Raw genomic sequence first — 57,671 nt, 5'->3', positions numbered from 1 at the left:
ACGACCTTGGCGTTTTTGCGGATAATTTACTTGAAGAGTTTCCGGAAGCGACCTGGGTCAATCAGGAGAAAACGAAGCTGCAACGCAAGGCATTCAAAGACTAAAATATTGATGAGAGTGGGACAGAGGCGGTTAGTCAATGAGCATTAACGTCAATAGACGACTAATCCCGGTTTTGGATTATTTGTCTATCGGGGTTAAGCGAAGTTGACTGCCTTTTGTCCCACGTTTCCGCCATATACGTTCGGAGCGCAAAACGGGTCTGGGACTTTTGTTCCAGACCCGTTTTTCATAAAATAGGTAACACCCAATATAATTAAATTTATTAAGCAAAATGGTGGCTTTCCGCGAATAGCTCCGGTAAGATAGTTAGTATCAGAACTCGCGGAAAGGGGGGCGACGGACGGTGGCAATGAGAATTGTATTTTTAGTGCAACGCCATGCAGATAAGGGACATCCGCAAGTACATAATATGTTCGTCATCGGGCAGCCGATTCTTCTAACGGGGGAAGAAGGGGCACTGACTTATAACAAGTCGATGGCCGGGTGGGGGCTAGTAACAACGATTACGTTTGATGAACATCGGCGCTTCGTCATTGGATTTTCAACGGAGAAAAAAATGGTTTTGAATGAAAAGAACGTCACCACCTATGAGCAGGCAGCGACCGATGATGACCTCAATCAAATTCTCCGCCACCAGGGGTATCGGTTACCTCCAGCATCCGCCGTGGCAGACAAGCTGTTGACCCAGCAATTGCGGCAAGTCTTACCAACAATCAACTGCCTGGATAGTTTACCTGAGAAATACGTTGTGGTGGACTGTGAATTTGGCATCCTCTTTCACACGCAAAATACCGGCAGTCAGATCATTCGCGAACAGACCGTGACATTAGGTGAAAAGGCGGGGGTCTTCCAGTTAGGCGCATTAGGTTACGCGGGCAGTCCGGCCCCAATGTTAAAGTTTAACCGCTACGTGGACAACCCCGCATTCACGCCTGAAATGAAGCTGCGCGGACTACGAGAAACCGGCCTGACGTTAGCGGACTATGAGCAACAGGCGGCGCCATTAGCCGTGTTACAAGCCTTTATTGCCCAAATTCTATGTCATCATTACCCGCTGGTATTTTGGGACCGGACAAACGATCTTCGTTTGTTGAGAAATTTGTTTGCCGTCCATTACGATGCCTTGTCGACGGCGGAACAACAGGTGTTAAGGGAACCCTTAGCCATTTTTGATGGGAGTGAGTACACCAATCGCGTCATTACCCGAAGTAATCATCAGCGGGAGAGTGTTCACCATTACTTGCCGTTAAATGGGGTTGCGGGGCTGCTGAACGTGTTTAATCCCAATCAGCATAATGCGTTATGGGACGCGCAAACCACGCATTACGTTGTCCAAGAACTTGCGAAGATCCATCAGATGGAACCACGGATTCTAGAGGCGCCGCAAGTCGTGACGCCGCAACCGAAAGGACATCATGTCCTTTCGAAGTTGCCAACGACCTTTCAAGAACTGCGCCAAGCTGGACAGACGTATCGAGAGATTGCCAGTCGCTTCGGCGTCAGTACCAGCACGGTTTGGCGGGCAGTCAAACACGACAGAGAACGGGTCAACTAAGCGTAGGCAACAAAAAAGCACCATCAACGACTCACAGGTCGTTAATAGTGCTTCTTCATTTAATGGATAACGTTATCGTCTTAGATTACAGGGTAATCGTTGCGTTGGCACCGTCTAAGGCAGCCTTCGTAACCTTACCGTCTTCGTGGACGTAGATGGTAGCAGAGCCAGTCAAACCAGTAGTCGTAACCTTCAATTGGTTACCGCTACGGTCAACAGTGACCTTACCAGCATCCTTACCCTTTTGGTCAACAACGGCAACGGACGTTGAACCTTCATGCATATCGTACAAATGAATGTCCAAGTCCTTGGTGAAGTCGTAGTCGGCATGGACGGCCTTAGGGTTCCGTAAGAGGATCGTGTTGTCACGAGCCAATACAGGAAGATCTAATTCGCCGTAGTCCTTGCTGATCCACTTACCTTCAGCAACGTTGTAGGTTTCACTGTCATCAATGATGCTCGTCCACTTGCCGGCTGGCAGGTAGAAGTTGACGTGGCCTTCCTTGTTGAAGACAGGGGAGACTAACAGTTGGGTCCCAAACATGTATTGGTTGTCCAAACTGTGGGTCGTCAAGTCGTTGGTGAAGTCGAACCACATTGGCCGCATTAATGGGTTACCATAAGCGGTGTTGTGCGCAGCCTGCGTGTACAGGTATGGCATCAAGGACAACTTCAAGTTGACGAACTTACGAGTGTTCTCAACGGCTTCGTCATCGAAGTTCCATGGCACACGGTAAACGTTACTACCATGGTAACGACTGTGAGAAGACAACAGACCAAATTGTGACCAACGCTTGTAAAGGTCTGGCGTAGGGGTGTCAGGTCCATCTTCGAACCCACCAATATCATGGCTCCAGAATGCGAATCCAGAACTCAAGAAGGACAAGCCGGCGTGTAACGTATCGGACATGTTCTTGAAGTTAGATAAGGCGTCACCACCCCAGTGAACAGGGTACTTTTGAGAACCGACAGTAGCGGAACGTGCAAAGACAACCGCTTGGTCCTTACCCTTGTCTTCAGCAATGGTGTCAAAGACAGCCTTGTTGTATTGCAGGGTGTAGTAGTTGTGTTCGCGCTTAGGATCTGAACCGTCAAAGAAGACAGCGTCTTCAACAGGAATCCGTTCACCGAAGTCGGTCTTGAAGCAGTCAACACCCATGTCAAGCAGGGCTTGTAACTTGCTCTTGTACCACTTAACGGCGTCTGGGTTGGTAAAGTCAACGAAGGCGTTACCAGCTTGCCAGAGGTCCCATTGCCAAAGGTTACCATTTTCACGCTTGATGAAGTAACCGTTCTTCTTGCCTTCTTCAAACATCTTACCCTTTTGGGCGATGTATGGGTTGATCCAGACACAAACCTTGATTCCACGGTCATGAATCTTCTTGATCAGACTTTCAGGATCTGGGAATTCGTCGCGGTCCCACTCCATGTTGCTCCATTCGAAGCCCTTTTGCCAGAAGCAATCAAAATGGAAGACATCTAGTGGAATGTGACGTTCCTTCATGCCGTCGATAAACTTCAGAACGGTCTTTTCACTGTAATCAGTGGTGAAGGAAGTCGTCAACCAAAGACCGAATGACCATGCAGGTGGTAATTGCATGTTACCAGTGAGTTCAGTGTAACGATGTAAGATTTCTTGAGGAGTTGGTCCGTAGATGACGTAGTATTGTAAGGATTCGCCTTCAGTACTAAATTGAACGGCATCAACGTTTTCTGAGGTAACTTCGAAGTCGACCGTTTGGGGTTCATCAACGAAGACACCGTAGCCAGCATCCGTTAAGTAGAATGGAATGTTCTTGTAAGATTGTTCAGAAGCAGTCCCACCATCTTGGTTGGTGATCTTAACTTCTTGACCGTTCTTAACAAAGTTCCCGAAGCGTTCACCTAAACCGTAAACCTTGTCTTCAACGCCAACAGCAAGCTGTTCACGCATGTAATGGACATTGGTATCATGGTTTAAGATTTCACCTTGAGCCTTGTTCCGAGAAGCAGTCAATACCTTACCGTTAGCCGTGAATTCCATATCGAAATCTTCACGCAATGGCAGAGTAACCGTTAAATCACCGCTCTTCAATGAGGCTTTCTTTTCCGTAACGTCGATGTCAACGTCAGGATCTGAGTTGTTAAGCTCGTATGAAGGACCTTTGGTATCTTGATCAAAGTGGGTTAACTTAACACCAATAACATTTTCAACGGGGGAGGTGAGCTTAATCGTGCTCATCCCGAGGTTTAATTCGTCTCCCCGAGTCAAAATCCGTTTGTAAGGTGCGAAGACGTTTAATGCTTTACCGTCTTTTTCGGCTTCGAATGCTTCAGCCGGTGAGTTAACGTCGTACTCGTCACGAGTTAACCAATAACCATTAGTAAACTTCAAAGTAGCCACTTCCTATTCATAATATTTGATAATTTAAGTAAGACTCAATATCACGTTCAACTAGCGTCACATCGAGGATGAAACCACCATAACAACATAGTAGTCGGAAAATTTAAGCACCTGATAGTTCGGTATACGGATTGTTGGAACCGCATACATATTTAGGAACAGCAACAAGACTTAATCACCAACTACCGCCAACCAGTCAATCCAAGTCATCCTTGCACTGACCTTTAACATTTGCCAACGTGTGAGCTGATCAGCAAGTGATCGCCCGTACGCCTGAAGCTTTTCCAGAAGTTATCTCGTCACCCATTGCGGATTGAATGCAACGGGGAATAAGACAGCAATACCGGCAATTCTTGGCACGTTTTGCGTGGAAGAATAGCAGATACGTTAGAAATATAAAAACAAACCGTGCGTAAAATTTCCAGTAGCCCAACCGAATCTTTCACGCCATGAAAGCAACACGTTAGTTTAACGCTAACGTCTTAGATGATGAAACAAATCTGTTTTCACCGCCTATAATTATTTTAAGTCGGCCAACCAAAGTTGGTTGGTTGTTTACTCCAACATACTAACACGTTTTGAAAACGCATACAAATGGTAAATGGTTTTACTTAGCCTATTTTATTTTTGTTTTATTTAGCGTGCTGCCAAATGTAAGCCTACTACATAAGGTGTTCGCTGGGAACTTTTATTGTGTAAACTGGGGGGAGTTGTGAAGTAAAGTTGGACGGAAAGGAGACCGAAAACGAGACCGAAAACGAGACCGAAAACGAGACTGGAATGGTGGCAGTTGGCGGAATTTATGGCAGCCAGTGTGCCGCCATAGTTACCTGATTCGACTTAGCCTACGCCGTTTACTTAAATATTGTAAAAGTTATAAGGCGTTTAGACCAAGTTGTCCATGTCACGTGGGTATAATGGGAACAAAGCGGAGTGAAGGGGTGTAACACCTTGCGGAAATTATGGGGATTGAATCAACGGCTCAGTCAATGGCGGGCAATTCGGGCCATTAAAGAGGCGCTACGGGTGGTTTACCCGTTTATTTTATTGATGACGGTGGTTGATGTTTTAGGGCAGAGTATTTTAGCCAGCGATGGATTTTTCTTTCAAATCTATCATATCGGCAGTTGGTTACCAGCCATTGCGGTCTGGCGAATGGCGGTTCGGGTGATCAGCATCGTCATTAACGGGCTAGTGGCCGTAACAGTAGCATTTATGACGGCTAATCATCTGGCGCGAAGCTATCGAAGCGATGCCCTGGCTGTCGGTATTATCAGTGCTTTGTCTTTTTTAACGCTAAATGTGAATTATCAGGCGCTAGGTCGTAAGACGACCGGCATGTCACAATTTATGGAAGAAAATTTAGGACCACAGGGAATCTTTTTGGCAATTATTGTTGGCTTGGGCGTCGGTTGGGGAGCTAGTCATCTCATGACGTGGTTCAGCCGGTGGCGGTTGCACCATCCACAATTCGGCCAGCCGTCTTGGACCGGCCGAGTCATTTGGCCGTTGACCGTAATTTTACTGATCATGGTGGCCGTGGGGTATGGGTTGAGCCTCCTGACGCCGTACGGCATTAATGGGGTCGTCTATCAGGCTCTGAGCAATCTGGTGGCTAATCCTGGACACCAAGGCGTGGTCATTGTGGCCGTCACCACCATCAGCAACTTTCTGTGGTGGATCGGGTTTGTCGGCCCCGTGAGTTTGGCCGGCAACAGCTCCGTCACATCACTACAGAATTTGTCCTATGCCATTCAACATGGTTCCGGTTGGGGGGCACCAAACTTAGTGACGTTACATACTCTGGGTGACGCGTACGCCAACTTTGGGGGTGCTGGGATGACGCTTTCCTTGGTCATCGCCATCTGGATTGGGTCGCGTCAGGTCAGTTATCGGCGAGTCGCGAACCAGACCTTTCTGCCCAACTTGGTCAATTTAAATCAGCCAACCTTGTTGGGATTGCCGTTGCTATTCAATCCCATCTTGTTAGTGCCATTTCTGGTTGCACCGGCCGTCAATATCACATTGGCCTGGTTTGCGCTGACCTGGAAATTAGTGCCACCAATTGTTTATCCCGTTCCCCGGACAACACCGGGACCGTTGATTGCTTATTTGGGGACCGGTGGGGACTGGCGGGCCCTGGTTTTGAGTCTGGTGTGCCTGACGCTTTCCGTCTTGATCTACCTGCCGTTCGTGCGGCTGCTCAATCATGAAGGGGGCGACGACCATGCGGCATAGTTGGTGGCGGTGGTTAGTGGGTGTCCTCTTGGTGCTGGCCGTATTTCTTCCCAGCATGACTTGGATGCGGCAACAGATCACCCAATACAAGACAAATTATAAAACGCCGTTGGACCCAACCATCATGGTGCCGGGATCCAGTGCCAGTCAAAATCGCTTTGACGCGTTGATCAAGGAACTGCGCAAGGAAACGAAGACCGCCCACAGCGTGTTGAAGGTCAAGGTCGCAGAGAATGGGCAGCTTTCCTATACCGGCTCGATTCGGCGGGGGGACAATCAGCCCTTTATCGTTGTGGCCTTTGAAAACAATCGTGACGGTTACGCGAACATCGTGAAGCAGGCCCAGTGGTTGAATATTGCGATGAAGGATTTGGTCAAGACGTATCATTTTAACCATTTTTCCACGTTGGGCCATTCCAATGGGGGCTTGATCTTGAGCCTATTTTTAGAGCGCTATCTTAGTCAGATCAAAGATGTTAAAGTGGAACGGTTGATGACGATTGCCACGCCGTACAACATGGAGTCTGACAGTACGACGACCCAAACGGCAATTTTAAAGGAATTGATTCAGTACCGGAAACAGTTGCCGAAGTCCCTGACGGTGTATTCCGTTGCCGGGACCGAGAACTATTCGAGCGACGGGACCGTGCCCGCCAACAGTGTCAATCAGGGAAAGTACGTCTTTCAAAATCAGGTTGCCCACTATACCCAGATTACGGTGACCGGGGACGATACGACCCACTCGGCGTTGCCGCAAAATAAGCAGATCGTCCTGCTGATTCGGCAATATCTGTTGCAAGAAACGTTGCCGGTAAAGGATCGGTACCAGAATCAGGCTCAGAATCAAGTGGATAGTCGCAACGCAACGGATGATCCCGGACTACCTTAAAAATGAAGTAAAGGCAGGTGGCGACTGTGAATTTTCGCCAATTAGAATACTTTCTGGCGGTGGCGAATGCCGGGCAAATCACGGCGGCCGCCCGCCAGTTACATATGGCCCAGCCTCCGTTGAGCTATCAGTTAAAGCAATTGGAAGCCGAAATGGGCGTGACGCTGTTGAACCGAACGGCGGCTGGCACGACACTTACGCCAGCTGGCAAACTGTTACGAGATTATGCGCAACAGTTGCTGGATCTTCGAGACCGGGCAGATAGTCAGGTGCGGTCGTTGGGGCAGGGCTTAGCCGGCATTCTTTCGGTGGGGGTCATTTCCTCGTCGATTGGGGCCACGCCCAACGCCAAGTTACGGACATTGACGCGGCACTATCCCAAGGTGCAGATTCGGTTGTTCGAGGACAACACCTACGGGCTGATCGACCGGTTGGACAAACATCTGATTGACGTCGCCATTGTGCGTACGCCGTTTACGGCTCCCGGGTTGGCTAGCAAGGAATTGACGACCGAGTCGATGGCGGCGGTCGTTCCACAGAAGTACGATCACTTTCAGGGCGCCACGTTACGCGTGGAGGACTTGGCAACAGTGCCGTTAATCATTTATCGGCGCTTCGAGCATCTCTTCGAAACAACCTTCGCCGAGAAAAAGATGGCGCCGTTTATCGCCTGTACCTGTGACGATGCGCGGACAGCCGTTCAGTGGGCTAACAACCGCATGGGCGTCGCCATCGTTCCCCAATCGGTGGCGGAGGAGGTCAGCGGTATCGGCACGGCTGTCCGGCCCATCCGCTATCAGCCGTGGCGAACGACATTGAAGCTAGTGTGGCCGGAACAGATTACGCCAAGTCCATTGTTGCAGCGGTTTATCGACAGTTATTGATGCTAAAAAGTGATGATTGAATATATTTGAAATACAAAATAGACGGCTATCCCATATTATTTTTGTATGGGATGGCCGTTTGTTTTTGTAACCGGTTTAGTGGTTGTCAGGTTAGGGTTATGGGAACGGCGGCGTGGCGCTATCAAGGGTGACGGTTAAAAGTAACATTAAGCAGAATAGTTCACAATGAAGATGTGGAAATCAAACTAACACTAATTTGACTGAACTTGTAATTGTGATAAAAGTTCAACAAACTAACGTAGTTGTGGCCGCGGAAGGTTGCCCCCGTCCCCAGAAAAGATGATAATCAAACTTGTAATTTGGTTCATGAGGAGGATAAATCGCTATGATTCAAACAGCCTTAATCATGTTGGCCGTTGGTGTTTTCGCGGGTATTGCCGGGTCGATCCTGGGTATCGGCGGTGGGATGATCATCACGCCAATCTTGACCCTGGGAATGGGATTAAATATTAAATACGCCATTGGGGCCAGTATCATTGCCGTCATTGCCACGAGTTCTGGCTCGACCATTGCTTATTTACGCGACAATGTGTTGAATTTACGGGTCGCCATGTTCTTGGAAATTGCGACGACCACGGGGGCCATCGTCGGGGCCTTGCTGACCGGAGTGTTGGACCCAAAGTACCTGTATCTCTTGTTCGGGTGCCTGCTGGTCTTCTCCGGGTGGAATATGTACCGGAAGCTCCGGCGGGGGTCGGAAGTCTTACAACGGGTCGAACCGGATAAGATTGCGTCCAAGCTGAAGCTAAACGGGACCTACTTTGACAAGGCCGAGAATAAGAACATCGACTATCAAGTGGAAAATGTACCTGCTGGTTTCTCTGTCATGTTTGGTGCCGGGGTGGCTAGTGGGCTACTCGGAATCGGTTCCGGGGCCTTCAAGGTCATGGCCATGGATACCTTTATGAAGATGCCGCTCAAGCCTTCCAGCTCAACGTCCAACTTGATGATGGGGGTCACTGCGGCGGCCAGTGCGACCGTGTACTTCTTTAACGGTGCTATCTTACCGGGAATCGCCGTACCAATGGCGTTGGGAATCTTGGTCGGGGCCGTGATCGGCTCACGGATCATGCAAATTTTGCCCGCCCGGTGGATTCGCATCGTGTTTATCCCAATCATTTTATACATTGGGTTGCAGATGTTGTTTAAGGGATTGGGGGTTCATTTCTAATGGCACAAAATAAATCGACAGCAAACGAAATGGCGCAAGTGGAAACAATCATTGGCCGCATCTTACAGGTCGGTGTCATCTTTTCCGCCATCGTCATGTTGATTGGTCTCGTGATGTTTCTGATCACTGGTTTTTCCGGCTATAATGGCAGTTATGTTCCCCGACGCATGGGCCAGATCTTAGTGGGCACTTGGCAGCTCCGGCCCTATGCCATCATGATGTTAGGCGTCTACTGTCTCATTCTGACCCCAGTCTTGCGGGTCGTCGTCTCCATCTACGCCTTCTACAAGGAACACGATCACCTGTACGTGGCAATTACGACGCTGGTCTTATTTATTTTATTGGTGGCACTGTTCATCGGGATTAATGGTTAAGCAATTTAGTAGAATAGAAGTCCAAAAATCCTCCGCGGTAATTAGCTGCGGGGGATTTTTTAGGATAAAAAAAGGCCGCCAGCATCAGCCAGCGACCTTCTAATTTTAAATTTAAATGCGGTTTATTGAGCGGTGTAACCACCGTCGACAACGAATTCGGCACCAGTAGCGAACTTGGATTCGTTGGAAGCCAAGTAAACACAGATGTAGGCGATATCGTTAGGTTCACCGATGTGGCCCATTGGCGTCTTAGTCCGGTCAGACATAGCAGCTTCAGCACCTGGAAGGTCATCAACTAATGGTGTCTTGATGTAACCTGGGTGAACAGTGTTGACCCGAACATCGTAGTCCTTCAAAGCACAGTCAAGAGCGGCTGACTTGGACATGATCCGAACGGCACCCTTAGAAGCGTTGTAAGCACCCAAGTTAGGGTCACCAACGAAACCTTCAATAGAAGACATGTTGATAATGGAAGCACCGAGGCCCTTGTTCTTCATCCGCTTGATTCCGAGACGAGTACCGAAGAAGACACCGTCCAAGTTGACGGAGAGTTGCTTACGCCATTCGTCGGTAGTGGTTTCTTCAACGCTCTTGTTAACGGCGATACCGGCGTTGTTTACAACAGTTGAAACGGGACCGAAGGCTTTTTCGGTTGCGTCAAATAATTTTACCCAACCTTCTTCGTCTGAGGAGTCGTGTTGGTAGAATTGAATGACGTCTGGTGTGCCGACACTCTTTGCAGCTTTTTCACCAACATCGCTGTGGCGACCAGTAATCATAACCTTGGCGCCTTCTTCAACAAACTTGGTAGCAATGGCTAAACCAATACCAAGAGTACCACCCGTAACGATTGCAACTTTTCCGTCTAAACGATGAGCCATCTGAATTACCTCCATAAAGTTAAAGTGAACTGTCTCACATGTATGAGCCTATTATGCAACTCATTTACAAAAATGACAAGTGTTTTTGTAAATTTTTTTCAAAAGGCCTAGACAGCTTCGCTTTTTTCGCCCAAACGGACTTGCCCGGTTATGCTAAACTAATAAGTAATATTGTAAAAGCATCATGCTTGGTCGATTAACTCAGTTTAGTATCAGTGAATTTGAGAAAGAAGAGGCGATTACGTCGTGGGAACACGAAAGTCAGAGCATTGGCGGCGCAACTTAGCTGTTCTATGGTTAGGAACATTTATTGCGGGCATGGGCTTTAGCGAAATCATGCCATTCTTATCGTTGTATGTGGATGATCTAGGGACCTTTACTAAGGGCCAGTTGACCATGTATAGTGGGGCAACCTACGCGGCAACTTTTCTGGTCATCGCGCTGGTCTCGCCGTTGTGGGGCAAGTTAGCCGATCGTAAAGGGCGAAAACTCATGCTGCTCCGGTCCTCAATGGGGATGGCCATTGTTATCGGCCTGATGGGGTTCGTGACCAACATTTGGCAATTGATTGGCCTACGTTTCCTACAAGGGTTCTTTGCCGGCTACATTCCCAATGCCAGCGCCCTGATTGCGGCAGAGACACCGCCCGAGAAGAGTGGGAACGCCCTGGGCATCTTGACGACCGGTTACGTCAGTGGGAACCTGATTGGGCCGGTCCTCGGTGGGATCTTAGCGCAAGTCTTTTCCATTCGCTGGACCTTTTTACTCACCGGGATTTTTCTAATTATCGTGTTCTTCTTGAGCGCGACCTTAGTGCACGAACATTTTACGCCCATCACCAAGGAGAAGCAGGCACAGGCCGGCAGTTTCCTAAAGCAGGTCGAAAATCCAACACTGATTATTGTGCTGCTGGTCTCGACCATGATCATTCAGATGGGGAACAACTCCATCACGCCAATTATCAGTCTGTATGTTAAACAGTTGATGAACAATACCGGGCCAATTACGTTGGTTGCCGGAATCATTGCGGCATTGCCAGGACTGTCAACGTTACTAGCTGCGCCTAAATTAGGGGAGTACGGCGACCGTCGCGGGACTCAGCGTGTCCTCGTCTTCGGCTATGTATTTGCCGTGCTCATGTACTTCCCCCAAGGGTTCGTCTCGAGCGTTTGGCTACTGGGAGTCTTCCGGTTCATGATCGGTGTTTCCGACGGGGCCTTGTTCCCAGCCGTGCAAACGATGCTGACCAAGAACTCACCGCATTCCTTAACGGGGACGGTATTTAGTTGGAATCAATCGTTTCAAGCATTGGGCAGTATGTTCGGTGCCATGCTGGGGGGCTTAGTAGCCAACTGGTTCAACTATAATGGGGTCTTTACGTTTACGGCAATCACTCTGTTACTGAATTTCCTACTACTGTGGTGGCTGGTGCCGGACATTCGGCATTGGCGCAGTCAGCAGGCTAATTAGGAGAGAATAATGACGAACACGAATTTACCCGCACAGAGTTTACCGACACAATTTCCAAATGACCCGACTTCGCTGGAAGCCATTGACCGCTTCCGGTCGCTGATGCTGAACTACAACAGCGCCGTTCAGGTCGTGACCACCAAGATTCACTACCTCGACCAGGAATATCAGATTCAACACGGGCATACGCTGGTCGATAGTTTGCAGTCGCGAATCAAGTCGCCGGAAAGTATCTTGGAAAAGGTGCAACGCAAACACTTCGATTTTAACTTCGACACGTTGCCTAAGCAGATGCACGACATTGCCGGCATCCGCATTATCGTGCGCTTCGAAGACGACATGGTCGCGATGGAACGCCGGTTAGCCAAGCAGCCGGACATCAAAATTTTACGGCGCAAGGACTACGTGACGAATCCTAAGCCTAATGGTTACCGTAGCCTGCATTTGATTCTGGCCGTGCCGGTCTATTTGGACGCTGGCGTGGATGAAGTCACAGTCGAGGTCCAGATTCGCACGATTGCGATGAATTTCTGGGCGTCTTTGGAACATGAATTGAGTTATAAAAAGAACGTGCAGCACCAAGACGAATTGCGTCAGGAACTGATTGCGAAGGCCGAGCTGGTCCACCAGCTCGACCAAGACATGAACGCCATCAAGAACCAGATTCGCGCGCAGGATAACTAGAAGAACTGACTAAGAATGGTCGCACTGCGGCTGCCAGAGATTCCGCCTGCTGTGGGGACGCTTCAGTCTGGAAGGACACCAGTCTTCTCGCTCGCTTTGAAGCCATGAAAAACACATGTCTTCAAAGTCGCCCGTGATGTAAGCTGGCTTAAAAACGCCAACTAACATCACCTCCACGGCTGGCTCCATCTCTGGCCTCCTCCGGCTCAGATTGATTTCTGCCGCGATAAATGTGGTTTTGATGACGTACTAGCCGTTTTGGTTAGTCAGATGAGTTCAGAATACCGTTGCCACAGAAGTGTAAGCCGAGAGGTCGGCAGATATGGGCTCAGGCGCGTCGTTCTGCTTGGTTGCCGGTGGTTTTCCGGCGGCTTAGCAGAAGACCAATCTTGGAGACTCGCGTTTTTCGAGGCTTCAAGTTGTGTCCGCACCGTTCCAGCCCATATCTGCCGGCCGGTAAGGCGACTGGACCGCAAATTGGAATCCCTGGCAGCCGGAGCGCGGTAATTTAGACACAACACAAAAGGCCAGACAGTTCTTCGCTAACGAAGAGTTGTCCGGCCTTTTAGGGTGAAATAAAAACCCTGGCAGCTGCCAAGGTTGGTTGTTTAGGTCATGCTTAATGAACTGCTTATTTCTTCGAAGTCTGGTCGTCACGACTGAGTAAGAACCACCCATTGACAGCGATCACGCCAACAATTGCCATCATGACACCAATTTGCATAGGTTGCCAGGTCATCTGTTTCAACGTACCACCGATATAACCAATAACTTCTCCGAAGATAACCGCCCAGAAAATCACGACTAAATTAGATTCAAGCCACTTCACACGCGTCACCTCACAATCGTTATTAGTTTACCACGATTGCCGGTCAACAGGTAGTTAAGTTTTGGCGAGAACTTTTTCCGGTCGAAAATATCTGCAGTTATGGGGGACAACGGTGCGTGGCTCGATGATTGGACGGGACTTTTGGTGATTACTTTGGCAAAAAAAGGGCATTACAATTAAGCTGCGCCAGTAAGTTAACCAATGACCCGGCCGGAACGGGAAGTTTGCTTTGCTAGGAAAGTTACCGTATAATATAAACTAACTAAATAATGATGGTTGAAGCGACTGCTTTCAAGAACGGTGTCCTCCTTGGGTTGGGGGGACCATTTTTGGCGGTCGCTTTTTGTTTGCAAAGGAGGAAACGCGTGGACTTACTAAGAGATTTAACGTTAATTTTATTGGCAACAACGATTGTGGGCCATTATAGCACCCGAATTGGGATTCCGGCCGTAATTGGTCAGTTGGTGGTTGGGGTGTTAATGGGACCGGCCGTTTTGGGCTGGCTTCATTTGACCCATGACCTGGAAAGCTTTGCGGAAATTGGGGTCATCGTCTTAATGTTCATCGCCGGACTGGAAAGCGACCTGCAACTGCTGAAACGCTACTTAAAGCCCAGCGTGTTGGTAGCCATCATGGGGGTCTTGATTCCAGTGGCCGGAACATATCTGGTCGGTATTTTTTACCATTTGAACGTCACGGAAAGCATGTTTCTCAGCGTGATCTTTGCGGCAACGTCCGTATCGATCTCCGTGGAAGTGCTGAAGGAAATGAACGCCTTGAATAGCCGCGAGGGGACCACGATTCTGGGGGCCGCAGTCGTCGACGACGTGCTGGCCGTGGTGATTTTAAGTGTGTTGGTCAGCACAACGGGGACGGCGGTCGCAGATGGCGCCGCGGCGTCCAGCAGCCTCCTTTTGACAACGTTTGAACAAATCATCTACTTCGCCGCCATTTACTTTGTCGTGCGGTGGGTGGCACCGTACCTGGTCAAGATTGGTAATCGCCTAATGATTCCAATGGGCGCGACGCTGATGGCCGTTATCCTGTGTTTCGGGATGGCGTACGTGGCCGAATTAGTGGGTCTAAGCAACGTTGTTGGGGCCTTCTTCGCCGGTATCGCCATTTCCCAGACGTCGGCGAAATCGACCGTGGACCGGCACATTGAGCCCATTGGCTACGCGCTGTTTATCCCGGTGTTCTTCGTCAGCATTGGGCTCAACATGGACTTCAAGGGGCTGGGTAACCAAATCGGCTTCATCGTGGTCCTGACAATTGTGGCGGTGCTGACCAAGCAACTGGGCGCTGGTCTGGGTGCCAAGCTGGCTGGTTTTCACTGGGGCAGTTCGATGGCCGTGGGGGCCGGGATGGTCTCCCGGGGTGAAATGGCACTGATCATTGCCCAGATTGGGTATCAGGCCAAATTGATGTCGCCGGTTCGCTACTCGGCGATCGTGGCGGCCATCATTGTTGCCACGCTGCTCGCACCATTCCTACTGCGGTTCTACATGGATCGTGTACGGAAGGGGCAGGTCGATAAGTCGAAGGTTCGGCCGGCAGAATAGCCGTTAAGTTAAGTAACCGAACTTAGTTGTCCTAACCGATGAGAAAGTTCACCTGTTTGACTAATTGTCCCTTATAATTGTAGGCAAAAGGGGGCGGCTTCGATGATCTTCAATCGACGGTTCTATCGTAGTTTGTCGTTTTGGCTGGGGCTGGTCTTAATCGTCCTAAACGCCGCACTCGGCTGGCCGGTTCAGATTCACAGCCTCTTCTGGTGGGGAACGTTAGTCATGTTAGTGGCGGGCCTGGTCTTCCTAACGACCGGCCTGATCCGCGATGTTACAAAATAAGTTCGAACTGTCTGGTGGTCATCGCCGCAAGCAATCGAGAAACACTGAAATAGGGTAATAAAAAAATCGGCCAGTGAGCCGATTTTTTTGTGAACAGAATTTAGGCAACCTAGTATGACCTTCGCCTTACCGGCCGGCAGATATGGGCTGGAACGGTGCGAACGCAACTTGAAGCCTCGAAAAAGCCGAGTCTACAAGCTTGGTTTTCTACTAAGCCGGCAAGGATCGCCAGCTAAGTAGAACGACGCGCCTGAGCCCATATCTGCCGGTCTCTCGGCTTACACAGTGTGTGTAGACGACGGAGATAATGACTGTAACAGTCGTTATCGATTGGACCGAAAGTGCTAAGTCTCCAGGTTTTTCGACTGTTGTCGTGGTAAAACACAATCAGAGCCGGAGTGCGGCAAATCTACACTAATTTAATGGTGCAAATGTTTACGGATACTGGGACGAGACAGGTATTTCATCTTTCAACCTTTAGTAGTCAATACAAAAGGACGGTAACCAGCGTCACCGTCCCCAAGAAAAATTATTCATTGTGATGATGCTTGCCCACGGGGCGTAACCATTCGACCGTGAACCAGAAGAGCAGGAACAGGACACCGCTGAGCAGACTGATCAAGGCCCCAATTTTGAGCCCTGGCGTCTGATAGGTCAGGGTGACATGGTTGGTTCCCGATTTCAGTGGAACGCCAATCATGCCCTTATACGTCTGTTTGACGGGAATCAGGGATTCAGCGTGCATGACGGACTTGATAGCAACTGGCTTCCCGTTGACCTTGGCCGTCCAGCCCGGTGTATCCGGAATCGAAACGTACAACAGCTTACGGTTGGCCGTACCCGTGACATCGCCGGAGATCCAAGTGACACCACTGTTGACACGAAGCTTGTAGCGTTGCCGTTTCAAGCTGTCGACCAGCTTCAGGTATTTCGCCTGATTGAGCGTGGCAAACTGGTTGCTGGCGCCTGCCGCGGGTTCCCGTGTGATGTAACTGATGGTCATGACCGTTCCCTTGGTATGTTCGCCAAAGTTAATGATGTAGCGGAAACCATCGGCGTTGACCAGGGGTTTCGCCTTCTTGCCATTGACCTTTAAGCTGGAGTAGATCACCGTGTCAGATGGCGAATAGCCATGCAACAGGCCGGTTGCGTTGACCCGGACGGTAACTGTTTGGAGATACCGCGGCCCGGGCAACTGGGTGCGCTTAGGAATCGCCGCGAGGTCCGCCACACCGGCACGTTTGGTGGTCACCTTGAGCACGGAGACTGGTGCTAGCGTATCCTTGGGTGCGCCAAGGGCAGTGAGAACGCGTTGCTGATTGGTCAGCGCCTGTTGGTCGGCTAATTTCAGGTGGGCCAACTTATCCGGCACGGCAAAGCCGATACCCGCATAAGAGTTGAGCTCATTGACGACCGGCTTTTTGTTTGCGTTTAGCCGATATTTAATCCCGAACAGCGTGTCGGTCAGGTGCGTGTAGCCCTGAGAACTGATCCGGCGAACGTTAGGGCTAAAGTAACCCAGGTCGTGTTGGAAGACCCGTGCCTGTTCAATCAACGTCGAGCTATACGAGCTGTTTCCGGCATACCCGTAAAGTAGCGGGTCATTATAGTGGTTGTACGCGCCACTATAGGCCGCACCAATCTGGGAATGCAGGAACTCGACGCGATGCAGGTTCGGTTTACGCTTAGTGGCCGTGACCTTGCTCAACATGGCGGCATCCTTTTGGTAATATTTTTCAAATTGGGTCTGTGAGCCGAAGCTGATGCCATGAGTGGCCGCCAGAAAGTTACCACCCAACTCAAATGAAATGATGATCCCTAGGAGACCGATTCGGATGGGCCGCCATTCGCTCACGAATAGGAGCATCGTGTTGACCAATAAGAGGGCCAAGGACAGCCATAGCAAATGAAAATCAGGCTGACTTTGCAGGTAGAGTTCGTTGTTGTAGCTAGGCAACGCCCGTTCCCAAATACGGGGGATGACCTGGGCGGATAAGTAGCCGATGGTCAGTAAGCCGGCCCCCCAGACCAGCGCGAGGACCTTTTGCGGGTCGTTCATGGTCTGAGCCGGGTGCGTTTGCCAAGCACGGTAGGCCGCCGTTAACGCCAGGAACGTGAAGAAGTAGACGTTACGGAACGGGAAGCCGGCTGGTTGTTGGAACATGTGCCAAGCGGTGTTGAAGAGGGTGATCAGTAACCCTAACCCCATGGCGATGAGTAACCACATTGTCCGGCGTTTTTCGACCGCCAGAATCTTTGGTGAGACGAAGTAAACGATTAAAAGTAAAAACATCAAGGTACCCATAAACAGGCTTGGTGCGTGGTACAGGTGAGTGACATAATTGCTGCTGCCGAGACCAAATTGCGCCAGAACTTCTGGCCCAAAGAGTGGCGTTGGCAAGTAGTTGTTGATGAAGACGGTACTCTTTCCGGTCAGTAACATGCCCATCGCCGTTGGAATCAAGACAATCATGGCCATGCCCCCAGCGAGCACCGACCCAATCAAGAATTGCCGAATCGCCGCCCAGTGCATCCGCCAAACCTCTTTAAATGGTGTGGCGGTCGGCTGATGTTCAATGACTAAATAGATGAAGTACATCACCGAAAAGAGGCAGGTCATGTAACCCATGTAATAGTTGGAAATGATAGTTGCGGTGAGGCTTAACGTATACAGACCATAATGGTGCAGACTGACTAACCGATGCAACCCTAACGCAACTAAGGGGAGCCAAATCAAGGCGTCCAGCCACATGATGTCGTAGAAATACATGGCGGTAAAGCCACACAGACTGAATGCGGTGGAGAAGAGAATCAACGACCAGCCGCTCCGTAAAAAGGCGTGCCGGATGAAGATGGCCATGGTCAACCCAATCGTACTGATTTTTAAAATGACGATCCAGGTGACCGCCAGCGGTAGTTTCGCCGCCGGAAAAAGAAAAATTAACAAGTTAAACGGACTGATCACGTAGTACGTGAGTAACGGGATGATCCCGCTGCCCGTCCCCGATGAAAATGAAAATAAATGGAACTGTCCCGTCGTGACGGTCGACCGCAGATATTCCAGAATCGGAACGTACTGCGCCCCCATGTCACTAAACATCAAATTTCGGTTGCCGAATGGCGTGATCTTTAGTTGCCAGAAGATAACGACCATGATGGCAAGTGGTACGAAAAATGCCCCCAAATACACCCAACGGCTGACTCTTAGCGCCGTGAGGGTGTTTCGCTGCTGCTTCATGAAAACCCCTCCGTTAATGACAATCAAGATGTCTGTCCTTAATAGAATACCATGCAGACTGCTTTGACAAAAGTCTACCGCACTTTTCGAACAGTTCCGTGAACAACGGGTTAATCTTGGCAAAAACTTAGCCTTTAGTTAGGTGACAAAACATAAGCTTTAACGACAGTGTAAAACGGCCGCACTGCGGCATCCAGGGATTCCGCCTGCCATGGGGAACGCCTCCAGCCTAAGAAGCGGGCTTCCGGCTCGCCTCAAAGCCACGAAAAGCACGTGTCTTCGAGGTCGTCCCACGCTGTAAGCCGGGAAAGAACCCCGACAAACAGCGTCGATACGGCTGGCTCCATCCCTGGCCGCCTCCGGCTCTGATTGGATTTTTCCAATTTAGAAGGTTTAATTCTAGTTGTAGTTGGTTTCCCAGATGAATTTATGCCAATTCGGCGGTATATTAAATTATTCAGCGTTACAAAATTTTTACATATCGCTATGGTAGACGGGAGAGCTTAAGGTTCCGTTATCGTTGAATCTGTAGACTGTAAAATTAAATGGAAGTTTTGGGTGCTAAACTGTCACTAGTTGTATAGAATGGAGTGGCGAAAAGTGTTTACCCAGTTTGGTCGTTAATGTCCAGTAGAACTGGGTGAAAGCAATTGTGTCGTGACTAGTGTTGCGGACATGTTTATACTGTAGTAAGAGTGCGAGTGATTTTTTTGACAACATGGGATAAGAAATAAAGTTAGTTAACTTTTGGGTTTACAACTAAGAATAGTAGCCAGAAATAAGTGAAAAAAATTCTGCTGTAGCTGAGGCCTCAGTTGCTACGAGAAAATATGCTGAATTTTCCCATGGTGGTCGTCGTAGTCGTAGGTGGTCAAATGCGTAGCCCGGTGTCGGTGTTCTTAGACCGACCGGTTTTGTCGGCCTTAGAACACAGGCCGAGCTTTGAGACTCGTTTTGTGAGGCTCAAAGTCGCCCTGAAGACTCATGTTTTTTGAGGCTTCAGGTCTGCCTCACGGGGCGGAACGTTTGACCACCGGAGACGAAGACCACCCAAGAGAAAAATTCGAGAGATTTTAAAGGAGGAATGCCCGTTGCCGACCACAGCGAAAGTATTAGTTGTCGAAGATGAGCGCGAATTATCCGCGGACATTGTTGAACTGATTAAACCGATTTGTGAAACCACGACCGCATTTGATGGGGAACAGGGAGAGTTTTTGGCGAGTCAAGATGTCTTTGACGCCATTATCTTGGACCTGATGTTGCCCGGCGAGAGTGGGCTGGACCTGTTGCTGCATATTCGCAGTAAGGGTGTGAAGACGCCCGTATTGATTTTGACCGCCAAAGATACGATTGCCGATAAATTACGGGGCTTCAATGATGGTGCCGACGATTACGTGACCAAGCCATTTCACCGAGAAGAGTTACTTGCCCGGATGAAGGCGCTGCTGAAGCGTACCGGTCACCTGAATGATAGTGACACCATTACTTTAGGCCAGCTGGAAATCAATACTAGCCGGCACTTGGCGACGTTTAACGGTGAGCCGTTGACGCTCAAGGGGCGGGAGTTTGACTTGCTCGCATACCTCATCGCCAATCCCGGAACAATCATCACCAAGGAGCAAATTTTTAATCGTCTTTGGGGTTTTGACTCGGAGACCAGTCTCTCCGTGGTCGAGGTGTATATGAGTAACCTGCGAAAGGAGCTCAAGCACGCCGGCAGTGACCTGTCATTGCGGACCATTCGTAATGCGGGTTACATTGTGGAGGCGCCAGATGAGCAATAAGGTCAATCGGGCCCAGCGGCGACGCTTGTTTCTCAGCAGTTTTATTGGTTTCACCATCATCTTTATCCTGCTGGGGGTCATCGTGTTCGTGCTGTTTAGGCGGGCCATGTTGACTAGTACGGACCAGGCACTCCGCGTGGAACGTTCGGCTCGGCTGGCGGGACCACCCAAGCAAAATACGAACAAACTCCAGCCGTTCTCGCAGCATAACCAGCAGGCGATGCAGGCACAAAAACAGACGATTCATCCGTTTATCACGACCACCTTGATTTTTGACGATGCTGGGAAAATTATGAATAAGTCTCAACTGGGGTCGCGCTATGACACTTTGCGGGGAATCACCTTGAATCAGACCCAGGTTGGCCAGCTACATACCATTGTGGTGGGTGGCAAGTATAATTTCCGAACATTACTGGTGAAAGTGCCCAAGAGTAACACGGATAAATCGGTTGCCGGGCGGTATCTTTTAATTATGGAAAATATTGATCCACAAAAGGCCGCCATGAGTAACTTCGTGCGGGTCATGTTGATCACCATGGGCGTCTTCTGGCTCCTGTCGATCATCATGAGCATTTGGATGTCGCGGATGACCATGCGGCCAATTTTGAAGTCATGGGGTCGTCAGACCGAGTTCGTCGGGAATGCGGCGCACGAGTTGCGGACGCCCCTGACCATCATCCAAAACAAGCTGGAGATCCTACTGACAAAGCCGAACGATAAAATCATCGACCAGGCGGAAAATATCGCCATTGCCAATAGTGAAAGTCAACGGTTGCAGAAGCTGACGCAGGATCTACTGGCGTTAGCCCGTTCTGACTCCAACACGCTCCAGACGAACTTTGAGGTCACCCACGTGGTGCCATTTTTGACGCAGACCGTGGAACCGTATACCGAAATTGCCGCGAGTCAGGGGAAGAAGCTGGTCTTGTCCCCCGTGACTGATTTTAAGGCTACGCTGGATCAGAGCTTGATTCACCAACTCATGAATATTTTGATCGATAATGCGTTGAAATACTCGCCCCGCGACAGCACCATTACGATTTCGGCTAAGTTGGTCGGGCGGAAATGGCAGCTGATTGTGGCCGACCAGGGTATCGGCATCAAGGCCGGTGACCGGCAACGGATCTTTGACCGATTCTATCGGGTCGACACCTCTCGTAGTCGTCAAACTGGGGGCAACGGGCTCGGCCTATCGATCGCCCATTGGATCGTCAATCTCCACCACGGCACAATTACGGTCAAGGAAAACCAGCCTCAAGGGAGTCAATTTGTGACGACCCTGCCGCTGAATCCCGATGCCGGCATCACAACGCGCCACGGCAAAACGCAAAGGAACGAGAAATAAAATTTTCAATAAAAGCAGGCGTTGCGATTGTCCGTTTTGGATAGTCACAACGTCTTTTCTATCTGCAGTTGAAACCTGATTATGCCAAATGTCTTGCCAGTATGTGGGCTGAATCAATGGGAGAGTACTATTGACAATGATATTGGCGGGGGAATTTCAAGTGGGCTAAACGGCTGTTATGTCGAAGCACATTCAGAGCCGGAGGAGGCCAGGGATGCGGCCAGACCCGTTTTGCGCTCCGAACGTATATTGTGGAAACGTGCGACAAAAGGCAGTCAACTCCGCTTAACCCCGATAGACAAACAATCCAAGACCGGGATTATTCGTCTATCGACGTTAATGCTCATTGACTAACCGCCTTCTGTCCCACTCTCTTCGCGGCTTAAAAGCGAGCGAGAAGACTGGTGGTTTTCCAGGCTGAAGCGTCCCCACAGCAGGCGGAATCCCTGGCAGCCGGAGCACGGCCATATCTAATCAATCTGAATTTTCACCAGCCAAAGAAGCTTACCGAACAAAACGGGGGTCAATCGTTCGGCCCGTATGGGAAAGAGTTTCAATGGGGGCGCTTGTATGGTAAGATTTAAAGCATTAAGAGTATGGTGGCCAGCCAGTCAGTTTAAGCGCAATGGCCCGAGTTTCAGCCGTTTGTCAGGCCAAGTGGTAACGGGGATGATGTGGTTATCTCGTGGTCGACGTCCGGAACTGTCTAAGCGTATAAGGAGCTTCGAAATTAAAATGTTAACTATCCGTGATATTGCTGCCAAGGCGGGGGTGTCGGTCTCGACTGCCTCGCGGGCGCTTAATAATAATCCGCGTATCAGCCAGGCGACTCGTGAACGCATTCAGGCGTTAGCCGCCGCTGAGGGGTATTTACCAAACTATAACGCCAAAAATCTAACTGCCGGGGAAGCGAACGCCGTGGGGGTCGTCTTTCCGACCGCTGAGCACAGCCAGCCGGAGAATCCCTTCTACATTGACTTGTTGCGGGGAATCAATGCGGAGTTGGTTGAGCGGCATTATGTGTTGTCCGTAGCCATCAGTAAAACGGCCGATGACCTGTTAAAAAACGTCAAGTCGATGGTTGCCCAGGGGAAAATCAAGCGGTTCATCCTTTTCTACGCGCACAAAGACGATCCCATCGCCAACTTCTTGCGACAAAACCAACTGCGGTTTGTGACGATTGGTCAACCAGTCGACAACGCCAACGACTACTTTGTTGACAACGATAACCTCCAGGCTGGTATCGGGGGCGCCAATTTTCTCTTGAATCAGTTGGGCGTCAAGCATCCGGTCTTCGTTGAATCCAGTCATGACTGGGCCTATGAGGAGCAACGCCGCGCCGGTTACGAACGGGTCGCCGCTAGTTTTAACGTCGAACCCTTGACCTGTAAGTTGGGGGCACTCGACCGCGTCAGTCGCTTCATCAAACAACATCCAGAAATTGATGGGATCATGGCGACCGACGACTTCAACGCGATTGAATTTTATCGGTTGGTGCGTGAACAGTTCGGCGTGCGGCACTTTCCCATCGTCAGCTTCAACCAGTCACTACCGGCCGGCTTGACCGATGCGGATTTACACTCGGTCAATTTGTTCCCGGAGAAGATGGGGTCAGCAACCGTGGCCTTATTGTTCAGCGACCGCGAGCCATTGGAAACGGCAACACCCGGTCAGATTAAAATTCCATACGAAATTAAATAAATTTTTGAGGTCGGTTCGATTGGCGGTGAAGCCAACGGGCGGGCCTTTTTTAATTGTCACGGCTTGGAAAAAGTAGACCGATTCTTGAAAAAAAGTTTTGCGCAAACGGTTGCATTAAAATGAAAGCGGTGCCATAATAACACATGTACTTAAGTGATTTGCCATTATATTTCAAAAGATATGAATGAGTTTGAGGAGGTAGTCGTATGTCAGAAAACGCAGCTACAGCAACCACTACACCAACTGAAAAGCATAAAAGTGGTTTGCCAACACTGTCTGCTAGCACGATTTGGATGATCAACTTTGGTTATTTAGGTGTCCAAACCGCCTTTACATTACAGAGTTCCCAAATGAGTCGGATTTTCCAGACCATTGGGGCTGACCCGAACAGTTTAGGGTGGTTCTTCATTTTGCCACCGCTGGCTGGATTAATTGTTCAACCAATCGTTGGGTATTATTCCGACCGGACTTGGGCACCAAAATTTGGTGGTCGCCGGTTGCCTTACCTGTTACTCGGGACCATCGTCGCGGTTATCGTGATGTGTCTGTTGCCAAATTCAGGAAGTATGGGCTTTGGTTATGCCTCATTAGCGGCCTTGCTCTTCGGGGCCATCACCGTGGCCTTCCTGGACTTGTCGTCTAACGTTGCTATGCAACCATTCAAGATGATGGTTGGGGACATGGTCAACGATGACCAGAAGAGTTACGCTTACGGGATTCAAAGTTTCTTATCCAACACGGGTGCCGTTTTAGCCGCCATCTTGCCATTCTTGTTCGCCGCTATTGGGATCGCCAACACGGCCAGCAAGGGTGTCGTTCCTTCAACGGTTAAGGTTGCCTTCTACGTGGGTGCCGTTCTCTTGGTCATCACGAGTCTGTTTACCATTTTCCGGGTCAAGGAATACGATCCAGATACTTATGCGAAATACCATGGGATCACCAAGGAAGATAACGCTGAAGGTGGGAACTGGTGGACGTTACTGAAGTCCGCCCCAAAGGTCTTCTGGACCGTTACCTTAGTTCAATTCTTCTGCTGGGTTGCCTTCCAATACCTTTGGACTTACTCAGCCGGTGCCATTGCTTCTAACGTTTGGCACACGACGAACGCCGCTTCTGCTGGTTATCAGGCTGCTGGGAACTGGTACGGGGTCTTGGCCGCCGTACAATCTATCGCTGCCGTTGCTTGGTCATACCTGTTAGCTAAGTTACCTAACAAATTCCACAAGTTGGGTTACGCTGGTAGCTTGGGCTTAGGTGCCCTTGGATTTATCTCCGTCTTCTTCCTGCACAATCAATACGCCTTGATCGTTTCCTTCATCTTGGTTGGGATTGCTTGGGCTGCGATGAACACTTACCCATTGACCATGGTTACCAACGCCTTATCCGGTGCGCACATGGGGACTTACTTGGGCTTGTTCAACGGATCAATCTGTTTGCCACAAATCGTGGCTTCGTTAGCCAGCTTCGCACTGTTCCCATTATTGGGTGGTGCCCAAGCCAACATGTTCTTGTTAGGTGGGATCGTCATGGCCGTTGGTGCCTTGTCTGTCTTCGCCATCAAGGAAACTTACCGCGCTTAGCGTGAATTAAAAAGAAAACCACAGACGTTAACATTAACTGATACGAGTTGTATGGGTCGATGTTAGCGTTTGGTCGTCACAAGCACATTCCATTGAGAAACGTACTAAAATTGGGCGACCTAGTGGTTATTTCGCCTTACCGGCCGTCAAATATAGGCTGGAACGGTGCGGACACAACTTGAAACCTCGAAAACCACGAGTCTTCAAGCTTGGTCGTTCTGCTAAGCCAGCCAAGAACGCTGACTAAGCAGAACGACGCGCCTGAGCCTATATTTGACGGCCTCTCGGCTTACGTTTGAGTTCTATGACAACCGAAAGAGTAATTTTAAAAGTTGTTATCGTTTGGACAGTAATGTACAAGGCGTAGGCTTTTCAATAGTTGTTGTGGTTAAATACAATCTGAGCCGTAGTGCGAACAGCATGCGTTAACTTACTTTAGTCAATTAAAATTTACAATAGGGATTGTGCCGGCATCATTGGTCGCAACCCGCAGTCGAATCGTAGAAAAGGAGAATGTTTAGCATGAAACGAATTTTTGAAGTGCAACCGTGGAACGTTATTACCCACACGTTTGACCCCAAAGATAAGCGCCTCCAGGAATCCATGACCAGTCTTGGTAATGAATACATGGGGATGCGTGGTGACTTTGAAGAAGGTTACAGTGGCGACTCCCTCCAAGGTATCTACTTGGGTGGTGTCTGGTATCCAGATAAGACCCGGGTCGGCTGGTGGAAGAACGGCTATCCGAAGTACTTTGGGAAGGTTGTCAACGCCGTCAATTTCATCAAATTACCAATTGAGGTCAACGGTGATCCCATCGACCTTGCCAAGGATCAAATCAGCGACTTCACGCTGGACCTCGACATGAAGTCGGCCGTGTTGACCCGGTCATTTACCCTCGAACGGGGCAAGACGCGGGTTGCCTTCAAATTCGAACGGTTCTTAAGTGTTAGCCAACAACAGCTTTCTGTTCAACGGGTCAGTGTCAAGAACCTCAGCGACACCAACGTTGACATCACCATCAAGCCAAGCATTGACGCCGACGTTAAGAACGAAGAAGCCAACTACGACGAACGCTTCTGGGACGTCTTAGCGACCGACCAACAAGCCGATAGCGGGAGCATCGTTGCTAAGACCACGCCAAACCCATTTGGCACGCCACAATTCACTTCTGGCATGGAAATGCGGATGGTCACGGACCTCAGCAATGTCGCCGTTACCCAGCCGAATGATAAGGAAGTTGTCACGGCTTATACCGGCAGCTTAGCCCCCCAAGCCGCAACCCAGCTGGAAAAGCGGGTTATCGTCGTGACCTCTCGTGATTACGACACGCAAGAAAAATTGACCGCCGCTATGCATGACCTGAGCGACAAGGTTGCCCAGGAAAGCTACGACGATCTTCTCCAAGCCCACACCGATGTCTGGGCTGCCCGTTGGGAAAAGTCCGACGTCATCATCAAGGGTGACGACGAATCGCAACAGGGGATTCGCTTCAATCTGTTCCAACTCTTCTCCACTTACTATGGGAAAGATTCTCGTTTGAACATTGGGCCAAAAGGGTTCACCGGCGAAAAGTACGGTGGCGCGACCTACTGGGATACCGAAGCCTTCGCCGTTCCCGTTTACCTCGGGATCACGAATCCAGAGGTTACCCGCAACCTGTTGATGTACCGCTACAAGCAACTCGATGGCGCCTACATCAACGCTAAGGAACAAGGCTTAAATGGGGCACTGTTCCCAATGGTCACGTTTGACGGGATCGAATGCCATAACGAATGGGAAATTACTTTCGAAGAAATTCACCGGAATGGGGACATTGCGTTCGCCATTTACAACTACACGCGTTACACCGGCGATACCAGCTACGTCTTGCATGAAGGGGCCAAAGTCCTGAGCGAAATGTCTCGCTTCTGGGCCGACCGGGTTCACTTTAGCAAGCGGAACCAGCAGTACATGATCCACGGGGTCACGGGTGCTGACGAATATGAAAACAACGTCGACAACAACTGGGACACGAACATGCTGGCCCAATGGACGTTGAAGTACACGCTGGAGATCTTGGGCCAAGTCGACAAGGAAACTGCCAAGAAGCTTAACGTTTCTGATGAAGAAAAGGCTAAGTGGCAAGACATTGTCGACCGGATGTACCTGCCATATGACAAGGACTTAAATATCTTTGTTCAACACGACGGGTTCCTCGACAAGGATATCGAACCAGCCAGTTCGATTCCTGCCGACCAACGGCCAATCAACCAACACTGGTCATGGGATAAAATTTTACGTTCGCCTTACATCAAGCAAGGGGACGTGCTCCAAGGTATCTGGGACTTTATCGACGATTACACGCAAGCTCAAAAGAAGGCCAACTTCGACTTCTACGAACCACTGACGGTTCATGAATCTAGCCTGTCACCAGCCATTCACTCTGTCTTGGCTTCCGACTTGGGCTACGAAGACAAGGCCGTCGAATTGTACTCACGGACGGCACGGTTGGACCTGGACAACTACAACAATGACACCACGGATGGCTTGCACATCACGGCCATGACCGGTGGCTGGATTGCCGTTGTTCAAGGCTTCGCTGGTATGCGGGTTCGTAATGGCAAGCTCCACTTTGATCCATTCTTGCCTAAGACTTGGACTAGCTACACGTTCCGTCAGGTCTTCCATGGTCGCTTGATCGAAGTCAGTGTTCACGCTGATGGTCCTCACTTCAAGCTGATCAGCGGCGACCCACTCACCATCGACGTCGCCGGCGCGGATGTTAACTTGAAATAATCACTTGGTTTAGCCGTCTCCGGCTGCTGGGCACGCCATCCTGTGAGGCAGACCTGAAGCCTCGAAAAACACGAGTCTTCAGGGCGACTTTAAGCCTCAAAAAGCGAGTCTTAAAGCTTGGCCAGACTTCTAAAGTCGAGAAAACCGCTCGGCTTAAGAGGCCATCCACAGGATTCTGTGCCCAACAGCCTACGACTACCAGTAATTGTTTAAAGTAATCATCCACAAACTAGTCAGACGACTGGTCTGTTGACGCTTTAAAGTAAAAATACAACATAAATCTTGAATCGGTCAGGGCTGACAACGATTCGAGTCACAGCTTAGAAGCAAAAGAAGCGCTTCACCAACGATTAGGGTTGGTGAGGCGCTTCTTTTGTGTGAAGATAGTTATTGAGATGGTTGAATTGATTGTTGTTTGTGATAAGTTTGACTGACATCTGATGGGAATCAAGGTGACCATGAATTACGTGGTATGTCAGGGCTTGTGGTAATGCATCTAGTATGGTTACCGCCAACCACTAGAGATGTCCCATTGGCAATGAACGAGCCGCTGACAAAGTTTTAGTGTTTCTGGAATCTACTCAATGTAGTGGTGAGATCAATTTGAGCTGGAGGAGGCCAGGGGGGGAGCGAGAAGACTGGTGTTCTTCCAGGCTGAAGCGTCCCCACAGCAGGCGGAATCCCTGGCAGCCGGAGTGCGACTATTTCAAATCAACTAGAAGTCCTTCGGCAGATTTTCCTGTTGCTGTTGTTTGGCTTTAACCAGGGGCGCGTCTTCGTGCCAGAAGAGGAGCCATTCGCCGCTGGTGGTCAGACTTTCCAGTTCAAGTTGATTGTCGATGAGCAGCTCTTTTTCGACCCGTTGCTTGAAGATCGTAATCATCGCTTGAAAGACTTGGAAGGTCTGATTGATGTCACCGCCGCCCATGTCGACCATTTCAACGTGGAATTGGTCGCGGATTTCATTTTCGATGGTGCGCAGTTGCCGTTCAGTCTGGCGCGCCAGCTTGGGTTGGTTGTGTACGTCGAAGACCATGGCTGGGGCGACGCCGACAAATTGGGCGTTAATCTTGGGCGTTTCGATGCCGTACTGTGATGAGTCGCCACCGAACAGGTCGAACTCGCGGAGAACCGTTAAAACTTCACTCATGTTTGAAAACTCCCTTTAGATTGATTGGATGAGGTGCGGGGCTGATCGTTTAGAAGACGTCGCAATCAGTTATGTACCATATGTTATTCATTATACACGTGGCAGATATGGCGTGGCGATTAATCAATAGAAAACCCGCAGCAAACGGCTAAGTCATGGTCGTTTGCTACGGGTGATTTGGGTTGTATTTGGCACAGACAATCGCGGAATATGGGCGACTGTCTGTGGTAAATGGGGTGCTGGCAACCGTGATTCCGCGGGGTGTCAGGGTTGGGAGCACTGAGGTGACATGGTGGAAACGTGTTCCACAAGGCAACTCCCTGCGCTTAACCCCAAGTAGTACCGAACCGGGTTCCCCGGTTGGGCACTACTTGACGTTAATGCTCAGGAGTTAACCGCCTTGTTCCACACTCTACTCTACCAACTGGCCTTCTTAACGCCCGGAATCTTCCCAGCGTGAGCCAATTCTCGGAAATTCAGACGGGAAAGGCCAAACTTACGCATGTAGGCGTGGGGCCGGCCATCTAGGTGGTCGCGCCGGTGGATTCGAGTTGGTGAAGCGTCACGGGGGAGTAAGGCCAATGCGGCGTAGTCGCCGGCTGCCTTGAGTTCTGCGCGACGTTCTGCGTAACGATCAACGGTTGCAGCGATGCGTTGTGCTTTCGCAATTTTTGATTTCTTTGCCAATGAATGAAGTCTCCTTTATTAATAGATGATGAAACGAGTTGTGGGACCTCCAACAATGGATGTCACCGGTTTTTAGAGTCGCTATTCAAGCACATTAAATGATAATAATTACGTTTTACTAACTTAGCATGGGCGCTTAAAACTGTCAATTATCTCGACTCGGCGGTTAGACGGTAAAATAGTTTAGGGGTTGGGCGATTTTTAGTGTACTTCTCAAAAATCGTATGATAGACTAATTGAAGAACTGTGGTTTTACTATTAGCTAGTTTTAATGTTTAGGTTAGATAAGGTTGACATTGTCACGACTAGCGGCCTAGTGTACATGATGATAACGACAAAAAGCGCTCCCACACCAGGGTGGTGTGCGGGCGCTTCACTTGCATTTGCATTTTTAGTAAGTGATATCGTATTTGATTTGGTAACTCTGCGTCTTGCCAGCAGGTAAGGTGATGTCGCCAAATTCTGGATGGTTCGGTGAGTCTGGCAACGTTTGTGGTTCGAGGGCAACCCCCATGTAAGGTTGGCCGGCACCGGCAGCGAGCTTCATGTTTGACGTGAAGGAGTTGGCGGTGAAGACGACCAAGGCGTTCCGATCGGATTTGATGGTCAATGACCGGTTCGATTGTGGGTCGGTCAATTTGGCAATTGTCTGGTCGGCGGCTGGGGTAACGTGATAAACGTCATCAAAGCCCTTCTCAGGGATGTCTTGCATGCCACGAATGGCTTGGCCGAGGTTTTGGCCTTGGGCGAAGTCAAATGGGGTGCCAGCATTGGCGACCATCTTCCCAGTAGGCAATTTCTCACCGTCGAGGTCCAAGTGCTCCGTACTGTTGACCTGCAGCGTCTGACCGGAGATCAATTGGTCGTCACTCAGGTTGAAGTAGCAGTGAGACGTTGGGTTGAACAGCGTGGTGTCGGTCGAGTTGGCTTCGAAAGTCAGCGTGACCTCATCGTGGTTGTCTAACGTGTACGTCATCTTGGCGGTCAAGTCACCAGGATAAGAATCTTCACTAGACTTAAATGTGTGCGTCAATACAATTTTGGCAATCTCAGGATCACTGGCATCTAATTCGCCGACCCAGTTGACCGTGTTGAAGCCGTGAGGACCACCGTGAAGCGTGTTACGACCTTCGTTAGTGTCAACGTTGTAGGTCGTGCCATTCAGGGGAAAGGTTCCGCGGGTGATGCGCCCACCGGTCCGGCCAATGCCCATGCAAACGTAGAAGGGGTTGTCCAAGTAGTGGGCCATCTTATGGTAAGACAGGACCAGGTTCTTGTCGCCCTTGTCAGTTGGTACGGAGAGGGCATGTAACGTTGCTCCCCAGCTTAAAACGGCCAGTTTGACGCCATTGTCGTTTTCAATCGCATACTCAGTCACAGCTTGATCTTGATACGTATCCCAATGTTTCGTCGTAGTTTGCATAGTAAGTCCTCGATTTCTAATGTAATAAAGCGTTTTCATATTTAGCTCTATTATAAATTTTTATACGGACAACTGTCAACTGAACTTCCGGCAAAAATCAATAATTGACGGCTAGATTTGGACAAAATTAGTCAAATTACTAATGATGACGCTATTTAGCATTTATTGGTTTATGCGGATAAATTTTAGTTAGTAAAGGTTAACTAGCATAAATGTTGACTAAACTAATTTTTACTTGTGCACAATCAAAATAACTGGCATAATAAGTGAGCTACTGGGGGCGTTGAACATGAACAAAAAATGGCAGGTAGCTGCGGTACTGGGCCTGATGAGTGGGCTGGGACTGCGGTTGATAAGTCGGCCGGGGCGCCCCGAACCGTTGGCAACGCGGCGGCCGAACGTCCACTACGCGGCGACACCAACCTTGTTTATTCCGGGTTGGGGTGGCGGCGCAGTGACCTATAATGGGATGTTACGCTGGTTCGCGCGGCACGGTTATGGACACAAGGTGGCCACGATTCGCGTCGACTGGGCTGGTAGACGTCATTTTTCTGGAAAATGGGATCCAGAGGCGACCAATCCCCTGATTCAGGTGTTATTTGATCACAGCCTGACGCGGGATTATCAGCCACAGGTCCAATGGATCACGGCGATTCTCAGGGACCTTTATCGGCAGTATGGCGTTCGCCAATACAACCTGGTGGGGCATTCCTGGGGTGGCAGTGCAGCCGTGAACAGTCTGGTCTTACATGGCCCGGCCGCGAATGTTCCCCGGTTACACCGGTTAGTCCTACTTGGGGCACCGGTGGACGAAGGAACGGCACAGCACCCCGTAGACGCCACATTTGAGCGTCTGAGAGCTGCACGCCACCAGTTACGGGCCAACGAACAGGCGCAACTCTTTAACGTCTATGGCACGCTTCCTGGGCGGCATACGGATGGCTCGGTTCCGGTCGAGCAGGTCACGGCGCTACGGCAGATCGTTGCTGGCAGTGCCGTCCGTTACCACGAACATCACGTTGCCGGTTTAGGCCACGGTCGGTTACACTCGGCCCGCCAGATGTATCGGCTAGTGGCTCGGCTACTGTGGGTGAATTAAAAAAGTCACCGACCAAATTAGGTCAATGACTGAAAGGTTTAGGTGACTTTAAACTTCACCTGCTAAAATAGCATCGATAACGTCTAATACACCATCATGATTATTATCGGTAGGGGTTACCAAATCGGCAACGTTGCGGACGTCTTCAGCGCCGTTACGCATCGCAACACCGAGACCAACGTGGGCGATCATTTCCTTGTCGTTGCCGTTGTCACCAAAGGCAGCCACTTCGCTAGGATCGATTCCCCAGGATTGGGCGAGTTGCGTCACACCGACAGCTTTATTCATGTGTGGTGCGATGATGTCGATACTGCCGAAGCCACTGGGAGTCGCGTGAACCTGACCGGCAAACCGTGTGTTCAGTTGGTCAACGACGTGTTGAACCGAACTGTGAGGCCACTCACCGTTGACCTTGTAGATGGTATCTTCGACATCGCGGAGGTCATCGACCGTAACCAAGTTGTTAAAGAAATAGTTCTGGGCATCCAGGTCGAGCGGCTTGCTGTCACGACTCACGTAGGTCCCGTGGGCACCGGATAACCGGAATGCTTGGGGCCGCAAAGTGTCGTCGGTCATTAGAGCGTCCACGACAGCATGGGCGACATCCGTGGGCACCGGAGTTTCGAACAACGTGTGGTGCTGGTCAATGATCAGGCTACCGTTTTCGGCCACGAACGTCTGCACGGTGGGGGTAGCAGCGAAAACCTTGTGTAAATGGCCAATGTGGTTCCCACTGGCGACCACGAAACGGATGTTGGCGGTCTTTAAGCGGGCAAGTTGTGCTGCGAACCGGTCGTGGTTGTACTGTCGCTGGTCGTTTAGGAACGTCCCGTCGACGTCGGTTGCAATCATTTTAATCTGTGTCATACCAGTCTCCCTCAATTGATTAAAGTTTAAATATTGTTAACTTTAATCATAAGGGGTTGCTACGGGGAATTCAATGCCGTAGTTTGGTGTAAATATAACAAATTGATTGCAATCACTAGTTTTTTCATTCGTAATGCTATAAACTATTAATGAATCGGTAACATAAAGACTGAAAATAAGGGCTATAATGAATGGTTAGCGGGTCAGAATAGTAACAGCTACTGGTTCTGGTCCCCCTAGTCTTTAATGTGGAAAGGAAGAGTAATTCAATGACGCAAACTAACGATTTAAACCAATCCTTGGAATGGTTCTCACAACTCCAAAAAATTATGCGGCCAGTAACGACGATCAAAACGGAGGATATCACAATTTCTCTGGAACAATTTAACCTGTTACACGCCATCACCGATCAACGTGAAGATTTCACGCCGACAAAATTTGCCGGACAGATCGGTGTGTCTAAGTCGATGATCTCTGGTCAGATCTCGCGGTTACTGCGGGCTGGTTTGATTGAAAGCATCGCGTCACAAGTGGACCGTCGCCAACACAATTTAAAGTTGACGCCAGATGGTGTTAAAGTTTACACGCAAGTTCGTGGCCAAGTGGTTACGCGTTTAAACGGTTTACATGACGACATCGCTAAATTAATGTAAAGCCAAGTTAATTTACAATTAAAAAATGATTCCCCTTTACGTCCGGAATCTTTCAATCGTGTGACAATTAGGTTAAGATGACCCAACGCTTTCATGTCTTAGCTTATAATGGAACCGATGGAAAGAATTTGGAACTGGAGGGGATTTTTTGAAATTGAGGGCAAAACTTGGCCTGTTCGTGTCGGTTGCTGTGGGAGCAACGTTACTGGGACTAAATGTCAATTCAGTAACACCACGACTAGCCACTGGGGAAACTGTTGCTTACGCTGATACCACGGTCAACGCCGTTCATCAAGGCATGACCGGTGATTCCAAGACGAGTAACAACGACGCTCTACAGAAGTTGATTGACAAGTGGAACAATGGTGCCGTGACGGTGCACGTTCCAAAAGGGACCTATGTGTTTGATGCGGGCAACATTGTGCTGCATTCAAATATGACCTTTAAGTTTGATAAGGGAGCCGTTTTCCGGATTACGAACGGCAACCGAGTGAACTTCGTCTATCCAAGTCCTGAAGCGGGCTACGATGGCGGAATCAGTAACGTTACTTGGAAGGGTGCCACGTTCCAAGGAGACAATACGGCAGCCGGTCAAAGTGTCTTCACGCAAAGTATTCACCATGCGAAGAACATTTCGTTTGACCAATGTGTGTTCGATAATGCCGAATCACCGACTGGGCACTACATCGATATCGATGGGAGCCATGACGTGAACATCACGAATTCCGTCTTTACTGGGTTTAATGGTTCCCAAGACTTTAAGGAAGCCATCCAGGTCGATTATTCAAACAAGAAGGCCATGTCACATAAGAACCCTGGCGACCAATACGACAACTTACCAAGTTACGATGTCACGGTCGACAACAACCAATTCCTGCCAGTTTCAAAGAAGTCCGGGCAGGTCGATTCCTACGCACCAAACCCAATTGGTGAACACGCAGTCTATGGTCACGGCGCTGCCGGGATTATTCACAACGTGTACTTCACCAACAACACGGTCGTTGATCCGAAGCCATTATTGGATGATGGGGTCGCAACGATTCACTTTAAGTGCGTTTCCAACTTGTGGATCACAGGAAACAAATTTATTAACCAACACGTGTTAGGTTCCGGGAACTACATTTACCTCTATAATTCTGAACCTGGTTACCAAATGTCGAACTTAAACATTACGGATAACACGTTTACCAATGTTAACCCAACGAAACAATACGTTTACCTCGATACGAAGGACACCGCCAACCCGATGACCGATGTGACGATTCAAAATAACGACGTCACCACCCAACAGAAGGGGTCGACCTTCGTGGACAGTAACTTCCCACTGACGGGATCCGGCATGAACATCGGTAAGAACAAGATTACCGTGGGCAAGGTCGTTTCAACGGACGTGACCTCGCAACAGACGATTACTGATACGACGGTTGATAACACGGCATCAAGTAGCAGCAAGCCAAAGCCTAAGCCAACGACGTCACAGAAGTTGAAGAAGCGTAAGCAGACCAACAAGAGTGAAGTCTATGTCAGCGGCTTGAACACGCAACACGCTGAGTTGGCAAGCAACTACAAGACGTATTCACTTTACAATCATGTTCGTGGTCACAAGAACTGGAACATCATGAAGTTTAACTGGAAGAGTTTAAAGAAACAGCGGGTCTACATTGATATGCGGGCCACGGCCGATACCGGTAAATGGTACCGAATCCGTTTCAGCAAGAATGCCACGACGAAGTACTGGATTCGCGCTGGCGCCTTGGACTTCGACAAATTCGACACGGAAGTCTACGACCGTGATTTGAACTTAATGAAGATCTACCCCGTTTACTCATTGCCTTTCAATGATCCGCAATTAGCTAAGGCTAAAGGGACTACGGCAGACATCGCAGAACGGCGGGTAACGATTACGCACCGGACGAAGCGGACCGATTCTAACGGGAACGTCACGACCTACTACCAGATGGCAAATGGCCTCTGGACGCGGGCACTGGCTTTTGACTTAGATTCATAGAGATAAGTTAGCGTGAGTTCGGGACAAGACGCCCAACTCACGGATTGAAAAGGACTGCTCCGAGAAATCGATGATTTCTCGGAGCAGTCCTTTTTTGAAATTTAGCAAAAAAACGAGCCGTATTCTGGGCCCCAGAGATTCCGCCGGCTGAGCACAGTACGTTCTATGCCAATTCTAATATTTCATAGTCGATTGCCAGCCCGTCAGTCCCGTTTAGTCAGAATTAATCAGTTTGTTCAGTAGAAACTTTTTTAGAGAAAAATCGTAGAATTGATTTGCGTCAACTTAAAAAATAATGTAAGCTGTTACAATACTAATAGAGCAACATTTAGCATCTTCAAAAAAAATTCAAATTTAGGTCGCAAAACCGGTGCATTCACCTGTTAAAGTGAGTTTAAGCCCGAAGAGTTGGGGTTTATAGATCATCGCTAACCAGTGAGTTTCTTGAGAAAGTATTAAAAGGTGCTCGATACTGAGAGTTATGGGTTTCATCATTTCCTAATGTGGTGTACAATGATTAACATAATTAGCACTCAAACAAAAGAGTGCTAATCTGAAGTACCTCATCGAAGACAAACAAATGGAGGGCGATTCTATATGATCAAAATGTACTTTCATGCTAAAACAACGGCGGTTACTAAAGCTATGAAATGGCTTGCCAATCACGATGCCATTTTCACCGCCCGTGACATTAAAAAACAACCATTAACGAGAGACGAAATTCTTTACATGTTGTCTCTGACTGAAGAAGGGACCGACGACCTGATTTCAACGCGGTCTAAGGCCTACAAGGCACTTCCCGCTTCCGTTCAAGATATGGGGATGAACGAACTCGTTGATCTCTTGCAAAAGAATCCGGGGATCTTAAAGAACCCAATTGTGGTCGACCGCAACAAGTTGGCAACTGGGTTTGACCTCGAAACCATTCGTGAATTCGTACCTGCTGCTTACCGGAAGAAGGAACTGGCTAGTTTCTTCAAGATTCTAAATGGCGGCAACAAGTTGGGCGTTTCACCAGCTTAATAGAAGAATAATGAGTTAAAAGGAGTTCAAGGCGCTGGTCTTGGACTCTTTTTTGTGTAAACGGACTGAAAACCCCACTAAAATTATCTGACTTACCGGTAATTTTAGTGGGGTTTATTTGAGAATGAATCCTGGAACCGTAGAAAATTAGCTTAAAGTAGCTGGTCGTGAGTAGCCGACCGTGTGCCACCAGGAAACGTTGGTGGCCTCGGTGATGACGCCGCGCAGTTGGGCATCGATCATCTGGTTGTTACCGAGGTAGATCCCACAGTGGGTGATGTTGGCCGTACTGGTCCCGAAGAAAATCAGGTCGCCGGGTTGGGCATTGGCCGCGCTGACGTGGGTGTAGCTGTCATACTGTTGTTGCGCGGTCCGGGGGAGTGTTTGCCCGAGGGCCTTGCTGAAGACGTATTTGGTGAAGCCGGAGCAGTCAAACGCGCTGGGACCATTGCCACCATAGACGTATGGCTTACCTAATTGTGACTTGGCGGCACTCAGAATTGAAGCGTAGCTGCCATTGCCAGTGGTCGATGAACTGACCGTGTTGGTGTGCGCATAGCTCTTAGGGGTCAAATAACCGTGCCAGATCCAGCCAGAAGCGGTGCCGCGACCATTGGTGACATAGTAGTAGAGATATTTAACCCCATTCTTCTTAACGATGTAGCGCTTCTGCGTGGCGTGCCAAGTCGTGTTGGGATAATTTTTCAGGTAGTGGGTCTTCTTGCCAAAGGTCATGTTGCTGGCGGTCCCACCCAGATTGTACGTCCAGCCAGTCGCACTCTTGCGGACATAACTGGTATTGGTCATCGGCGTGGTGCTGACAATCGTATTGGTGCTGTTGGCGTGAGCAGTAGTGTTCAGGCTCAGGGCCGGTACGACGGCTGCGGCAAATGCCACGGCCAAACTGATCTGTTTGATTTTCATTGAATAATGCCATCCCTTATATGTAAGTTTTTATTTACCCTTCTCCTACTAAGATAGTCGTTTTGGGTTACAGAATAGTTGCGGGGCAATATCATTGTCATTACTGTTCTGTACACGTCTATGTCATATTACAAGGGTTGGAAGACGTGAGGAGACTGATGTGGTTTAATACCTGCCGTAACTGTGTTTCCGGGCACAAGCAGTGGTTCGCGTGCGCTAGCGCCTTTGTTGATTTGACTAAACTTTTGTCGAAAACCTTGCCGGATTGTCTCTTGTTCGCCTTACGTGAAGGAATTAACATTATAGTTGTAAAGTTGAAAGCGCTTAACGAAGACGGCGGCGACTCTGCTGCTGACTTTGAAGCGAGCAGTAAAACTGCATTACATAGGGAAATGTCCCGAATTTAGCAGTTGTTTCTAAGCTGAGGAGGTTGCATCCATGCTCAAACATGTTGTGAAAATGCGCCCAAACGATAACGTTGCCATTGCAGTCCACGATTTACACGTCGGGGACAAGATCAAGGGCGATATTACCGTCAACGACGAGATTCCCCAAGCCCACAAGATTGCCCTGGTCAATTTAGCCAAAGGGGACGCCGTCTTACGTTACGGCGTCGTACTGGGTTACGCCAAGAGTGATATTCAAGCCGGGGACTGGATCAATGAAACCAGTCTGGAATTACCACCGTCGCCAGACCTGAACAAGCTGACTTACGGCACGAACATTCGCAAGGACTTGCCAAAGCCTAAGCGGACCACGTTTATGGGCTATGACGTTCCTGGCAACAAGTACGCCGGTACCCGGAATATCTTGGGAATTCAGACCACGGTTCAATGTGTGGTCGGGGTCTTGAAGATTGCCGTAGACCGCATCAAGCAGGAACTCTTGCCGAAATATCCACACGTGGATGATGTCACGGTCGTCAGTCACCAGTATGGCTGTGGGGTTGCCATCGATGCGCCCGAAGCCAAAGTTCCTATTCGTGAAATTAGAAACATCGTGAAGAACCCGAACTTCGGTGGTCAGATCATGGTCGTTGGTTTAGGCTGCGAAAAGCTGACGCCGGACCGGATCCTAGATCCTGAGGACATCAATGACGATAACCTCTTGTACTTACAGAACTACAAGGGCTTTGAAAAAATGATCACGGCCATTATGGCAATGGCAGATAAGAAGCTGGCTATTTTGGAAACTCATCGCCGGACGGAGCAACCATTGTCCAAGCTGTCCGTTGGTTTCCAATGTGGTGGGAGTGATGCCTTCTCCGGTGTGACGGGGAATCCATCCGCCGGGTACGCCTCCGACCTCTTAGTTGCTGGTGGCGGGACCGCCATGTTCTCCGAAGTTACCGAAGTTCGTGATGGGGTCAATTTCATCGCGCAACGGATTCCGGACCAACCTAACTGCAATAAGTTAGTTAAGGAAATGTCTTGGTTCGATAACTACTTGGCTAAGGGCGGCGTTGACCGTTCAGCCAACCCAACGCCGGGTAACCGGAAGGGCGGATTGTCCACCATCGTTGAAAAGTCCATGGGCTCCATTGCGAAGTCCGGGACCGCGCCAATTTCCCAAGTGGTCAGTGCTGGTGAAATTCCAACGAAACGTGGTTTGATCTTTAACGCGACGCCAGCTGGGGACTTCACGACAGGCCCAATGCAATTAGCTTCAGGGATGGGCCTGGAAGTCTTCGTCACTGGTCGGGGCACGCCTTACAACCTGCAAGCGGCTCCCGTCATCAAGGTCTGCACGCGGACTGATTTGAAGGAATTCTGGAGTGACTTGATCGACATTAACGCTGGTAAAGTTGCCACGGGTGATCTGACCGTTGAAGAACTCGGAACGGAATTGTTCAACTTTATTCTGGACGTGGCGAGTGGTGAAAAGCCAGCCGCAGAACGGTTGAAGCTCTACAATGACATCTGCATCTTCAACCCGGCACCAATGACCTAAAAATGAAAAGTAACAGACGGAGGGCCAATAGCTGGTAGACTGGCTATCGGCTTTTCTGTCAGAGGAGGGAACAAAAATGGCTGAAAATGAACAAGCTGAAGAAGCCGTGATGACAGCACTGGAAGGGGTCATTGACCCGGAATTGACGATTGATATTGTGAATTTAGGCCTCATCTATGGCGTCACCGTCGAAGGCAATAAGTGTACAGTTAAAATGACGCTGACCACAATGGGTTGCCCACTAAGTGATATGCTCAACGACCAGATTACGGCGGCTGCACTATCAGTGGCTGGCGTCGAACACTGTGACATTGACCTCGTCTGGGAACCCGCTTGGGACATGGGCCAGATGACCCGGTATGCGAAGGTCTCTTTGGGAGTTCATGGCTAAAAAGCACCATAGTTCCCTCTAAAAAGTAAATCTGATCAAAATTAAACCGGTCACGTTGCCATTTCTGCAGCGTGGCCGTTTTGTTTTCGCAAATTGGTGTAAGCGGTTCAAAATAACCCACCGTTAACGTTTTACCTATGTTAAACTGAGTTCAGCATTTATTTTTTTACATAACGATTTGAGGGGTGTTTTTAGTATGAGTGGCTTTATTGGTGAATTTTTTGGTACCATGATTTTGATCGTTCTCGGTGCGGGGACGGGTGCTAGTATCAACTTGAATAAAACCTACGCGAAGGGCGCAAACTGGACGTTTGTGTGTGTCGCCTGGGGAATGGCTGTGACGATGGGGGTCTATGTGGCTGGTTTATTAGGGTCACAGGGACATTTAAATCCGGCCGTCACCATTGGCTTTGCGGTGTTCGGCTACTTCCCGTGGGCCGAGGTCGTCCCTTACTTACTGGGCCAGTTTTTGGGAGCATTTGTGGGGGCAGCATTGGTCGTCCTGCAGTTCTACCCCCATTTCAAAGCAACCCCTGATGAGGCTGCTGGGAACACGGTCGGTATTTTTGCGACCCGCCCAGCCATCAAGAGTCCCGTGTTCAACTTTATCTCAGAAGTGATTGCCACGTGGGCGTTCGTCTTTATTCTCCTCAACTTGGGGAACTTTACCCAAGGTCTGAAACCATTCATCGTCGGCCTTCTGATCATGGTCGTGGGGATGGGCTTAGGGACCACCACCGGTTTCGCGCTGAACCCGGCCCGTGACTGGGGCCCCCGTCTGGCTTACACTATCCTGCCGATTCCAAATAAAGGTAATGCGGAGTGGGATTACGCCTGGGTGCCAATGTGTGGCCCATTAGTCGGTGGCATCCTCGCCGCAGGGCTACAGTACTGGATTACTTACTAGATAACGTAGTGTGTTCCGTTGCCTTACCGGCCGCCAGATATGGGCTGTAAGGTGAGTAATGCGTCTTATAACGATTAAAATGTCAGACAAATAAGCACTGAATTCGCAGACTAGCGAGTTCAGTGCTTATTTTGGTCAATTAATTTAAAAGTGAATAGTTGGTTGATGATAAAGTCAGATGATATTTTCCAGGACCATCAAGGGTAAAAACTAGTCTTAGCCGGAGGAGGCCAGGGATGGAGCCAGCCGTGGAGGTGGTGTTAACTGGCGGTTTTTGCCAGTTTACAGCACGGGCGACTTTTAAGACACGGCTTTTTCGTGGCTTAAAATCGAGTCGGAAGCCCGTTTCTCAGGCTGAAGCGTCCCCACAGCAGGCGTAATCCCTGGCAGCCGCAGGCGGTATTCAAGACTATTTAACCTTGAAGCGGAGCATGTTCCAGGACAATGGCTGGAGTGTCACGTTAGCCGTGTGGTCCTTAGCGTTGACTGGCAACGCCTGCAGCTGCATCTTGCCATCGTGGTTGTCGGCCTTGACGTCGTAGCCGTAGAATTGGGTGGCTTCGATCAAGTGGTCGACCGTGAAGTCGGTCAGGTCGATATCAAAGTCGAGCGTATCGGTCTGGTGTTTGTTTTCGGCGAAGACCGTCAGCGTTTGGCTGGCAGCGTCGTAAGTGGAGACCGTATCGAGGTAAGGAATGTCCTTGAATTCACGTGAGTTGTAGGTCGCGGACTGGCTGTGGTCGACTAGGACCTCACCTTGACCGTGGTTAGCAACCTGCATGAATGGGTAGAAGATAGACTGCTTCCAGACGCCACCGTCCGTGTCCGTCATGATTGGCGCGATGACGTTGACGAGTTGGGCCAAGCAGGCAATTTTAACCCGGTCGGCGTTTCGTAACAGCGTCATCAACAGGCTGCCGACCAATAAGGCGTCTTCGAAATTGTAGACATCTTCAAGCAAATGCGGCCCAACTTGCCAAGGGGTGACCTTGGTGTCGGCGTCATTGGAGTGGTACCAGACGTTCCATTCGTCAAAGGACAGGTTGATGGTCTTGGTTGAACGCTTGCGGGCCTTAACGGCATCACACATGGCAACGACCCCCTTGATAAAGGCATCGAGGTCGAGGTTCTTACCCAAGAAGTTGTCGAGTTCAGTCGGGTCATCATCGTTGTAGTAACCGTAGTAACGGTGCAACGATAAGTAATCCACGTTGTCGTAGCATTCGTCCAGCACGGTCTCTTCCCATTCACCGAACGTTGGGTTGTCCATGGAAGAACTCCCACAGGCCACAAGTTCGAGGGAATCGTCGACCCGTCGCATAGCCTTCGCCGTTTCGTTGGCGAGGTGGGCGTATTCCGTAGCGGTCTTGGCACCAATTTCCCAAGGGCCGTCCATTTCGTTACCCAGGCACCAAGTCTTAATGGCAAATGGGTCTTCGGCACCGTTCTTGCGGCGGAGGTCACTGAGGTAGGTCCCCTTAGGGAAGTTGCAGTATTCCACAAGGTCGGCGGCTTCCTGAATGCCCCGGGTCCCCAGGTTAACGGCCATGTTCGGTACGGCGTTGACCTTGTCTGCCCAGTGCATGAATTCGTGGAGGCCAAACTGGTTGGTTTCGAGTTCACGCCAAGCCAAGTCTAGACGAACCGGACGCTGATCCTTAGGCCCGATGCCATCTTCCCACCGGTACTGGGACAGAAAGTTTCCGCCAGGGTAGCGAATCAGTGGCACGTTGAGTTCTTTGACCGCTTCGATGACGTCGGTCCGAAAGCCTTCTTCATCGGCAGCGGGATGACCGGGTTGGTAAACACCGGTGTAAACGGCCCGGCCAAGTTGTTCGATAAATGATCCGTAAAGTCGTCGGTCGATGGGCGCAATGACATCTTGGGGCTGAAGTTTCGTTGAACCTTTCATGTTATGACCTCCAAATGTATTTTTTAAGTGGTTATCGAGTTGTCAGCGGCAGTCATCGATGCTTAGCATTAGCGACTAAGCATCGTTTAGCGTCAATAATAGCAATCATGTTAGCGCTTACAAAAATTATAACCACTCTTCACACTTATAATATAACCGAGGGACAACACCGTGAGAATTGAAGATCTCAACGGCTATTTATAATTTTTACCACGGTTGTGCAGATTGTTACAAGCGGGAAAATATTATGGCATAAGTAGTTTGTTTTTGAAATAATTTCGTTATTGATATTGATTGTTTCTACCAGTAGTACGAAAATAGAGAAGGGAATCTTTTTAGTTAGAAAGGTAGGGATTAATTCGATATGGAAACGAAACGGACACATTTTAAGATGTATAAAGATGGCCGCAAGTGGGTCTTCGCCTGTGCCATTGTGTTGGCGTTAGGTGGGGCCACGGTTACGGCCCGCGCTGATACTAACGACAGCAGTAACAGCAGTAGTACGCCGGCAACGAGCTTGAGTAGTTCATCGTCGGGTAGCAGTAGTGAGTCATCGAGTAGTTCAGAACAAGTGGCTAGTGGGGATGCCAGCCAGACCAGTAGCAGTACGCCATCGACCAGCAGTTCCAGCAACGATGGTCAGGTTGACCAAAACACCACGACCGACACCACTACGAGCTCCGCTGATACGACGACCGGGTCAGATACAACTAAGAACGACACGGATGCCGCTAATCAGACGAGCACGACTGATAAGGCTGATGGGACCAGCAAGACGAATGACGACGGTGCAGCGGCTGCTAAGCATGCTCAACGGATGTACGCACCAGCGATGTTGACGCGGCAACAGGATACGACGCCAGTTGAAACACCAACGATCAATACACCAACGATCGATGACAATACGGCAGTCACACCTGACGTTGACGTTGCTAATGAGAACAACGCGACTGATGAGCAAAACCTCAACGATATCTTTAAGGAACTTGAAGACACCACGAACGTCACGACGGCGCTGGAACCTTATGCCGAGAGCGGGGTTCAGGCCGGTGGGGACGTTTACGATGACTTTCCTGATTTGAACAACATCCTGGGAGTCTCCTCCGCATTTCATATCTTCGCGCGCGATGCTGAGCTGAATGCCCACACTAACGGGAATTTAGCCGTTCAGAACCTGACGGGGAACGTTAACTTTGGGACCAACATTATTGAAGAACTGCTTGATAAAGATATTTCTTACATACAGAACATCGTCAACATTGCCAATAGCTCATTCGTTTCCGCTGGGGATACCCGGGAAAACAAGGTCATCTTTGGTGAAGGTATCGAAATTGATTTAAGCAATCCGAACCGGCCAAAGGTCAATGGGGCCGACATCGACCACTTATTGGCTTCCGAAGTTTACCAAGACCAAAACGGGCAGACTTACATCAACTTCGATGCAGAGTTTGCGAAACTTAAGGCCCTTAACGAACAGTTGACGACAGCTACCAGCAACGCGTCATATACCAATGATGACTTTGCCGATCGCAACAATCGAGTTATCGACGTGAGTGACATGACACCGGATGCCGATGGTCATATCGTCATCAACTTAAGCCCAGACGTTCTGAACGGGGACACGCCACTGACAATTTCCGGCTTATCACCAGATGCCGATGGGAATACCGTCATTATTAACGTGGATACCGGTGGCCAAGAAGACTACAAGATTAATTCGCAAATCAAGCTGGTCTACAGTGACGGTAGCGACCGGGATAATCAGGAAACGGAAGACTTCGGGGACAACCATTTACTGTGGAACTTCTATGACAGTACGGCTAGTGACAAACAACACACGGGGACTATCACCGTTGACCGTCCTTTCCAGGGAAGTATCTTAGCGCCATCCGCAGAAGTTATTGCCAACCAAAACATTGACGGGAACATCATTGCGGACAAAGTCGTTGTTAACGCCGAGACCCACCGTTGGGACCTGCAAGATAACAAGGACAATGAGGGCGACTACGAGTTACCAAACATCGACCTTCCTAATGTTGAGGAACCCGAAGCGCCGGACAAGCCAAACATTGACCTTCCTAACGTTGAGGAACCCGAGGCGCCGGACAAGCCAAACATCGACAAGCCTAACGTTGAAGAACCCGAAGCCCCAGACAAGCCAAATATCGACATTCCAACTGTTGAGTTACCAGGCATCGAGCCACCTGACAAACCAAATATTGACAAGCCTAACGTTGAGGAGCCCGAAGCGCCAGACAAGCCAAACATTGACCTGCCAAGCGTTGAGCTCCCAAACATTGAGGAACCTGAAAAGCCAAATATTGACAATCCAGACGTCGAGGAACCCGAAGCCCCAGACAAGCCAAACATTGACAAGCCAGACGTCGAGTTACCAAATACGGAAAACCCCGATACCGAAGGACCTGACACCGAATTGCCGAACACTGAGAACCCTGACACCGAAGAGCCCGATACCGATGTGGACTACGAGCATGAGAGTCCAGATGAAGAGGAACTCTTGAGCGAACTGGAAGACGAAGTGGTCGACTTTGAGGCCGAACAACAGGCAGAAGATCCCGATGCGGCCACTGATGGTGAAGCGGTTCTGAATAGAATCGATGCCGCCATTGCCAAGGCACAAGCCGCACACAACACCGCGTTGGTTGCCAAATTACAGGCTATGCGGGCCCAACTCCTGAAGGACATGGGCTTATCGGCCGGGTTGCCACAAACGGGTGAGGCGCACCAAGGTTGGCTGCAAGCACTAGGCCTGTTGCTAGCCGGCGGTTTAGGTAGTACGTTCGTTTACCGCAAGAAGCGTCAAGATTAACCTGTACCATTAAATTCAAGCGACTGTAGGCATGAATCAAACAAGCGTTGCGCTAACTCACTAGGGAGCTGGCACAACGCTTGTTTTTTGATGTTAGAGAATCATTTTCAGCCCCATGAAGACGAGTAGAATGCCCATAAATGGCTTCACGTAGGTGTTTAGCTTTTTCGGGTCAATGTGGGCAAGCAGGCGTGGGGCACAGAAGGCACCTAGCATGGCCCCAATCATCAAGCTAATGCCAATCGACCAGTCGATGCTGTGCGCTGAGAGGTGAAAGAGCAGGCCGACGAAGGTGTTGCCGACCAGCACGTAGGATGACGTGGCCGCGGCCGGAATCATGTCCAAACCTAAGACCAGGAGCCCAGCGATAATGGGACCGCCGCCACTGAGGCCGGCCACGCCGACCATGAGACCACTCAAAATTCCGTAGAGTACGGCTTGGATGTTTTGATGGTTGGCCGGCTTATTTTGGTGGTTGAAGAAGCGTTTGTAGAGAATCTGGATGCCCAGCGCGGTCAGGATGATGGCGACAATCCAGGTGTAGATGGTAGTGGGGATGTACGGGGCGAGCAAGGCGCCGACGATGGTTGCCGGAACTGCCGCAATCAGCATCTGGTTACCGACCTTGAAATGGATCTGTCCGGTGCGATAGTGGCCATATGCGCCCACGATGAGTGAGGGAAAAGCCGTTGCCAGTGAGGTTGCGGCCGCAACGGCGGGTGCGAGGTTGAAGACCGATGTCAATAGGCCCAGGTAGATGGCGGCCCCGCCACCACCTGTTGAAATAACCAAGATACCAACTAAAAATCCAGTAATTATTAAAGCTAACCATTCCATTAACGCGGTCGTCTCCTTAACGTGTAATCATGTTGATTAGTTTACTGTTTATGGGAGGGAGCGTCAATTTGAGGTGGATGATGAGATGTTTCGTCTTGACCAATGGTGGATGTATTATGAGTCTTAAAGATTCTTAGGAGGGATAACTTATGGAATTAGAACATAAGCGACTTTTAATTGTTGGTGGTACGTCTGGATTTGGCCAAACTGTGGCGGGCCAAGCGGCGGCGATGGGCGACCACGTCCAAGTCATTGGGCACAGTCGAACACACGTTGTTCAAGCGGTAGGCCGACTGAAGGCAGCTGGTGAAGTGGTGACGGGGACGGCACTGGATGCACAGAATATTCAGCAGCTGGAAGCGTTCTTTACTATGCACCCGGCTTTTGATCATGTTCTGTCATTTCTTGGTGGTACGATGGGTGGCGGCTTCTTAGAGAATTCTGTGGCGACCATTCGGCAGGCAATCGAAGATAAATTTTTTGCCAATCTCCCAACTGGAAAAGGTGGCGGCAGCCCATTTAAACGACCACGGTTCGCTCATTTTTACATCCGGTGCGGGAGGGCATCCTCACGATGCTTCCGGTGACATTGTCGGCAATCAGGCTATCAATACGATGGTGGCTGTATTAGCTGTAGAAATGGCATCCAACTGGCGAGTCAATGCGGTCGCGCCGACTTGGACACCAACGGGACTGTGGCGTGAGTTGACCGCTGATCAAGTTGTTCAGCAAGCAACCAATTTTGCACAAGGCGTGCCGATGAAACGGGTCGCCACTAAGGAAGAAGTGGCTTCGGCCTATTTATACCTGATGCAAAATGACTTTGTGACCGGGCAAGTGTTCCATGTAGATGGTGGGGTCGATTTGAGTGTGAAATAGAACCAGGTCGAAGAACAACCTTGAAGACTACACGTCAGTAAACAAACAGAGTCTGGGATAAAAACAACCCCAGACTCCGTTTGCTATCTCCGAACTTATATTGCTACAACATGTGATAAAAGTAACTGGGTCCGTCTGAAATTGATAATCAAACAATTCAATCTCAGAATTATTCGGTTATCAGCCTTAATACTCACTGGCTAATCGTTTTTTGTTCCACTCTCGTTTTTTTACTGGATCTAATCTATCAAAGACTGTTTAATTTGAAAGCTACTTGGAACAATTAAAGATTGAATCGGTAAATCTGCATGCACAAATAATTTAAGTAGCATTTCAGCAGCGGTTTGGCCGAGGTCTTGGGGATTTTGCTGGATGGTTGTGATTTGTGGTTGAACTAGAGTGGACCAATCCCAATCGTCAAATGCTGCTAGACCGACTTGATCAGGATAAGCGATATGGTATTGAGATAGAGTCCGAACAACCTGCATCAGAAGTGTTCCTTTGAGAACGTAGAAAGCAGTTTTTACATCTAGATCCTCGCTAACGCGCATAATTTCAGCGTAAATTTTAGCGTTGGAAGTCTGCTTGTTAATTTCAATCAGTTGTAGATCTAGTCCCTTCTTGCGGCAAACATCTTTAGTTGCTTGAAAACGGTCAAAACGCGCTGAGTTATCTTGAATATTCTCACTGATAACGGCGAGCCGCTGGTAGCCTAGTCGAGAAATATATTCGCTGATCATTTTCGAATAGGCATAATTATCGGTAGTGACCTCTGTCCAAATTTGGGGTTCGAGCTTACGGTCAACGATAATGGTGGGTGTATTGCTGTCTTTAAGAAACTGATAATCGCTTGAATTCTGACTCATTGGTTGAAGAATAATACCATCGACTTGTAAACCGAGAAGGCGCTCAATCTCTGTTTTTTCTCGTTCAAGCGAATTATCTGAATTCATAAGTAGAATTTGATAATTTTCGTTCTCAAGTACTGTATCGGCTCCTTTGAAGAGAATAGATGAAAAGATATTTTCAATATCGGCAACGACCATACCAACAATGAAAGTTCTTTTTTGAATCAGAGATTTTGCTTGCGTATTGACGTGATAGTTATTTTCTCGAATGACGCGTTCAATGGTTTGACGAGTGGTTGCGGACATCTTGCCGTAGTGCCCATTCAGAAAACGGGAGACAGTTGCAATGGAGACGCCAGCAATTCTTGCGACATCTTTAATAGTGGTTGGTTTATTTTTCATGTGGTCACATTCTCCCATGATTAAGTCTTCAACAATAAGTATACCTTAGATTAGTTGAATGGGACGAATTGAAAAGCGCCGAGTCTATCATGGTTGAACTGGCCACGAAAGATCAGCGCTAATTCGAATCAATCTGGAATGGGTTTGACACAAACTGGCTCGGGAACCGGTACCGAATTATGTGATGGTGTTAGCGTTCCAGTTACCGTATCGACTGAGAAACTTGTTAATAGATTTGATTTTTGATTGGCAACGATGAGGTGATCATCATTAGGACTTAGACAAAAATCACGGGGGAAGTTCCCCTGACTCGCGATGTTTTGCGTAAATATTAGTTGACGTTTCGTGGAAGGCCCGGTGATGCGGTATACGGTAATAGAGTTGTGACCACGGTTCGAAACGTAGAGATAATGGCCGTTGTGTGCGAGATGAATAGCGCCACCACCGGTTTGGCCGTTCCAATCAGTGGGGATGGTAGAAATGAGTTGCGTTTGGTGGAGAGTCCCGGTGGTTGTTTCATAGTTCAGAACGGCGACGGTGCTGGCCAGTTCACCTAACACAAAGACACAGTGTTTTGCGGGATCAAAGCGGAGGTGACGGGGGCCAAATCCTGCTCGAAAGTGGTACGTTGCAACTAAGTCTTGAAGCTGGCCGGTGTCACTGATATTGAACGTGAAGAGGCTATCCGTTCCTAGGTCTAAGACCAGCAAGCGGCCATCGGGAGCCAAGCATGTAAAGTGAATGTGAGCGGTATTTTGCTGTGGTAGGGGGCCTTGACCAACGTTTAGAAAGGAATCAAGTAGCCGAAGCTTGCCAGCCGCAGTAAAGCTATAAATATTAGTATAGCCGCCATTATAATTACTGGCAAAGAGCATGTGATGGGCATCATCCACGGTAAGGTGGACTGGTGCCGGAGCAAATGAGAGGCAATCGTCACAAGGAATTAAGCGATTGTTGTCGACCTTAAAAACTGATATACCACCAACTTTGCCAGATTGATTTGCCGAAAATAAGTAACCGTTTCGAGAATAATTCAGGTACGTTGGTTGTGGGGTGTCGGCTAATAAAGTGGGTGGCATCAGGCCATTAGTTGTTAAGTGTGTTTGATAGATTCCTTGAGTATATGTGCCGATAACAAGTTTCATGGTGAACGCTTCTTTCAAATTAAGTATTAGTTAAACATAACAGCAGCTAAGAGTAGGTTAATGATGCTGGCTAGCCAACCATAGGGGACCCCAGTCATGAGAAATTTCTTGACGTCGAGCTTGACGTGTTCAACAACCCAGAGATTCCAAGATTGGGTGATACATGTTGAAATGGCGATGGAGACGCCGGGAACTAGAATAGCTGCAAAAGCAAAGTATTGATTAAAGAAGCCGGTAGCTGCAAGTACGGCGGCTGTCGCGGAACCAGCACCCCAGACCATGAGCGGACCGCGGAAGAGTGCTAGGGGTGCGAGAATCCCAAATGCAATGGCAAGTACCATGGGACTGTGCGGGACGACCGCCTGCAGTATGGTACTGAACCGTGCCGTGTTCTTAACGGCGGCAGCACTGAACATAGTCAGAAATAGTAACATGACGATCAAACCAGAAATATCGGAGACGGCCTTTTGAATCGTGTCATTGATGATGGTTAGTGCGCCGCTATAACTCTTAAGATGCCCCGTGATAAGTAAGACTAAGAAAATTGAAATCATCAGAGCGGGAATGGGTTGCCAGTTAAAGGCTAGATTCATAAAGACTGGGAAAATTGGTAAAACGTAGGCGATTTTTGGGATTCGAGGATGCTCAGTGGTAGGCTGATTTTCCTGAGCGGGTGTCTGTTCGTTCTTGTGAATAGATTTGGCATGGATCAGGATTAAGAGAACGACAACTAACATTTGAACCGCCATAGCTGAGAAACCGTAAACAAGGTACTTGGGACCATAGACGACTTTGGGGAAAAAGAGCTGGAGTTGCTTAATAATGACAATGTTTACATACATTGGTGCCCCAATTGACATGACAAAGGCCACCACAGCAACGTTTTTGGATAGGCCTAATGATTGCAGAATTGGGAGCAGAATTACGGCGATAGCAATAACCGCGCCAACACCATAGGAACTAGTGAAGATGAATGAGGTCACAAAGCAAATTAAAATAGTAGCTAAAATAGGACGCTTGTAGCTGATTTTAACCGTTTGTTCGCTGATCTCGCCGGCGATACCTGTATCGACCAGAACACGACCAAACCAGGAACCAAAGACAATAACCATGATGGTAGAGCCATAGTCCAAAGCGGGTTGAGAGAAAATATCGTTGATGGCAACCTTATAGGGAATGCCACCGATGACGGTCCAAAGAATGGCCATAATCAGAAAGCCAAGCATAATATTGCCGCCGCGCATAACAAAGACAATGAAACCGACAAAGGTGAGAATAAGCAAAATTCCAATAATTGTGTTGAGCATGAGCTAACGCCTCGTTTCAAGTTTTCTAGGATAAAAGTTGGGAAAACGTTTACCTTTTGAAAACGCTTATATTAAACCACGAAACTTGCTCAGTGTCAAACAAAATATAAAATATGGTCAGCCTATTGACATTAATAGATTTTGTAATAGTATACGTGTTGGGAAAACGTTTACCCACTTTTGATGCAGTTAAGTTAAATTTAAAGGAGTGGTCCGCATGTTTGATCGTAATCGTTTGGTTTTGAACACATTGGTTTCACAGAAACAGCAGGAACAAGGAAAATCGCAATTGAAAATTGTGACGAATCTACTGGCAACAGGGATTCGTAACATCGAACTTCGTCGTGAGTATAATGCTGGTGGTATGGGAGAACTACAGCAATTAAATCAGCTACGTTTGGCTAATCGGTTGGTTTATTTCTACTCAGTGCCAACAGACTTGTTCGTCAATCAACGGTTAAATATCGATCTTTTACAATATATTAGTGAAGCACAACAGTTAGGGGCTAGCTATATCAAGATGACATTGGGAGACTTCAATCACATTAAGTCTGCCGACCAAATCCCAGCTTTACTACGTCTCTTACCAGATGACATTGAGTTAAATATTGAAAATGATCAGACTAGTGCGAACAGTAATGTCCAAAAATTAATGTCGTTCTTTGATCTCTTTGACCAGTATGAACGACGCGTAGGCTTCGTGAATGATGTGGGCAATTGGATTTTTACCGGACAGGATGCTTTAAAGGTAACGGATGAATTGGTGAAGGATACACGCTTCGTGCATCTCAAAAGCTATGTGTTGCAGGCAGAAAAACCGACGACAGTTTCCTTTACGCAAGGTGACTTGGATTGGCAGACCTTACTTAATAAGTTCAGTGCACCGATTCCCGTAGCACTGGAGTATCCAGCGAACACGAGTGAACTTCAGCAGGATATGACAACCCTACTGGCTACTAAATAATAAAGGAGCAACAATTATGGAAAGCTTAGATTTTGATACAACGAAATTTCGCTTGGATGGTAAGGTTGCGGTTATTACGGGAGGCGCCTCCGGGCTAGGGGCAAACTACACCAAGGCGATGATACGTTCTGGAGCAGCAGTTTTTATTGTGAGTTATGATGACCAAGGCTGGGATGAAACAAAAGCTTTTGCTGCTGAAAATAAGGGACAGGTTAGTTTCTTGAAGATGGACGTGACAGCGAAAGACGCACCAGAAAAAATTGTTGCTGCTGCTTTAGCTGTCTTTGGTCATATAGATATTCTGGTCAATAATGCTGGTATTCAGTTACGAGAAAACTGGAAAGACTTTAAGAACGAGAATTGGCGAAAAGTCATTGAAATTAATTTAAATGCGGTCTATTTCATTTCACATGTTGTGGCGCAACAAATGGCCAAGCAAGGTGGCGGTAAAATTATTAACATTGGCTCTATGCAGTCATTTCGAGCTGGAAAATTCATTTTCCCCTATACGGCTAGCAAGCATGGCGTTGTCGGCCTAACCAAAGCCTATGCAGATGCTTTAGCACCAGATAATATTCAGGTCAACGCAATTGCTCCGGGCTACATTGACACACCGATGACGAAGGCCTTACAAAATGATCAGGAACGGAATACAGAAATCTTGGCACATATTCCAGCCGGACACTGGGCTAATCCAGTAGAACTTATGGGAACCGTCGTCTTTTTGGCGAGCGCTGCGTCTAATTACATCACCGGGATCACAATTCCGGTTGATGGTGGTTACTTATTACGTTAAACAAAATTGGAGGAAATAGTTATGAGCCAAACGGTTATTATTCCTAAGGGCCTTTCGCAGGCTGGAAAAGATTATCTGAAGAATCATGGATTGGCGACTATTGAGTTAGCTGATCTGCATGAGGAAAACATTTTGGCACAGGCACCTAACGCCGATGGTATCGTCTTAATGATGGATCCCTTTAGTGTGGCAACGGCCCAAAAAATGCCAAACTTAAAAGTTATCGCGCGACACGGTGTGGGTTACGACAACGTTGATCCGGACGCGATGGAACAGGCTGGTGTATGGGTGACGATTACACCAACTGCCAATGCATCGACCGTCGCAGAGACGACCTTAGCAGAGATTCTAGATCTTTCTAAGAATTTGACGGCTATTTCTAGTCATATGCGCCTTGGCGATTTTGGATACAAAGGACAACACATGGGGTTTGACCTAGGTGGTAAGAAGCTTGGAATTATGGGCTTTGGTAGAATTGGGCGGATGTTGGCACAAAAGGTTAGTGGATTAGGGATGGATATTTTGATTTACGATCCTTTTGTGAAGCAGACAGATATTGGTACCCTGGTTGATCGAGAAACACTTTTTAAGAAAGCCGATGTGATTACACTGCATATGGCAGTGACACCAGAAAACACGAAGGGCATTGGGTCACGAGAATTTGCTGCTATGAAATCTACTGCTGTTTTGATCAATTTAGGTCGCGGTGCACTGGTAAACCAACCAGATTTACTGACGGCGCTGAAAAATGGTGATATTGGTGGGGCAGCTTTAGATGTTTTTGACGAAGAACCCCTGCCATTATCCAGTGAGTTCTACAGTCTTAACAACGTTTTATTGACGCCACATATTGCTTCGAACACACAGGAATGTATGTCTCGAATGGCAGTGGATGCAGCTAGCGAAGTCGTCAGCGTTCTCTCTGGTCACGCACCACAATGGCCAGTGAATCAGGTGGACTAGCTGGACCGGTGATGGCTACTTGCACAAATTACGGTTAGCGATTAGATATTAATCATAATAAGTGAAAAGTGTAATAAATGAAAAGTCGTTGTAGCGACCGCATCCCGTAAAGAATGCAGCCAGCTACAACGACTTTTAATATGGTATTCAATTTAGATGACCAGATACTAGGCCAACGCGCTATTTAGAGCTGGAGGATGACGGACAGAACACTGTATCGGTGGTGTTAGTCAGCCTTTTTAAGCTGGCTTACAGCACGGGACGGCTTGGAAACTCGCTGAACTTGGCGAGGTTTCGGTCGGTCCCCACAGTGTGGCGTCCGTCATCTGCAGGCGGCAAGTAGTGGACTTTTAGTAACTCGTCCAGCCGCCATCGACGGGAACAACGGTGCCATTGACGTAGCTTGAAGCGTCGGAGCACAGGAAGAGGGCCGTTTGGGCGATCTCATCGCCAGTCCCAGGTTTTGGTGACAGCGGCATGCCGACACTTTGGCGAGCCATGCCTTCCTTGTCGACACCGGTCATGGACTCACTAATATTGGTCTTGATGCCACCGGGTGCGATGGCGTTGGTCCGGATACCGGCGTTTTCGTACATGTACGCCGTGTTCTTTGTCAGGCCAACCACCGCGTGTTTCGAAGCGGTATAGGCGGCACCGGCACGGCCACCACCTAGGCCGCCAACCGAGGCGATGTTTAAGATGACCCCGGACTTTTGCTTGGTGAAGATCTTCAGGGCTTCTCGCGTGGCCAACATCACGCTGGTCGTATTGACCGTCATGACCTTGTCCCACAGCTCGTTGGTCAAAGTGCCCACGGGCGCCATGTTATCCATGATGCCGGCGTTGTTGACTAAGATGTCGAGGCGACCGAAGTTATCGACGGCCGCTTGGACCATGGCCACGACGTCGGCTTCCTTGGTGACGTTGGTGACACTGGCAATTGCTTCGCCACCAGCATCTTTAATGGCAGCAACGACTTTATTTAACCGATCTTCATTAATGTCTGCGGCGACGACCTTGGCGCCTTCCTTGGCAAATAATTCGGCCATGGAACGGCCCATGCCGGACCCAGCACCGGTAATAATCGCAACTTTATCAGGTAATTGTTGAACCACGTTACTCACTCCTTATCAAAATAAGTATTAGGGTGATGTGTTCGGCATAAAGAAAAATAGTGACTCTTCAGACGAAGCACACACCGATTTGCATGCCCTTATTATAATCTTTCTTATAACGGAAAGCGCTTATTATGCTGTCATGAAAGTCACATTCTTTGACATTTGAGAGGTTAGATGTAATATATAAAGTAACATCTAATGACGAAGGAGTTTTTATAATGAAAATTGTTATTACGGGCGCCACGGGCCACCTTGGCCAACAGATCGTCAACCAAGTTGCGCAGCGTGTGAACGCCACCGAAATCACGCTGGGTGTGCACACCCCGGCCAAGGCCGCTCATTTCAGCGACCAGGGCATGCGCGTGCTGCCATTGGATTATCGTGACCAAGCCAGCATCGTGAGTGTTCTGCAAGCGGCCGACGTGGCCATTTACGTGCCCAGCAAGAGTCACGACAGTTTCAGCCGGGTCACCGAGTTTGAGAATGTTATCGGCGCCGCAGAAAAAGCGACGGTCGGTCATTTAATCGTGATGGGGTTCATTGCCGACCAAGCAAATAATCCGTTCGACCTGTCCGCGTTCTACGGGTACGTGCCGCGGCGGTTGGCGGCTACGGACCTGTCCTACACCATTTTACGGAATGCGCTGTACGCTGACCCGCTGGTGCCTTACTTGCCAGAGTTGATTGACCGCCACAACGTCATCTATCCGCTGGGGGACGCGTCATTGAGCTTTATCAGCCTAGAGGAAAGTGCGGCGGCATTCGCTCAGGTGGCGGTTACCCCGGCATTGTGGACGCAAACGATGTACACGCTGACCCAAGAACGGTCGTACACGATGCCAGCCTTGGCCCAGGTCTTGAGTGACGTTTCCGGCCAGCCGATTGGCTATGCGCCGGTTACGCTGAAACAGTTCGGCGAGATGTACAATGAAGGGAACGAGGGCCACATGTTGGCGTCTATGTATGCCGGTGGGGCGCAAGGGTTACTGGCGACAGTGACGGATGACTTCCGTAAAGTCATGGGCCGCCCAGCCCAAACGTTGCCAGATTTCTTGGCGGCAGAGCTTGCACGTCAAGCCTAATCCGGTATACTAGTCGTGGTAATCAATCAGAAGGGGGAATTGACGTGCGTTATTCGCATCGATTAAGTGATGCAGTTCATATTTTGGCCTATATTGATATCTACCACGACAGCGACTTGTCGAGTACGGCAATTGCGGCGAGTGTGGAGTCCAATCCGGCACTCGTCCGCCGGCTGATGGTCGCCCTGCGTCGCGCTGGTTTGCTGGCAACGCAGCAGGGAACCGCCACCCCACGACTCGCGCGGCAGCCGGCAAAGATTTCTCTGCTCGACGTGTACCGGTCAGTCGAGGAAGAAGGCAACCTCCTCCACGTCGACGACAAAACGAATCCCAAGTGTGTGGTTGGTGGCAACATCCAGGAGACGTTGCGCGTTGCTTATGATGAGGTCCAACGTGCGGCTGAAGCCCAGATGGCGCAGATCACGTTGGCCAGTTTAGTTGATGATATTTGGACCCGGGAACGGGAAAAGAAGGCAAACGGTAGTCAATAGTTTTGCTAGCGATTACGCGTAATAGAGGGCTCCGAGGAATCGATTTGATTGCTCGGAGCCTTTGTTGTCCGGGGGTTCGGTGAAGCCGTCACCGAGTTGACTTCTGTTTGTAAGGCATTTGTGAAAGAAGTTTAAGCTTCAGGGTGTATAGTGATTTTGAAGGATAATCATGACCTAACTATCAGCGAAAATAGGGGAAATTAGAATGAAGTTACATATAAAGTGGGCCTTAGCTACCTTGGTCGGCCTGGCTGTTACTGGTGTGGGGATGTCAACGGCTAACGCAGCGGCGACGAGCGACAAGTATTTATCAGGCAACGTGGGCTACGTGCGCACCAAGAAGGCCATGTACGTGGGTATTTACAAGAAGACTAATGGCAAATATAAGCAGGTTAAAGTCAAGAAGAATACCCTGCTGAGCGTTGGCAGTACCATGTCGTCGAATGACGGTCACGGTGGGGTCAAGACCACGGCGCTGTTTAGCTATGGGGTGGTCAACTATGCGCGGGCAAAAGCGTTGAAGTACAAGAACATCGCGACGATTCCGTTTACTAAGGCTAATTTCAAACGGGTCAACTTAAAGGCACCGATTCGGACACAAGTGTTCTTGTCAGGGAAGGGCTACACGGCGAATAGTACGAACACGAAGGCTGAACCAACGGCCGGCTTCTACCTGACGTTGGACAACTACCTGCAGTACTACAGCAAGGCGGCCATGGCCAAGGATACTTACTTATTTGGCAATCGCTGGGCCACGGACGGCCATGCTTACAAGCCCACCCATTCCGTGAAGGTGTCAAAGGTCACGGTTAAGGGCAACACGACGATCGTTTATTACAGCAAGGCGGTGCCGGGCTTGCCAAACAAAAAGCTCAGTAAGGGCCATTATCGTCTGAAAATTACCAATAAGAAGACCACCGGCAGCTTAGGCATTAATCCCGTCGATGATACGTTTGATTCGATTGCCAGTTGGACAAACTACAGTGTTAATGGCAAGGCTTATCACTTTGGTGAGGTTGAATATGGCAATTAGACAGTGGTATCGCCTTACCGGCCGTTAGTTATGGGCTGGAACGGCGCGCCTGAGCCCATATCTGCCGACCTCTCTGCTTACACAGTGGTCTTTTGGCGCACGTTTCAGCATATAAATTTGGAGATACCAAAAGGAGTCTGGGGTTTTTGTCCCAGACTCTTCTTTGTGTTGCAATCAAAAAATTTATGGCGAATTCTATAATCAAGTTAGCCACTTAGAATTTAGGACAAAATAAATACACCAAGACGTAGATCTCAGGTATCA

The 57,671-nt window shown here is 49.1% G+C and carries 45 protein-coding genes and 1 pseudogene (1 of these 46 running past the window's edge); 31 read left to right on the top strand and 15 right to left on the bottom strand.

From position 1 onward, the window contains the following. Window positions 1–104, top strand: the 3' portion of a protein-coding gene (locus tag JUF10_RS06400) for a DUF1048 domain-containing protein (protein ID WP_203641401.1). 232 nt of this gene lie to the left of the window's left edge; 104 of the gene's 336 nt are visible here — the last part of the coding sequence; the start codon falls outside the window, past its left edge; it ends in the stop codon at window positions 102–104. Between the two features lie 308 nt (window positions 105–412). Beyond that, on the top strand, window positions 413–1,618 hold the full coding sequence (locus JUF10_RS06395; RefSeq protein WP_236008179.1) for a helix-turn-helix domain-containing protein: 1,206 nt from the start codon (window positions 413–415) through the stop codon (window positions 1,616–1,618). Window positions 1,619–1,703: 85 nt separating this feature from the next. Here the strand turns inward: JUF10_RS06395 and yicI are convergent, their stop codons facing one another. Next, on the bottom strand, window positions 1,704–3,992 hold the full coding sequence (yicI, locus tag JUF10_RS06390; RefSeq protein WP_203641399.1) for an alpha-xylosidase: 2,289 nt from the start codon (window positions 3,990–3,992) through the stop codon (window positions 1,704–1,706). Window positions 3,993–4,952: 960 nt separating this feature from the next. Here yicI and JUF10_RS06385 point away from each other — a divergent pair. From JUF10_RS06385 to JUF10_RS06365, 5 genes are all read left to right on the top strand, one after another. Next, window positions 4,953–6,239 carry a PTS transporter subunit EIIC gene (locus JUF10_RS06385; protein ID WP_236008172.1) on the top strand — a complete coding sequence of 429 codons (1,287 nt, stop codon included), beginning with the start codon at window positions 4,953–4,955 and terminating at the stop codon, window positions 6,237–6,239. Then, on the top strand, window positions 6,229–7,128 hold the full coding sequence (locus tag JUF10_RS06380; RefSeq protein ID WP_203641397.1) for an alpha/beta hydrolase: 900 nt from the start codon (window positions 6,229–6,231) through the stop codon (window positions 7,126–7,128). Before JUF10_RS06385 ends, JUF10_RS06380 begins: the two co-directional genes overlap by 11 nt. Window positions 7,129–7,154: 26 nt before the next feature. Continuing rightward, window positions 7,155–8,012: a LysR family transcriptional regulator gene (locus JUF10_RS06375; protein WP_203641396.1), complete on the top strand. Its 858-nt coding sequence runs from the start codon at window positions 7,155–7,157 to the stop codon at window positions 8,010–8,012. 346 nt (window positions 8,013–8,358) lie between these two features. Next, window positions 8,359–9,204: a sulfite exporter TauE/SafE family protein gene (locus JUF10_RS06370; RefSeq protein WP_203641395.1), complete on the top strand. Its 846-nt coding sequence runs from the start codon at window positions 8,359–8,361 to the stop codon at window positions 9,202–9,204. Next, window positions 9,204–9,578 (top strand): DUF1634 domain-containing protein, encoded by a 375-nt coding sequence (locus tag JUF10_RS06365; RefSeq protein ID WP_203641394.1) that lies wholly within the window; start codon window positions 9,204–9,206, stop codon window positions 9,576–9,578. The genes JUF10_RS06370 and JUF10_RS06365 overlap by 1 nt, the downstream gene beginning before the upstream one ends. Window positions 9,579–9,700: 122 nt before the next feature. Here JUF10_RS06365 and JUF10_RS06360 read toward each other — a convergent pair whose 3' ends face one another. Next, window positions 9,701–10,459, bottom strand: a complete 759-nt coding sequence (locus JUF10_RS06360; RefSeq protein ID WP_203641393.1) for an NADP-dependent (R)-specific alcohol dehydrogenase — start codon at window positions 10,457–10,459, stop codon at window positions 9,701–9,703. A gap of 246 nt (window positions 10,460–10,705) precedes the next feature. On the opposite strand from JUF10_RS06360, the gene JUF10_RS06355 reads away from it, so the two are divergent. Both JUF10_RS06355 and JUF10_RS06350 read left to right on the top strand, forming a co-directional pair. Beyond that, on the top strand, window positions 10,706–11,929 hold the full coding sequence (locus tag JUF10_RS06355) for a multidrug efflux MFS transporter (RefSeq protein WP_203641392.1): 1,224 nt from the start codon (window positions 10,706–10,708) through the stop codon (window positions 11,927–11,929). A 9-nt stretch (window positions 11,930–11,938) separates the two neighbouring features. Next, complete coding sequence (locus tag JUF10_RS06350) at window positions 11,939–12,613, top strand: GTP pyrophosphokinase (RefSeq protein WP_203641391.1); 675 nt, start codon at window positions 11,939–11,941, stop codon at window positions 12,611–12,613. Window positions 12,614–13,244: 631 nt separating this feature from the next. Here JUF10_RS06350 and JUF10_RS06345 read toward each other — a convergent pair. Beyond that, complete coding sequence (locus JUF10_RS06345) at window positions 13,245–13,442, bottom strand: YjzD family protein (RefSeq protein WP_048734671.1); 198 nt, start codon at window positions 13,440–13,442, stop codon at window positions 13,245–13,247. A gap of 365 nt (window positions 13,443–13,807) precedes the next feature. On the opposite strand from JUF10_RS06345, the gene JUF10_RS06340 reads away from it, so the two are divergent. Further along, entirely contained in the window at window positions 13,808–15,004 is a 1,197-nt protein-coding gene (locus JUF10_RS06340; protein ID WP_203641390.1) for a cation:proton antiporter, read from the top strand. A 102-nt stretch (window positions 15,005–15,106) separates the two neighbouring features. Beyond that, window positions 15,107–15,292 (top strand): hypothetical protein, encoded by a 186-nt coding sequence (locus JUF10_RS06335; protein ID WP_203641389.1) that lies wholly within the window; start codon window positions 15,107–15,109, stop codon window positions 15,290–15,292. A 529-nt stretch (window positions 15,293–15,821) separates the two neighbouring features. Here the strand turns inward: JUF10_RS06335 and JUF10_RS06330 are convergent. After that, complete coding sequence (locus JUF10_RS06330) at window positions 15,822–18,530, bottom strand: YfhO family protein (RefSeq protein WP_203641388.1); 2,709 nt, start codon at window positions 18,528–18,530, stop codon at window positions 15,822–15,824. Window positions 18,531–19,621: 1,091 nt separating this feature from the next. Between JUF10_RS06330 and JUF10_RS06325 the strand changes: the two genes are divergently transcribed. The 5 genes from JUF10_RS06325 to JUF10_RS06305 all read left to right on the top strand — a co-directional run bounded on the left by JUF10_RS06325 (window position 19,622) and on the right by JUF10_RS06305 (window position 27,718). Next, window positions 19,622–20,314: a response regulator transcription factor gene (locus tag JUF10_RS06325; protein WP_203641387.1), complete on the top strand. Its 693-nt coding sequence runs from the start codon at window positions 19,622–19,624 to the stop codon at window positions 20,312–20,314. Beyond that, window positions 20,304–21,659: a sensor histidine kinase gene (locus tag JUF10_RS06320; protein WP_203641386.1), complete on the top strand. Its 1,356-nt coding sequence runs from the start codon at window positions 20,304–20,306 to the stop codon at window positions 21,657–21,659. The genes JUF10_RS06325 and JUF10_RS06320 overlap by 11 nt, the downstream gene beginning before the upstream one ends. Before the next feature lie 735 nt (window positions 21,660–22,394). Further along, window positions 22,395–23,360 (top strand): LacI family DNA-binding transcriptional regulator, encoded by a 966-nt coding sequence (locus JUF10_RS06315; protein ID WP_203641385.1) that lies wholly within the window; start codon window positions 22,395–22,397, stop codon window positions 23,358–23,360. Window positions 23,361–23,566: 206 nt separating this feature from the next. Then, window positions 23,567–24,940 carry an SLC45 family MFS transporter gene (locus JUF10_RS06310; protein ID WP_203641384.1) on the top strand — a complete coding sequence of 458 codons (1,374 nt, stop codon included), beginning with the start codon at window positions 23,567–23,569 and terminating at the stop codon, window positions 24,938–24,940. Window positions 24,941–25,462: 522 nt separating this feature from the next. After that, window positions 25,463–27,718 carry a glycoside hydrolase family 65 protein gene (locus tag JUF10_RS06305; RefSeq protein WP_203641383.1) on the top strand — a complete coding sequence of 752 codons (2,256 nt, stop codon included), beginning with the start codon at window positions 25,463–25,465 and terminating at the stop codon, window positions 27,716–27,718. A gap of 715 nt (window positions 27,719–28,433) precedes the next feature. Here JUF10_RS06305 and JUF10_RS06300 read toward each other — a convergent pair. From JUF10_RS06300 to JUF10_RS06290, 3 genes are all read right to left on the bottom strand, one after another. Further along, window positions 28,434–28,868, bottom strand: a complete 435-nt coding sequence (locus tag JUF10_RS06300) for a hypothetical protein (RefSeq protein ID WP_203641382.1) — start codon at window positions 28,866–28,868, stop codon at window positions 28,434–28,436. A gap of 417 nt (window positions 28,869–29,285) precedes the next feature. Then, a complete protein-coding gene (gene rpsN / locus JUF10_RS06295) occupies window positions 29,286–29,555 on the bottom strand; it encodes a 30S ribosomal protein S14 (RefSeq protein ID WP_203641381.1) in 270 nt (89 codons plus the stop codon). A 391-nt stretch (window positions 29,556–29,946) separates the two neighbouring features. After that, complete coding sequence (locus JUF10_RS06290; protein WP_203641380.1) at window positions 29,947–30,978, bottom strand: aldose epimerase family protein; 1,032 nt, start codon at window positions 30,976–30,978, stop codon at window positions 29,947–29,949. Between the two features lie 289 nt (window positions 30,979–31,267). On the opposite strand from JUF10_RS06290, the gene JUF10_RS06285 reads away from it, so the two are divergent. Further along, a complete protein-coding gene (locus tag JUF10_RS06285) occupies window positions 31,268–32,077 on the top strand; it encodes an alpha/beta hydrolase (RefSeq protein ID WP_203641379.1) in 810 nt (269 codons plus the stop codon). A gap of 48 nt (window positions 32,078–32,125) precedes the next feature. On the opposite strand, the gene JUF10_RS06280 is transcribed toward JUF10_RS06285, so the two are convergent. After that, window positions 32,126–32,944: a Cof-type HAD-IIB family hydrolase gene (locus JUF10_RS06280; RefSeq protein ID WP_203641378.1), complete on the bottom strand. Its 819-nt coding sequence runs from the start codon at window positions 32,942–32,944 to the stop codon at window positions 32,126–32,128. A 269-nt stretch (window positions 32,945–33,213) separates the two neighbouring features. Between JUF10_RS06280 and JUF10_RS06275 the strand changes: the two genes are divergently transcribed. The 3 genes from JUF10_RS06275 (at window position 33,214) to JUF10_RS06265 (ending at window position 36,628) form a co-directional block, all read left to right on the top strand. Then, on the top strand, window positions 33,214–33,597 hold the full coding sequence (locus tag JUF10_RS06275; RefSeq protein ID WP_125687562.1) for a MarR family winged helix-turn-helix transcriptional regulator: 384 nt from the start codon (window positions 33,214–33,216) through the stop codon (window positions 33,595–33,597). A 148-nt stretch (window positions 33,598–33,745) separates the two neighbouring features. Next, window positions 33,746–35,605 carry a glycoside hydrolase family protein gene (locus JUF10_RS06270; protein ID WP_203641377.1) on the top strand — a complete coding sequence of 620 codons (1,860 nt, stop codon included), beginning with the start codon at window positions 33,746–33,748 and terminating at the stop codon, window positions 35,603–35,605. Between the two features lie 597 nt (window positions 35,606–36,202). Continuing rightward, window positions 36,203–36,628 (top strand): Spx/MgsR family RNA polymerase-binding regulatory protein, encoded by a 426-nt coding sequence (locus JUF10_RS06265; RefSeq protein WP_048734701.1) that lies wholly within the window; start codon window positions 36,203–36,205, stop codon window positions 36,626–36,628. Window positions 36,629–36,775: 147 nt separating this feature from the next. Here the strand turns inward: JUF10_RS06265 and JUF10_RS06260 are convergent, their stop codons facing one another. Next, window positions 36,776–37,552: a C40 family peptidase gene (locus JUF10_RS06260; RefSeq protein ID WP_203641376.1), complete on the bottom strand. Its 777-nt coding sequence runs from the start codon at window positions 37,550–37,552 to the stop codon at window positions 36,776–36,778. A 438-nt stretch (window positions 37,553–37,990) separates the two neighbouring features. Between JUF10_RS06260 and JUF10_RS06255 the strand changes: the two genes are divergently transcribed. The 3 genes from JUF10_RS06255 (at window position 37,991) to JUF10_RS06245 (ending at window position 40,800) form a co-directional block, all read left to right on the top strand. Then, the gene (locus JUF10_RS06255; RefSeq protein ID WP_236008171.1) at window positions 37,991–39,502 is read left to right on the top strand and encodes a UxaA family hydrolase; all 1,512 of its coding nucleotides are present in this window, start codon (window positions 37,991–37,993) and stop codon (window positions 39,500–39,502) included. A gap of 76 nt (window positions 39,503–39,578) precedes the next feature. Further along, window positions 39,579–39,893 (top strand): metal-sulfur cluster assembly factor, encoded by a 315-nt coding sequence (locus tag JUF10_RS06250; RefSeq protein ID WP_203641375.1) that lies wholly within the window; start codon window positions 39,579–39,581, stop codon window positions 39,891–39,893. Between the two features lie 196 nt (window positions 39,894–40,089). Next, window positions 40,090–40,800 (top strand): MIP/aquaporin family protein, encoded by a 711-nt coding sequence (locus JUF10_RS06245; protein ID WP_203641374.1) that lies wholly within the window; start codon window positions 40,090–40,092, stop codon window positions 40,798–40,800. Window positions 40,801–41,209: 409 nt separating this feature from the next. Here JUF10_RS06245 and arfA read toward each other — a convergent pair whose 3' ends face one another. Continuing rightward, window positions 41,210–42,712, bottom strand: a complete 1,503-nt coding sequence (gene arfA / locus JUF10_RS06240) for an arabinosylfuranosidase ArfA (protein ID WP_203641373.1) — start codon at window positions 42,710–42,712, stop codon at window positions 41,210–41,212. Between the two features lie 364 nt (window positions 42,713–43,076). On the opposite strand from arfA, the gene JUF10_RS06235 reads away from it, so the two are divergent. Next, window positions 43,077–45,542 (top strand): collagen-binding domain-containing protein, encoded by a 2,466-nt coding sequence (locus JUF10_RS06235; RefSeq protein ID WP_203641372.1) that lies wholly within the window; start codon window positions 43,077–43,079, stop codon window positions 45,540–45,542. 93 nt (window positions 45,543–45,635) lie between these two features. On the opposite strand, the gene JUF10_RS06230 is transcribed toward JUF10_RS06235, so the two are convergent. Next, window positions 45,636–46,379, bottom strand: a complete 744-nt coding sequence (locus tag JUF10_RS06230; protein WP_203641371.1) for a sulfite exporter TauE/SafE family protein — start codon at window positions 46,377–46,379, stop codon at window positions 45,636–45,638. A gap of 149 nt (window positions 46,380–46,528) precedes the next feature. On the opposite strand from JUF10_RS06230, the pseudogene JUF10_RS06225 reads away from it, so the two are divergent. After that, a pseudogene (locus JUF10_RS06225) lies at window positions 46,529–47,258 on the top strand (SDR family oxidoreductase). 239 nt (window positions 47,259–47,497) lie between these two features. On the opposite strand, the gene JUF10_RS06220 reads toward JUF10_RS06225, so the two are convergent. The 3 genes from JUF10_RS06220 to JUF10_RS06210 all read right to left on the bottom strand — a co-directional run bounded on the left by JUF10_RS06220 (window position 47,498) and on the right by JUF10_RS06210 (window position 50,960). Continuing rightward, a complete protein-coding gene (locus JUF10_RS06220; RefSeq protein WP_203641370.1) occupies window positions 47,498–48,508 on the bottom strand; it encodes a LacI family DNA-binding transcriptional regulator in 1,011 nt (336 codons plus the stop codon). Between the two features lie 128 nt (window positions 48,509–48,636). Continuing rightward, the gene (locus JUF10_RS06215) at window positions 48,637–49,653 is read right to left on the bottom strand and encodes a lactonase family protein (RefSeq protein ID WP_203641369.1); all 1,017 of its coding nucleotides are present in this window, start codon (window positions 49,651–49,653) and stop codon (window positions 48,637–48,639) included. A 26-nt stretch (window positions 49,654–49,679) separates the two neighbouring features. Further along, window positions 49,680–50,960, bottom strand: coding sequence for a gluconate:proton symporter (locus JUF10_RS06210; RefSeq protein ID WP_203641368.1), 1,281 nt, complete (start codon window positions 50,958–50,960; stop codon window positions 49,680–49,682). Window positions 50,961–51,177: 217 nt separating this feature from the next. Here JUF10_RS06210 and JUF10_RS06205 point away from each other — a divergent pair, with 217 nt between their 5' ends. From JUF10_RS06205 to JUF10_RS06195, 3 genes are read left to right on the top strand one after another with little or no spacing between them, the layout of a single operon-like run. Next, window positions 51,178–51,924: an IolE/MocC family protein gene (locus JUF10_RS06205; RefSeq protein ID WP_203641367.1), complete on the top strand. Its 747-nt coding sequence runs from the start codon at window positions 51,178–51,180 to the stop codon at window positions 51,922–51,924. Between the two features lie 16 nt (window positions 51,925–51,940). Further along, a complete protein-coding gene (locus tag JUF10_RS06200; protein ID WP_203641366.1) occupies window positions 51,941–52,720 on the top strand; it encodes a glucose 1-dehydrogenase in 780 nt (259 codons plus the stop codon). Between the two features lie 21 nt (window positions 52,721–52,741). Continuing rightward, window positions 52,742–53,683, top strand: coding sequence for a phosphoglycerate dehydrogenase (locus JUF10_RS06195; protein WP_203641365.1), 942 nt, complete (start codon window positions 52,742–52,744; stop codon window positions 53,681–53,683). 350 nt (window positions 53,684–54,033) lie between these two features. On the opposite strand, the gene JUF10_RS06190 is transcribed toward JUF10_RS06195, so the two are convergent. Then, on the bottom strand, window positions 54,034–54,798 hold the full coding sequence (locus tag JUF10_RS06190; RefSeq protein WP_203641364.1) for a glucose 1-dehydrogenase: 765 nt from the start codon (window positions 54,796–54,798) through the stop codon (window positions 54,034–54,036). A 221-nt stretch (window positions 54,799–55,019) separates the two neighbouring features. Here JUF10_RS06190 and JUF10_RS06185 point away from each other — a divergent pair, with 221 nt between their 5' ends. The 3 genes from JUF10_RS06185 to JUF10_RS06175 all read left to right on the top strand — a co-directional run bounded on the left by JUF10_RS06185 (window position 55,020) and on the right by JUF10_RS06175 (window position 57,407). Continuing rightward, the gene (locus JUF10_RS06185; RefSeq protein WP_203641363.1) at window positions 55,020–55,883 is read left to right on the top strand and encodes an SDR family oxidoreductase; all 864 of its coding nucleotides are present in this window, start codon (window positions 55,020–55,022) and stop codon (window positions 55,881–55,883) included. A 44-nt stretch (window positions 55,884–55,927) separates the two neighbouring features. Further along, window positions 55,928–56,374 (top strand): Rrf2 family transcriptional regulator, encoded by a 447-nt coding sequence (locus JUF10_RS06180; protein WP_203641362.1) that lies wholly within the window; start codon window positions 55,928–55,930, stop codon window positions 56,372–56,374. Window positions 56,375–56,579: 205 nt separating this feature from the next. Beyond that, the gene (locus tag JUF10_RS06175) at window positions 56,580–57,407 is read left to right on the top strand and encodes a hypothetical protein (RefSeq protein ID WP_203641361.1); all 828 of its coding nucleotides are present in this window, start codon (window positions 56,580–56,582) and stop codon (window positions 57,405–57,407) included. Window positions 57,408–57,671 lie beyond the last annotated feature (264 nt).

Source organism: Levilactobacillus andaensis (assembly GCF_016861695.1).
Classification (GTDB): Bacteria; Bacillota; Bacilli; order Lactobacillales; family Lactobacillaceae; genus Levilactobacillus; species Levilactobacillus andaensis.
This window is presented reverse-complemented; position numbering and strand designations above follow the sequence as displayed.

Coding starts and splice junctions, on each gene's coding strand:
- JUF10_RS06395 (WP_236008179.1), top strand. CDS start 413: ATGAGAATTGTATTTTTAGTGCAACGCCATGCAGATAAGGGACATCCG.
- JUF10_RS06380 (WP_203641397.1), top strand. CDS start 6,229: ATGCGGCATAGTTGGTGGCGGTGGTTAGTGGGTGTCCTCTTGGTGCTG.
- JUF10_RS06370 (WP_203641395.1), top strand. CDS start 8,359: ATGATTCAAACAGCCTTAATCATGTTGGCCGTTGGTGTTTTCGCGGGT.
- JUF10_RS06365 (WP_203641394.1), top strand. CDS start 9,204: ATGGCACAAAATAAATCGACAGCAAACGAAATGGCGCAAGTGGAAACA.
- JUF10_RS06360 (WP_203641393.1), bottom strand. CDS start 10,459: ATGGCTCATCGTTTAGACGGAAAAGTTGCAATCGTTACGGGTGGTACT.
- JUF10_RS06350 (WP_203641391.1), top strand. CDS start 11,939: ATGACGAACACGAATTTACCCGCACAGAGTTTACCGACACAATTTCCA.
- JUF10_RS06335 (WP_203641389.1), top strand. CDS start 15,107: ATGATCTTCAATCGACGGTTCTATCGTAGTTTGTCGTTTTGGCTGGGG.
- JUF10_RS06330 (WP_203641388.1), bottom strand. CDS start 18,530: ATGAAGCAGCAGCGAAACACCCTCACGGCGCTAAGAGTCAGCCGTTGG.
- JUF10_RS06320 (WP_203641386.1), top strand. CDS start 20,304: ATGAGCAATAAGGTCAATCGGGCCCAGCGGCGACGCTTGTTTCTCAGC.
- JUF10_RS06315 (WP_203641385.1), top strand. CDS start 22,395: ATGTTAACTATCCGTGATATTGCTGCCAAGGCGGGGGTGTCGGTCTCG.
- JUF10_RS06310 (WP_203641384.1), top strand. CDS start 23,567: ATGTCAGAAAACGCAGCTACAGCAACCACTACACCAACTGAAAAGCAT.
- JUF10_RS06305 (WP_203641383.1), top strand. CDS start 25,463: ATGAAACGAATTTTTGAAGTGCAACCGTGGAACGTTATTACCCACACG.
- JUF10_RS06300 (WP_203641382.1), bottom strand. CDS start 28,868: ATGAGTGAAGTTTTAACGGTTCTCCGCGAGTTCGACCTGTTCGGTGGC.
- JUF10_RS06290 (WP_203641380.1), bottom strand. CDS start 30,978: ATGCAAACTACGACGAAACATTGGGATACGTATCAAGATCAAGCTGTG.
- JUF10_RS06285 (WP_203641379.1), top strand. CDS start 31,268: ATGAACAAAAAATGGCAGGTAGCTGCGGTACTGGGCCTGATGAGTGGG.
- JUF10_RS06280 (WP_203641378.1), bottom strand. CDS start 32,944: ATGACACAGATTAAAATGATTGCAACCGACGTCGACGGGACGTTCCTA.
- JUF10_RS06275 (WP_125687562.1), top strand. CDS start 33,214: ATGACGCAAACTAACGATTTAAACCAATCCTTGGAATGGTTCTCACAA.
- JUF10_RS06265 (WP_048734701.1), top strand. CDS start 36,203: ATGATCAAAATGTACTTTCATGCTAAAACAACGGCGGTTACTAAAGCT.
- JUF10_RS06260 (WP_203641376.1), bottom strand. CDS start 37,552: ATGAAAATCAAACAGATCAGTTTGGCCGTGGCATTTGCCGCAGCCGTC.
- JUF10_RS06255 (WP_236008171.1), top strand. CDS start 37,991: ATGCTCAAACATGTTGTGAAAATGCGCCCAAACGATAACGTTGCCATT.
- JUF10_RS06250 (WP_203641375.1), top strand. CDS start 39,579: ATGGCTGAAAATGAACAAGCTGAAGAAGCCGTGATGACAGCACTGGAA.
- JUF10_RS06245 (WP_203641374.1), top strand. CDS start 40,090: ATGAGTGGCTTTATTGGTGAATTTTTTGGTACCATGATTTTGATCGTT.
- arfA (WP_203641373.1), bottom strand. CDS start 42,712: ATGAAAGGTTCAACGAAACTTCAGCCCCAAGATGTCATTGCGCCCATC.
- JUF10_RS06235 (WP_203641372.1), top strand. CDS start 43,077: ATGGAAACGAAACGGACACATTTTAAGATGTATAAAGATGGCCGCAAG.
- JUF10_RS06230 (WP_203641371.1), bottom strand. CDS start 46,379: ATGGAATGGTTAGCTTTAATAATTACTGGATTTTTAGTTGGTATCTTG.
- JUF10_RS06220 (WP_203641370.1), bottom strand. CDS start 48,508: ATGAAAAATAAACCAACCACTATTAAAGATGTCGCAAGAATTGCTGGC.
- JUF10_RS06215 (WP_203641369.1), bottom strand. CDS start 49,653: ATGAAACTTGTTATCGGCACATATACTCAAGGAATCTATCAAACACAC.
- JUF10_RS06210 (WP_203641368.1), bottom strand. CDS start 50,960: ATGCTCAACACAATTATTGGAATTTTGCTTATTCTCACCTTTGTCGGT.
- JUF10_RS06205 (WP_203641367.1), top strand. CDS start 51,178: ATGTTTGATCGTAATCGTTTGGTTTTGAACACATTGGTTTCACAGAAA.
- JUF10_RS06200 (WP_203641366.1), top strand. CDS start 51,941: ATGGAAAGCTTAGATTTTGATACAACGAAATTTCGCTTGGATGGTAAG.
- JUF10_RS06195 (WP_203641365.1), top strand. CDS start 52,742: ATGAGCCAAACGGTTATTATTCCTAAGGGCCTTTCGCAGGCTGGAAAA.
- JUF10_RS06185 (WP_203641363.1), top strand. CDS start 55,020: ATGAAAATTGTTATTACGGGCGCCACGGGCCACCTTGGCCAACAGATC.
- JUF10_RS06175 (WP_203641361.1), top strand. CDS start 56,580: ATGAAGTTACATATAAAGTGGGCCTTAGCTACCTTGGTCGGCCTGGCT.